Here is a 49,772-nt window from a genome sequence, read left to right on the forward strand (position 1 = left end):
GCCGCGACCAACCGGGCAGATCATCACGTGTGAGCACGGCGCGCACGCCGGCCAGTTTCAGCGCAGCGTCCGTATCGATGCTGCCCAGTTCCGCATGGGCGTGCGGCGAGCGCAACACCGCGGCGTGCAGCGTGCCGGGTTTCACGGCGATGTCGTCGCCGTAACGTCCGCGGCCGGTCAGGATCGCCGGATCCTCGACGCGTTCCATCGAGCGGCCCACATGACGCTGGCGCTGGCGTTCAGCCGACGTTTCGGGCTCGCCAGCGGCGCGTGCATCCGCTACCAGTTCGGCAACTGTATCGCGCTGATTCATTTCACTGCTCCCTGTGCGCGCGTGCCGGTTGCATCGGCGTCGTCGCCCTCGTCGTTGTCGCGTCGGTTGAACTCACTGGCAAGACCGCTCCAGCGGCGCGCAATCTCGCGATGCTCGATGCCGAACAGATCCATGATCCGGCCGACCGTGTGATCGACGATGTCGTCGACGGTTTGAGGGTGCGCATAGAACGCGGGCACCGGCGGCATCACGATCGCGCCCATTTCGGTGGCGAGCGTCATGTTGCGCAAGTGGGCGAGATTGAGCGGCGTTTCGCGCGCGACCAGCACGAGGCGACGGCGCTCCTTGAGCATCACGTCCGCGGCGCGCGTCAGCAGGTTGTCGGCGAAACCGTTGGCGACGCTCGCCAGCGTTTTCATCGAGCACGGCGCGATCACCATGCCCGCGGTGAGAAACGAACCGCTTGCCACCGTCGCGCCGATGTCGCGCACGTTGTGCACTACGTCGGCAAGACCATCGAGGTCCGTACGCGTGAGACCGAGCTCCTGCGCAGCGGTAATGGCGCCCGACGGCGACACGATCAGATGCGTCTCGCGCGTGCCGAGCCGGCGCAAGGCCGCCAGCAGTCGCACGCCGATGACTGCCCCACTCGCACCCGAAATGCCGACGACGATCCGTTCACGCGTTTGCGTTGACTGCATGGCCGTGCCTCGCTCAGACCGCGTCGCGCAGCTGGCCGCTGTGCAGGTAGGCATCGAACGCCGCGTTGCTCGTGGCGACGAGCCGGTCGAGATCGACGCTGTCCTGCCCCGGAATCCGTACGCGTGTGAATACATGTGCCGGATAGACGACCGGGCGCGTCGCGTCGAGACCCATCTTGGCGCTGACACCCTGCATGTGCGGCGGCGCATCGTCGGGCTGGCCGACGGTCGTCGACGGATCGAGTGGCGAGCCCTGTGCGCCGGCCACAATCACAAGATCCCGATCCGCCTGGAAGCGCGTGGCGATCGCCCATTCGATTTCGGCGGGATCGTGCACGTCCACATCGGTATCGACGACGACCACCTGCTTGATGTCGTAATGCGTGCCGAACGCGCACAAAATCACGTTTTTCGCTTCGCCTTCGCGCTTCTTGTCGAACTGGACCCACAGGTGATACCGGCACACGCCGCCCACCGACAACTCCACGTCCTTCACGCCCGGATGGCTGCGCTGCAGATGCGCCAGCAATGTTGCTTCGCGCGGAATGGCGCCGAGCAGCAGATGCTCCATTTCAGTCGGAACAATCGTGTGATAGATGGGCTGTTCGCGGTGTGTGACCGCCGTCACCTCGATCACCTCACGCGCTTCGCGCGCGCTGTAGTACTTCGGGAATTCGCCGAACGGACCTTCGGGCTCGCGCACCTTGGGCAGAATGCGGCCCTCGATCACTATTTCCGAAAATGCGGGTACACGCACGTCGTTCGTCACGCATTTGACGACTGGCAGCGGCGCGCCGTGCAAGGCACCGGCGATCTCCAGTTCGTCGTTGTCGATCGGGGAAATGGCCTGCGACGCCAGCATCGTCAACGGATCGACGCCGATCGCGATCGCCACGTCGAGCGCGTCGCCCGCCGCTTCCGCGGCCTGATAGAACGCCAGCAGATGACGCGGCAACATCAGGATCGCCATGCGGTCCGGGGCGTGCACCTGAATGCGGTTGATCGACACGTTCTGGATGCCGGTCCGCGGATTACGCGCAATCACGAGGCCTGCCGTGATGTAGGGACCGTTGTCGTGCTCGCTGTGGGTCGGGATCGGCAGCAATGCGTGCAGATCGATGCCCTGCATGCGGACGACCTGCTGGCACGCGGCCTCTTCGCGTGGCAGTTCGTGCCAGGCAACCGGATGGCCGGCCGCATCGCGGAAGCGTTCGAGCAGCGCGGCCTCGGGCACGCCCATCGCTTCGGCGATCCATGCGCGCTTCGACATGAAGCCGCTCACTACCGGAATGGCGTGGCCGCCGGGTTTGAGAAAGATGGTGGCCTGTTCGCCGTCGAGCCGTTTGGCGACTGCCGCGAGTTCGTGTTCGAGTGAAACCGGTTGATCGATCGTCGCGACGCGGCCCGTTGCCGACAGGCGTTCAAGCCAGTGGCGCAGCGTCGGCGCGGTGCTCTGCGGCGCCCATGAGGATTGAGGTGTGCCGCTGCCTGCGGCATCGCGTGAGTTCATTTACGTCTCCATCGGTGCTTGCCGTCGGGCGCCGGAACGAGTCTGTCGGGCGGACATGCAGCAAGTTGGACTGAAGCGTAGCGAGAACGGGCTATAACTTCTAATATTGTTTTTTGATGTCTTTTATCATTAGTTTTGATATCCGTGTTAGCCCCGATGACGCCCTTCGTGCGCTCGGTTATCAATAGGCAACGCTTCCGGCAAGGGTCTTTCTCAGCTATTCAGACAGTTACGCGGTGTGCTGTTGTCACCGGCTTTCGTGAGCGACCTGATGGACCGCGCAGCGGATATTAACTTTCGTGATGCACCCCGCGGCGCCCCTCTGGACGTCAAATGGACCTCGCATGGACCTGAAGCAGATCCAGTATTTCATCGCGCTGTTCGAGGACGGCTCCGTGACGCGCGCCGCCAAGCGCCTGAACATCGTGCAGCCGGCGCTCAGCATGCAGATCGCCAAGCTGGAGGAAGAACTGCATCAGCAACTGTTCGACCGCGGCGCGCACGGCATGGCGCCCACCGCCGCCGGACGGCTGATGTACCGCCTCTTTCTGCCGATCATCCGCGATCTCGCGCATGCGCGTCAGCAAATGGTTCAGCGCGACGAGATCGTGACGGGCCACGTGTCGATCGGGCTGATCGCATCGGTGACGGAAAGCGTGCTCGCCGATTCGCTGTCACGCTTTCACGCGCGCTATCCGCATGTCGAAGTCACCGTCGCCGACGGCTACACCGCGACCTTCATCGACTGGGTGTCGGGCGGCCAGCTCGACGCCGCGCTGATCAACAAGCCGCGCTCGCGCCTTTCGCTCGACTCGCAGCCGCTCCTCGATGAAGAGATGGTGCTCGTCACCAGCGCCGAACACGGCCCCGAACTGCCACATGCGATCGAGCTCGCGCAACTGCCCGAACTCGAACTCGTCCTGCCCACCAAGCGCCACGGCCTGCGCGGCGTGCTCGATACGGCCGCGCAGCATGAGGACGTGCTGCTTGCGCCGCGCTTCGAAATCGATGTGTTGAGCACGATCGTGAAGCTCGTCGAAAGCACCCGCTTCGCGACGATCCTGCCGCGCATCGCGGTTGAGCGCGCAGTGCGTCGAGGGGCGTTGCGCGCCTATCCGATTCTCGCGCCGCGCATCGTACGCCATATCGTGCGCATCAGTCATCCGCGGCGGCCGTTGAGCGCTGCTGCCGAAGCGCTGATCACCATCATCGCCGACGAATTACGTGAAGTGTCGAGCGAATCGGCGCCGACCGATGGCGGCACGCACCGGTTACCCCCTGGCTTGTCATCCTCGAAGGAAGCCTCTACATGAACGCATTTCACTGGATCGCTGGCGAATGGACCGGCACGCCCGCCGTCGACAGCATCGATCCCGCGACCGGCCTTGCGATCGGCCGCTTCACCACGGCGGCATCGCTGAAGCCGACGCCGCCATTGCCGCAGCCCGATACGCAGGAAACTGTAACGGTTCTGGTGCAAATAGGTAAGCGGGTTGAGAAGCCTCCTATAGGTAGGATTCCTTATCGCGCGAACAGGAACGCATTCCATACGGCGGGCTCAGCGGCATCCTTGAGGCCGAGCTTCGCGAGCTCGAACTGGCCCTTGCGAATGCGATGCGTCAATTCGATACCTGAAATCGTGGTCGCGGCGCTCCTGAACCGTTTGAATCCACGCATCACGTTCGTTCTTGACTTGATGTGGCGATGGTCCTGCTCGATCACATTGTTCAGATATTTTGTGGACCGGACCTTCGTGTCTTCAGGCAGCAGACCATCGGCCTTCATCTCGCGCACCGCGCGGTGCGAGGCCGCATAACCATCGAGCGTGATGGTCTCCGGCGACTGGCCCTGATGCCTGACGGCCTTGTTGAAAAAGGCTTTGGCCGCGGCCACATCGCGCCTCGCCGTGAGCATGAAGTCCACCGACTGGCCAGCCCGGTCCACCGCCCGGTACAGGTAGACCCACCTGCCGCGAATCTTCAGATAGGTCTCGTCGACACGCCACGAGCGGCCCGCAGGCGTAGCAAAGCGGCCAGCGTTTGACGAACTCGGGCGTATAACGCCTCACCCAGCGCAGGATTGTCGTGTGGGCCGGCGACAAACCCCGTTCGGCCATCTGACCTTGCCCCTGTTTCGCGAATCCCATAGCTGAGAGATTTATGCGGCTCGCCCCTGTTGAGCGGCGAACCAGTTTTTCTCGAACGTCATGGGGCTGACGTAGTCGAGCGTCGAGTGTAGCCGGCGAGAATTATAAAAGCCAAGCCAGTCGACGATTTCATCCATTGCCGCACGCCGGCTCGCGAAGTGCCGGCCATGCAGGCGTGCAACTTTCAACGAACCCCACAGGCTTTCGGTCGGTGCATTGTCCCAGCAGTCGCCGCGCCGACTCATCGACGAGCGCATGCCGTAGGCCTTCAGCGTGTCCTGGAACAGCCCGCTGCAATACTGGCTACCCCGGTCGCTATGTACGATGACGCCAGCCTCTGGACGGCGCCGGAACCACGCCATACGCAGCGCATCCGTGACCAGTTCCGCTTTCATGTGTGGCTGCATCGACCAGCCCACCACCTGCCTGCTGAACAGGTCGATGATGACCGCCAGATAAACCCAGCCTTCAGCCGTCGCACAGTACGTGATGTCGCTCGTCCAGATCTGGTTCGGCGCTGTTACTGTGAAGTTACGCTCCAACAAGTTCGGCGCCACCGGCAGGTTGTGATTTGAGTTCGTCGTCGCGATGTACTTGCGCTTGTGTCGGGCACGGATGCCATGCTGCCCCATCAGCTTGCGAACACGCTCCTTGCCCACGCGCACGCCGCGCGCAACGAGCTCTTTCCACATGCGCGGCCAACCATATTCGCCCTTGACCTGCACGTGAATCGCCTTGATGTGCGCGAGCAGGGCATCGCTGCTGGTACGGCATCTGTGCGGCTTGTCATCGCCGCTGCGCTGCTGACGCTGATGATATCCACTGGGAACGGTGCGAAGCACTGTCAATGCTTCATGCTTTGCGTCTGTAGGGTTCATCTTCCCCGTTTCGACCAACTTTGCATAATGCAACACAATACTTCTGGCTATGTCGCCGGCCTCGCTGAGTCCGCGCTCCCGCTCGGCGAGGCCACTCATGCGGTTCTGCACCACGCCGAACATCGCGACGGCAAGTAGACACAGAAGTGAAAAGCCGAGGGGGATCCAAAGCCGCTGAGAGAAGTTCAATCGTCTCATCATTTTGATCTCTGTTTTGGGAACACTGAAGATGTTTCATCGGCGTCCACTTGCCGATTTTTATATTAGAGATCAAATATTTTCAACTTCTTACCGATCAGGTAAAACGAGATGTCCGAAAGAGCCACCTACCATGCGGCAGTAGGGGCAATTCCGATACGGAAGGGTCACAGATCGAGGACTAGTTCCTCTGATAGCGCGCGAGAAACGCAAACCATGATCTGCCCGCTCTTTTCCTCTTCCTCAAGCACCATGTCCCGATGGTCAGCCGTTCCACTGCACAGTTGCGTTCGGCACGAGCCGCACGTTCCACTCTCGCACGAGCTCGGAACGCGAATGCCGGCGTCGCGAAGCGACTCGAGGATGCTCCTGTCGGCCGGAATCTCGAAGGTGTCACCCGACTTGGCCAACCTGACGGTAAAGGATTTGTTTTCCCTCAACACCGATCCGTCGACACCGAAACTCTCAAAATGGACGCTGCCAGTCGGCCAATGACCCGTCATATCCTTGACCGCGTCCATCAGGGCACGAGGGCCACAGCAGTAGACATGTGCTTTCGTTGGACGTTCAAAGACTGACCAGAAGTCAAATGATTTCGATACGTCACCGTAGTCATGATGAACTTTTACATGCGAACGCCACTCGTCGCCCTGAAGTTCTTCAAGGAATGCTGTCGCTTCCGGATCGCGTGCAACATATATCAGCCTGAACTTGCGTAACCCCTCTGTCCGCAGCTCATGCATCATCGAAAGCATTGGCGTTATGCCGATGCCGCCCGCAATCAGGATGAACTCCTGAGCCCGACCGTCCAGCGGGAAGTCATTTTTGGGGACCGATACATTAATGAGCGCCCCCTCCCGCGTGTCGTCAATCATGCTGATCGAGCCACCGCGGCCATTCGCGTCACGCTTCACCGCAATCACATATCGGTTCCGCTCTTCCGGGCTGTTGCACAACGAATAGCGACGGCGTGAGCCGTTGGGCACTTGCACGGTCAGGTTCGACCCTGCCCGGAACTCAGGCAATTCAGCGCCGCTTGGGTCACACAGTTCAAAACGCCAGATGTCGCGCGCTACCTGCTGCTTGCCAGCAATCTTGAGGCTTGAAAAAAAGTCGTCTTGCACGGGGCTCATACGGGTCTCCACAAAATTCACTGCGCATTTTCAATGCTATGGCCTATACTATCATTAGATATCTAATTATACAAACGTCAAATCGAGAAATGTGCTGGCACCGTTGGTAGAAACCCTCGGTTGCCAAGAAGCGAAAGCTCCCGTAGCCTTTATAATTAGATGTCTAATCAAATTATGGCAAACATCCCCGATCGAGCCGCCCGCGAGATAGATGTAGTGCCGTGAGCACTGCACGCAGAGAAAACCGGAGACGTAGATGACAGATTCAGCGCTGGGATATGGACAGCAGTCCGAACGTGTGATGGCTGATGCAGCGGAAGTCGAAATGACCTATCGGAAGGTCACCTTTCGACTGATGACCTTCCTTTTCGTGTGTTGGGTGCTCAACTATCTCGATCGGGTCAATGTGAGTTTTGCCCAGTTGCAGTTGAAACAGGACCTGGGTCTCAGCGACACAGCCTACGGTCTTGGAGTGAGCCTCTTTTTCATCGGCTACATCCTGCTTGAGGTCCCTAGCACCCTGCTTCTCAAGCGTATCGGCGCCCGTAAGACGGTGACCCGCATCATGCTGCTGTGGGGCGGAATCTCGACTGCCATGGCCTTCATGACGGCTCCATGGCAGTTCTATCTTGCACGAACCCTGCTTGGAGCCGCCGAAGCTGGCTTCTGGCCTGGAATTATTCTTTACCTCACGTATTGGTATCCGGCCGAGCGTCGCCCGCGCATTACTTCCCGATTCCTGCTTGCGATTGCGGCGGCGGGAATTATCGGCGGCCCGCTGTCCGGTTTTATCCTGCAGAACTTCGCAAATGTATGGGGCTATAGAAACTGGCAATGGCTGTTCTTTCTAGAAGGTCTCCCTGCAATCATCGCAGGGGTGGTCGCTTACTTCTATCTGACCGATAGACCCGAGGACGCGAAATGGCTGACCGACCGTGAGAAACGAATCATCGTTGAAGGCCTCGAAGCGGACAGGCGTGCAAAGCCCGCAGATGCACCGAGCCGCCTGCTCGCAGCCCTATGCGATCCCCGCGTGTATGTCCTCGCTGCAGGCTGGGCGACGGTTCCGCTATGCGGGACTATCCTGAACTACTGGACGGCAACGATCATCAAGCAGGCGGGTATCGGCAACGTGTTGCACATCGGCCTGCTGTCGGCCTTGCCGTACATGGTCGGCGCCGTCGCCATGCTTGTGATAGCACGCAGCTCAGATCTGCGGCTGGAGCGTCGCTGGCACTTCGTCGCTTCGACCACAGCGGGCGCCGTTGGGGCCGCGACACTCACCTTGCTGACGCATAACTGGCCCGCAGCAATTGTCTGCCTGAGCCTGGTGTCGATTAGCTACTTCGCGGCTGCGGCCATTATCTGGTCCATCCCGCCGACCTATCTCACAGGGGACGCCGCCGCAGGCGGTATCGGCGTGATCAGCAGCCTTGGTCAGGTCGGCGCGTTCTTCGGGCCGATCGTGCTGGGCTGGGTCAAAACCATGACCGGTAGCTTCGCCGCAGGGTTATTGCTGGTCGCGGCTCTTGTCTTTGCAGGTGGCGTGGCCGTGCTGATGGGCGTTCCGAAACCAGATTCCAGGCCGTGACTTGCGGGAAGCCGGCCATACTCAGCATCAATCAGTCCAGGAGTGTAAATGAGCAAGCTTCAACTTTCGATCGCAGTTGGGAACTATGACCGGATGCGGCCTCTGGTCGACGGCGACGTGCAGATCGATGGTGTCGATCCCGTCTTCATGCTGCAGGATCCGGAAGAGATATTCTTCCGCGCATTCCGGCACGCAGACTACGATATCTGCGAACTGTCGCTGAGCAGTTACTCGGTCAAAACGGCAGCCGGCGTGTCGCCGTACATTGCAGTGCCCGTCTTCCCTTCGCGCGCGTTTCGCCATACGTCGATCTACGTTCGGACGGATCGCGGCATTAACAGCCCCGAGGATCTGAAAGGCAAGCTGATAGGTGTTCCCGAATATCAACTGACCGCGAACGTCTGGGTCCGGCTCATCCTCGAAGAGGAATACGGCGTCAAGCCGTCCGACGTCACTTGGGTTCGTGGTGGCTATGAGGATGCGACCCGTGTCGAGAAAATCAATCTCAAGTTGCCCGCTGACGTCCGTCTCGAAAACGCTCCGGAAGGTCAAACGATCTCTGGATTGCTGGAGACGGGTGAAATCGATGCCGTCATCGGCCCACGCGCGCCCTCCTGTTTTGACCGCGGTCACCCTCAAGTCAAATATCTCTTCGACGATCCCCACCAAAGTGCATCTGAATGGTATCGCCGCACCGCGATTTTCCCGATCATGCACACCCTCGGGATCCGCAAGGAACTGGCTGAGCGGCACCCCTGGTTGCCCGGCGCAGTGACTAAAGCGTTTGAAAAATCCAAGGCAATAGCACTCGCGCGCCTCAGCGACACGTCGGCCACCAAGATCACCCTACCGTTCGTTGAAGACCATCTGCGCGCGGCCCGCAAGCTAATGGGCACAGATTTCTGGTCATATGGCTTTGCCGCAAACGAACGTATCATCGGTCGATTCCTCGCACAGCACTTCAAGGAAGGCCTGTCGAGCCGGCTGCTGGAACCCAAAGAACTGTTCCACCCGGCAAGTCTGGAGAGTTTCAAGATCTGACGGGTCTTCCCGAAATCAACGCCCGGCGAGACTACGGCGAGAAAACTTCGCGCCGAACTGGTGAACACGTGAATAAAAGACCGGCGCACGGTTGTCTTTGTCACGCATGACATCATTGAGGCGTGCTATCTCGCTGACCGGATTCTAGTCTGGACGCCCAAGCCGACACGGATCGCTGCGGTCATCGAGGTCAATCTTCCCCGCCCGCGTGAGTATGGTAGCCCGGAGATGCATCATGTCGAATCGGGTGTGTTGGCTGTATTCGAACGAACCATAAAGGAATTCATGGACACGGACGCTGCCTGAACCGGGCGGCCCTGCGGTTAGTTCACAAGCTCGTTTTCCGTTCACAGCGCGTCGGCAAGAAATCCGCTTTATTGCATATGTAGTCCTAATCAAAAGAGGAATAAATGAGACATATTGTTTCCACTTCATTGGCAGGAGGGATTGTCGCCTTCGCCAGTCTCAGCGCGCAGGCCCGGAGTTCGGTTACGCTATATGGCATTACTGACATCGGGATCGAGTATGCCAACCACGTCCCTAGCGGCAAAACGGCCTCGTCGGCGGTACGAGAGCAGTCTGGCAACCTTGCGGGATCACGTTGGGGTTTCAAAGGCGCCGAGGATCTTGGGGGTGGCTATAAGGCCGTATTCGTTCTCGAAGGTGGCTTCAACCTGAACAACGGCACGCTCGGCCAGGGCGGGCGCATGTTCGGTCGTAAGGCGTTCGTCGGGGTATCAACGCCTTACGGCACCGTCACATTGGGACGTCAACAAAATCTGCTGTACGAGTTGATGTACAGGTACGACGCATTGACGTTCAATCCGAGCTACTCGGCACAGAGTATGGACAGTCAGTTCGTGAACCGGGCTGACAACTCGATCCGGTATGGTCTCAGCGCTGCGGGCGTGACGTTCGCGATGCTCTACAGCAGCGGGTATGACTCGACCATCCCCAACGGAGCACAAGTACCTGGTGCTACCAAGGTCGGGCGGGAAATGAGCGCCGCCGTGCTATACGATCGCGGCCCGTTCAGCATTGGCGTCACGTACGATCAATTGCAGGGTACATCTGTCGCGACGCAAAGCAATACGCAAAGCCGCGCGCTTTTCGGCGCGTCGTACGATTTTGGCATTGTGAAAGCGCTCGCTGGCGTACGATGGCTCAACACGCGTAACATCAGTGCGCCGCCCAGCTCGATGCTGTATTGGGGCGGCCTGACCTACCGCGTCAGCGCGCCTTTGTTCATCTCTGCCAGCATGTACCATACTCAATTCCGCAATCCACATGGTGGACCGACGATGGGGGTCTTGCTCGTCGATTACGTCCTCTCGAAGCGCACGGAACTGTATGCGGAAGGCGCCTATGTGAACAACCGCTCCTTTTCGAACGTTGGCATTCGCGGTACGGGTGTCGACGTCACTGCGGGAGCCGATCAGACGGGCGTAACCGTTGGTATCCGGCATAGCTTCTAACTCGTTGCCCATATTGAAGAAGGCGTGAACTGCGACAGGCGGGCTTCTGGAAGCTCGCCTTTTTTGCGTCGGTCACTAGCGTGCGCCTTTGCAGCGTTGGCGCTCGAGAACGCGATATGATTGTAAGCAGTCTAACCTTCCGACACGGCGTTTCCATGGCATCCCAACGTACTTCCGATAAAGCGGCCCCCACCACCGACCCGATACTTCGTCACTGGCGCGAGGCCGTTCCTCACGACCGGCTCGCCCACCTTGTCAAGGACGCGGCACGCGCAATGGTTCGGGGCCTCCACATGCGGCTCGCGCAGTATGAAGTTTCGTTTGGCCATTGGGCTTTTCTGCGCATCTTATGGGAAAAAGATGGCCTGACCCAGAAAGAGCTGAGTGACGAAGCGGGTGTGATGACCCCGACGACTTTCACAGCCGTAACGGCGATGGAAAAACTCGGCTATGTCGAGCGGCGGCAGTCGCCTGATAACCGGAAAAACACCTACGTCTATCTGACCCCGAAGGGAAAGAGTCTGAAAAAGAAGCTCGTTCCCCTCGCTGAGGAAGTGAACGAGATCAGTGTCAGAGGACTGAAAGAAACTGAAATCAAGGTTGCGCGGAAGGTCTTGCTTACCATTATCGAAAACATGGCGAAAGATGAGGCAGAATCCAGTGATCCCGCGCGGCGTATCCCGTCTACCCGGGAACTCGGCAACCTGATCACCACGCGTGGCGAAGAGTACGAAAGCAGCTAAGGCAATGCCGCCCGAGCAAAGATTTGACGTATAATTAAATATCTAATCATATTGCTGTATCAAGGCTCGCGACACCGTTATCGCGGCCTGAGCCCGCCAATCTATTTCTCTCCATCATCATCGAGCCTATGGACAACCTGACCCGCGCAGCGCTCGTACGCACCGTGCACGAGGCCCTTGCCGAAGACCTCGGTAACATCGACTGGACCTCCGATCTGGTGAATCCGTCGACGGCTGTCCGGGCAGTACTTACCGTTCGTGAGGCCGCGGTGCTATGCGGCCGTCCGTGGTTCGACGAAACACTTGCCCACGTTGACGTCGACCTCCATGCGCAGTGGCATTTCGAAGAAGGCGACGCCATGAATCCTGGCGACGCAGTTTGCGAAATTCATGGCCCTGCGAAAAGCCTGCTCACGGCCGAGCGAACAGCGCTGAACTTCCTTCAGATGCTATCGTCCGTGGCCACGGCGACCCGTGCCTTCGTGCGGCTGGTTGAAGGGACGAAGGCACGCGTACTTGATACGCGCAAGACGCTCCCTGGCCTTCGGCTTGCTCAGAAGTATGCGGTTCGGATCGGTGGTGGTTCGAACCATCGATTGGGTCTGTTTGATGGGATCCTCATCAAGGAGAATCACATCCAGGCCTGCGGCGGAATTGCGACGGCACTGGACGCCGCGAAACACTTAAAATCCGGAGTTCCGGTACAGATTGAGGTCGAGACTCTGGATGAATTGACCACAGCACTTGCCGCAGGAGCACAATCCATTTTGCTCGATAACTTCGACCTGTCACAGATGCGCGACGCCGCAACGATCAACGCAGGACGCGCGGAACTCGAAGTATCTGGAGGCGTGTCGGAGTCGACGATCAGATCAATTGCGGAAACCGGCGTCGACAGAATCTCGATCGGGAGCCTGACAAAGAACATCCGCGCCGTCGACTTTTCTCTGCGCTTTGTTGGCCAGAGTTAGGAAGAGGTCTATGCTCACTGATATAGGCTAGTGAGCATAGGGCTACCGGGTACAGCCCTTTCCACCTACCGTCACAAGCCCGATAGCTCGATATCGCGTCCTTGTCGACTCGACTCCAGCGTGGCGAGGCATATTTCAGCGTGTCTCTGGCCCATTCGCCACCGTGGATCGGCCTGATGTGCTCGTCCACTGCAACATGCAGCTCATCCGGATACCATCACAGTGCCGAACCCGATCACGCCAGCGATCTTGAACTCACCGCAGAATGATTCGCGCGTTCCCGCCTCTGCCAACAAACCGTTAGAACAGTGCTTCTCTCCAGATTCGTACCAACAGCCAACAAGTGGATCGTCGAGTAACACGCTCACCTCGACCGCCGATGTCGGCGGTCAGTCTTTGCTAGCCCGCGATGTCAGCCGCATCGCACATCAGTCCAAAAGCTCTTCAAGGCAATCCGCAAGCTCAAGCAAGATGTCCATCATTTCAACGGTGAGTGCGTTCGGATGTTGATTCCTCAAGTTGCGTAACACGTCACTGAGCCCCCGGATTGTCGCCGGCTCGCTATTGTGCAGGGGCCATACCTTCAAGAGATACGCGAGCGGCTTTACGCTTCTGGTGTCGCACCAGGTGTCGAACAACCGCATGCACAGCGCGTCGATGTGCTGAATCGAATTTTCACGCTCAGATAAATAAGGAATCATCGCTTGCTACCGGAGTGTTTCGAAAGAGCTATAAGATCGCCGCAGTATTCGCAAGCAGCCAGCTCGATGTCGCGTCCTTGTCGGCTCGACTCCAGCATGGCTACGCATATTTTCAGCGTGTCCTTGGCCCATTCGCCGTCGTGAATCGGCGTGATGTGCTCGACCACGGCTGCGTACAGTTCGTCGATGACTTCGGCTCGCGGCACGATTGGCGCATCAATGTTCCGCTTTTCGATGTGCTGATCGCCGTAAATGACGACGCTGTCCGGCAGAGGACGTAGGTCGCCTTTTTCACACGAAACGATTAACGGGCCGAAGTGCTGATGCTGGCGCGGTTGCCCTCCCTGATTCGTCGGCGGTTGATATGACGCCCCTCCGTACGTCCCCGCGGCCTTGAGGCTCGCTTCCTCGTCTCGCGAGACGAGCGTGGCAAGCCGCCGCCGAGCACTGCCATAGGTATCGGGACACTTCGGATTACCCATTTCGCCGATCCAGCCCGTCCATTCGTCTGAGTCGAAGTGACCGTAACCGTTGTAGGAAAGCGAAGCGAAAGCACCGGCCTCGAACCACAGGATCGCACTATATGCTCCTTCTGTGGGTCGCGATGGATCCCAGCTGCCTACCGTGGCCCGAATCCGAGTCGCCCGTTGCCCCGCGAGTAGACGAACAATATCGACCTGGTGAGCGGCCTGGCTGAATACAGCGCCGCCGCCTTCGGCCGTCGACAGCTCTTCGGGGCGACGGGGGCGGTATAGATAGTCCGTGAAGTTTAGCGCGTGGATCATTCTGACCGAACCGAATGCGCCGCTTTCGATGAGCTTGCGCGTTTCAAGGTACGGTGTGTCGAAGCTGTGGCAGTGACCGACGATAAGAGTCACACTAGCATCGCGGCACGCGGAAATCATCCGGTCACATTCCTCAACGCTGAGCGCTATCGGTTTTTCAACGAGTACGTGCTTCCCGTGCGCTGCCGCTACTTCCGTGTGGCTCGCATGAAACTGATGCGGGCTAGCAACGTAGATCACTTCGACGTTGGCATCGGCGGCGAGATCGGGCACATCTCCGTAGGTCGGCGCGTCGAAGTCCTTTTCGAACTGGCGCCTCGCTTCCGGCCGGGGATCGCAGGCAGCAACCAGTTCGACTCGCGGATCGTTCAGGAACGTCGGCAACATCAGCGAAAATGCGCGCCCCAATCCCGCTACGCCAATACGAAGGCGACGTTGTTCCATACCGCCCCCTTGGCGCTTACTGTTTGACCTGATAGTTTGTCTCGAGCTCGGGCTGGTCAAGATCGCCCCACACGTAACTGGCCTCGTAAGCGCGCCAGTCAGTCTCCTTCGTAATCACCGCCTGATAGGAGCAGACGCTCTGCGGGATCGCCTGTTCAGCGGTTCCAATAGGCGTTGCACCGGCTTCAAACTCCTGCATCGCTTCGAGCATACGCTTGCGGAATTCGACGATGGCAAGATCGCTTGCACCGAGTCGCTCATCTGACCGGTTGGCGATGGACCCCATCGTCACCCACATCGCGATGTCCTGGTTCGGAAAACCCTTGATACCCGTGAAGTTGCCAGCAGCCATCGCGGTGCGGTCCTGCCAGAACCGGTTCTCGTGATTGCGCAGCGGGCGATAGCGCTCGTCGAGATCGATACCCACCTGCTGGCAGAGGAACTTCCGCCAGGTTTCGGTTTCCGGAGTGGTGTTCGGGTCGCCCCAAGCGATGAAATAGAAGGCCGTATTCCGGTCGTCCGTCGGCACGTTGACATTGGCCACGTTGTAAAGATTGTTGGGCGGAATCAGGACCGTTGCGGGCGCGACAAAAACAGTTGAGCGAATGTAGTCGTGCGTATTCGCATTGAAGATCGGTCGACGGATTGCCGCGTAACGAAAACCGTAGCCAGTGCGCTCCACCTGAAGGCGCGGCGCCTTGTCGGTCGAGGGTCGCAGCCAGTTTTTCTCAGTCGCTTCGGCGCCCCCCACGCGGGCCGGCACGAAGTCTGAAGAATGAAGGCTGGAACTGTGGGCCGAATCGATGGCGCCCTCAAGAATCTGCGCCCAGTTGCAGGGCAACAGCGCCTTCGCAATACTGACGCGCGTTTCAGCCGTCGGCGCCCAGGGCGGTGGCGTGAATTCGGGAATGGCGTCCTGCGGACCCATATAGGCCCAGACCATTCCGCCCCACTCCTTGGTCTGATAAGCCTTGTGCTTCGTCTTCTGCGCCATGGTACTCGCGGCAGGCTCCGAGACCATCTCAATCACGTTGCCCTGCACATCCATTTTCCAGCCGTGATACAGGCAGCGCAGGCCACAGTCTTCGTTGCGACCGTAGACCAGTGAGACGCGTCGATGCGGGCAGTATTCATCCATCACACCAACCCGGCCCTCGGTGTCGCGAAAGACAACCAGATCCTCTCCGAAAACCTTCGCTTTTACTGGCGCGCCATCCGGCTCGCTGACTTCTTCGATCAAACACACCGGCGTCCAATGGCGCCGCATCAATTTACCCATCGGCGCATCGCCTTCCACCCGGCAAAGCAGATCGTTCTCTTCAATCGTCAGCATCACATGTCTCCCGGCAGCATCTGCCGCCACGTTCGTTCAATACTCGCATTCTATTAGATATCTAATTATATGGGGGAATTTTTTCTGTTTGCAGCACCCAACTCGACGCGACGACCCTTCGACTGCCGTAGACCGAAGTGAATCACCACGTTCGTAGAACGTGGTTTCGCGTTAGGCCCCCCCATAGGGGGGCACACCTAGCGGCCCTTCTGAGAAGGTCCTTTACCCGGTTCCAATTGAAGCTGCTCTTGATGCGTCTCTTCTTTCTCCTGGAACCGAACGTACTTTTGAATCATCTCGCTGTTCAGGCCGACCGAATCTACGCAGTAGCCCTTTGCCCAGAAATGATTCCCCCAATAAGGCTTCTTCTTCAAAAATGGAAAGGCGGTAAAAATTCGTATGGCGGTACGTCCTTTCAGGACGCCCATCAACCCGGATACCGACAGCTTCGGCGGAATGCTCGCCAAAAGATGCACATGGTCCGGCTGAACATTGAGTTCTACAACCTCGCAGCCCAGTTGCTGACTGAACACCATCACACATTTGTAGACCTCCTTGCCAACCGGACCTTGCAGCACACGGAACCGATACTTCGGCACCCACACAATGTGGTATTGACAATGCCATATGACATGCGATGCTCTCTTGAACCTGCTCATGCTTGCTTTCCTTTTTATGCGTTGTGGGGACAACACACAGAAAGGTACCTGCATGGGCAGGTGCTCTAACAGGCATAGCCAGTTAGGCGATGACCACGCCCATAGGGCGTGGATTTCGATTTGTCATTAAAAGTGTCACCGACCGGACCTTGAAGCATCGGGCCGACGCGCCGCTGAAGTGACACTTTTGCTTGCAGTCGGAACGAAATGAAACTGTCACTTCGCATAAGTCCGTATTAACTTTGTCACTTCGCATCGCGCTTAGTGACTTTTGCGGCAACCATTTGATTAATAACGATTTCTCCAGATCGTGCGCTCTCGAATTGGCTATTTAGACGACTTTAGGTCATTTCTCGGACAACTTTGTGTCGTTTGACAGCCGGAAAGCCGCCAACGCTGGCGGCCGTCCGCAAGGCCGTGGGCGGCGGCAGCTTCACGACCATTCAGGATGCGATGACCGAATGGAAGGCGAAGCGCCAGGCCAAAGAAACGCCGATCAAGGAGCCGGCGCCACAGGCGTTAACCGACCGGCTTAGCGAGGTCGGCGCGGAGATCTGGAGCATGGCGCTGCAGCTGGCCAATGCTCGCCTCGCGGCAGATCGCGAAACGCTCGAAGCCGAGCGGGTCCAGATGGAGGCCGACCGTCAGGAGGCTGCTGATCTGGCGGATCAGTTGAACGAAGAACTGGACGCCATGAAGGCACGCTGCGTGGATCTGGAGGGCGCCGAGCGCGAGACTGCTGCGCGACTCAATGCGGCGCTTGCTGAGGCCAAGGAAGCCGCAGAACGCGCCACACGGGCAGAGACGCGCGCGGCCGAGATCGAGCGGCGGGCCGATGACCTGAACGCCGAGCTGGGACGCCTGCATGAGCAGAACGCCGCGCTGATTGCCGCTATCAAGCCCCGCGATGGAGAAAACGCGCCCCAACCTGCCCGGCGCAAGTGAGACGCTTCTCGCCTGGCGCAGTCTCGCTTACTTGTCGAGCGGTGCTTGGCTAGGCGTAGCGGCCCGATAACATAAATCGCCGGGACCGATTACATCGGCGGTTTCGGGACCACAATGGCTGAGAATATCGGTGCGCCCTGGACCACATTACGTGAGAACCGGCCCACATTATTTGAGAACAGCCCGATAACATCGCCCATGAACCACATTGAGCGAGAACATTACAGCGGCACGCCGGCCAGCGGTCAGGACGCACGGGTGCCCGCTTTCGGCCAACTACGGACGTTCATCCACGCCGTTGTGGAGACATTGGGACGTCGACTTGACCGCTGACAGCGGCCCTTCCTTGGACCGTGCCCTCCGGCGTGTCGTCGGCCGTTCCAGACACTCGTGCTTCGCTGCTTAGCGCTCTCTAATGGCCGCTTTGCGGAACCGCCGCCTACTGGATACATAACTGACTAGCTTGGCCGGAGATTCAGAATCTCAGCGCCGAGCGGCAAAATTGTCGATGTCTCGCTCCTTAGAGAGCATGAAATCCAGAAATGGAATTTCCTTATACTTGCATGTTTGATATATGCTCATTAATATAAGATAACTCTTCAACCCAGGCTCCGTCACCCTTCCATTTGTCAGCTGTCTGTATTTCGCGAACGGCTTTATCGCGTGTTCCGCATTGTTGTTGTTCCAAGGTACACCATCAAAGTCGAGAAATGTAAACAGCTTGGATCGATATTTCAATATTCTCTTGGAATACTTCCCGGCAATCTCTGACTTAGGCGACCTTTTCTCGATCGCGCCCAAGAACGCGTCAACCTCGTTCTTGTGTTTGCATAGATGACTGCTCTTGAGCCCAAAACGATCAACCGTCCCTATTATCGATCTAATCAACTTCCCAAGGGGCTCCACCACGTCTTTTAGTTCTTGGTCAAAAGGATATCTCAATAGATCTTCATTAATGTCTCTGATTAGATGCATGAGACATTTCTGCTGAGGACATGGCAGAGAGTCATATCCCGCATAGAAATCAGAAATTAGAACGCCATTAAAGCCGGTGAGCAGCTCGTGTAGAAAATTAGCCTCCCTCCCATTCCGGTATAGATAGAACACTTCCTCCATATTTGTCATAACCCAAACATACCCGCTACCTTTTTGGAGATCTATCTTGGTTTCATCCACATGGATCATACTGCCTCGAATTAGCTTCCGCCGCAAATCGTTGTATGTCCTCAAGTAGAATTCTGCTGCGTAGGTTTTAATGGCGTGAAATCTAGTGTAATCGACCGGCAGTGAAAAATAATCTTTAACTGTTTTCTCTAGATTCTGGAATGTAACCCGATTCCCAACATGCTGATCGATTGCCCATGACATTAAACCATGACCAAAGCGCGACTTACTCCTGAAAGTCTGAGGCACAAATGCCCTGTCACAATCGATACAACAATGATATGATGTGCGGTAGTGAATTACCCATCTCTTTATCCCTCCGGTTGAAATTCTCAAGTCCAGAGAGTCTCGGGCATGAAACCGGGATAAATCGCGATAAATATTTCTGCCCTTGCAACGCGGGCATACTACGGCCCTTAGAGTTACGATCTTGTTGGGGCGAAGACTTGATTTCTGCTTCTTGATTCGTCGTTTTCGACTCTGAATTTTTTTGAAACTCGCATTTGTCCGAATGTAAATCTTGTCGCGTTGGTAGTCGAAATACGCTCGCTCGGTAATTTCGGAAAACTCGTTCATCGCGAATGGTTTCTTGCCGAATTTGCCAACGTTGCCCTCCTGCTTGATCTGTTCCACAAATCGAATTCCGCCTTCATTCGAATCGACCGTTTCATCTAACTCTGGCAAGCTCGACAGGAATTCGATCACCCTTTGCAATGCTAAGCAGTCGTCTTTGTTGTAGGTGATAATGAGATCCCTTGTGGCACTATCGTGAGCGACTTCCCACTTTGCTCTCCAGATTATTGAGTCAAGTCCCGTGGCAGCAGGAAACGACCATTCAAATCCTAAATACTTAGCTATTTCTTTGAGTTCGTTTGAGTAGGTCGGAAAATAGATTCTTGAATAGATCAGGGACAAAACGTTTGTTGAACATTTTGTCAAAATATTGTTAGTCGGACCACCTTGAAATAGCATCATAATTCGCTTGAAAACGCGGTCTTCATAGCTCCCATAAAAAAATATATGTGCGTTACGGATGCTCGTTATGAATTCGTAAAAACGTCTAAAGAGTTGTGTTTCGCTATTTTGGTCTTCGGCCCAAAAGAACTGATATCTCGATATTCCAGATTCAACTATCAGCACTCCTATCAGATAGACAAAGCCACCAGAAGCGTTGCCCTCCATATCAATGTATATAAGAGTAGATGCCTTCGGCACCTCAGGTCTGGAAACCACGAAAACGCTTTGTTCCCGTAAAGCTAAGGCTTGCAATGGGAAGGAATGGGGCCTACCTCGAGCCTTGACTCTTTTTCCCCGTCTCCGAAAGCGGAATGTATGAGATAGTTGACCAACGGTCGCGATTCCCTTCCGATTGTACGAGCGAATCTCTCGCTCACTCATTCTGCGCAATAGGCTCAAGTCGTCGGTTCGATGGGCCTCGGCGTCGCAGCGATCCTGGTATCTACAGACGCGACAGTGCTCATTGAGCCAGAGAGGTGGTCGTGTGGTCCCAGTCAGGATATCGCTCACTTCGCTAACGACCTTCTCTGCCTTCACTTGGACTCTGTCGAGATCGATGCGGTGGGATTTATATGTGTTCCCGCTTACAACTGTTCCGTATCTTGGTCGAACGTGCTGCAGTTGTTCAAGGGCGCGAGCACCTATGGAGAGTAAAATCCTTTGTGTTTCATCGCTAGGCCCGTCGAGACTGGCAAAGAGAACTGGTTCGTAGTGAAATGGGCCTAGCGAAGATTCCCCGGGTACCCGTTTTAGGCTTTGCAGATTAAGGGCCAGCGACTCATCCTCGATAAAGACACTCGCGATATTGGCGGTGCCCCCCTTCAAGTCATCAACCGTGATCGGCTTGTTGCAGGCGACCAAGTCTCGATTATGTGGACCGAGCAGCGCACCGGTGGCTGCTCGTGTGTACTCTGCTTCTTGATGATGTAGGAACGCCTCGTAGTCCGAGCATTCGGCCACAGCTTCCGTAGCCAACAAATATGCCTTGTACTTACAATTCAAGTACTCGGTGATTATTTCGTTCGTTATTTTCACTTTAAAGACCCTCCTGGAAGCAATTACGCAGATGGGTGCTGGTTTTTTCAGGCGCGGTCTCCGGCGCTGATATTTAATCTCACTTTTGAATGGTGGCCTCGATGAGTTCCGAGATATCGGTGAGGCCTGATTTCGAGATTTATCAAGCTGCTGTTGCAGAGATGGCGATTAAGTGTTAATCCGCCGGCAGAGCCGGGTACTGCCCAGCATCTGGTGCCGATTCACCCGCCGTCATGGTCCTCGCGTGCGCCATCAGTTCATCGCTTAGCACGCCGCTTCTCTTCTACGCTTCTTCGTCCGTCTTGCCAATGCCGGCACCAGCGCGTAAGTACAACGGCGCGCGAGTGGCCGATGCCTTGGGAGCCGCCGTTGAGGTGGCACCGGGTCGAACGGCTCAAGTGGGTCGAACTGAGCCGCTCGACGTAACTATGCTGACCCGTTGATCAGCAACAGTTTGAGAGTTCGTCTCGAACATGTCACGCACCCGCAAGCAGATCATCGTCCGACTTGAGTGTGGTCTTGCGCGGTGGCAACGGATGCGGTACGGCCACCATTTCATCAACCGTATAAGGGCTAGACAAGCCGTTCTGGAAACGACTCCGCTAAATTATGCTCCATAACAGCCTTGCACACTCCGTCGTACCCAGGAAACGCCGATGCAGCTGAGACGCCAAATTGGTGGCATCTTCGCAAAAGATCTGCGGCGAATTTAACTGGCAACGTGATCTTGACCAAGCGATCATGTTCAACTAACTTCGTTTCCAAAGAAACGTTAATCGTAAAATCCTCGCCTCTGCGACCGGAATTGTTGACCAGCAAAAATGAACCACCTTGAGCAGCAAGATTCGCAGAAGTGCTCCCCGGAACATGGATAAGTGTTCCTGGTAAATCTGTTTGGATTTGGCTAACCTGGCAACCTTTTGAAGCCGGGGTAGCGGATGAAGTGCGTGGTAGACCTGAGCGAAGTCGAGGAAATCACATTGCAGCAGCTTTCGATCAATCACAGGCACCGGGATGCACGCACGCGTGCAGCGGGCCTGTTGCAGCTTGGGCGCAAGGTCAAGCCGAAGGCCATCGCTGAGCAGCTTGGCGTCAGTGACCAGTCGATCTACAACTGGGCTCGCGCATGGCGCGACGGCGGCGTATGCGCCCTCACGGGCGGCCATAACGGCGGCCGGCCACGAGCCCTTTCTGAAGCGATGGTCGCCACGGCGTTGGAAATAGCCCGTGCCGAACCGTTGACCCTTGGCCAGATTGCGCAACGCGTGCAGGAGATGCGTGGTGAGGCGCTGCCGTGCCGCATCGAAACGCTCGGAGAGGCTCTCAAGCGCGAAGGCTTCTCGTTCAAGCGCAACCGCTACACCCTGAAAAAAAGCGTGACGAAGAGGCGTTCGCCATGAAGCAGGCCACGCTCGACAAACTTCAGGTCGCCGCCCGCGACGGGCAATGCCGCCTGTTCTACCTGGACGAAGCGGGCATTTGCGCAGCACCACCGGTTCAGCGCAGCTGGTCACCACGCGGCTTGCCCCATGCCATAGAACCCAACAGCCACTGCAGGCGCTCGATCATCGGCGCGCTCGACTTCGGCAAGAATGCGCTGATCCATGCCTCGCACACGCGCACCGTCAAGGGACTCCATGTCGTCGAGTTCATCGAAGCGCTGCTCCAGCAGGGCGATGGCAAACCCACCGTGATCGTGCTCGATAACGCGAGCATCCATCACAGCATCGACCAGGCTACGCTGGATCGCTGGTTCATTGAACACAAAACGCTCCTCTTCCATCTGCCGCCATACAGTCCCGAGCTCAATCTGATTGAGATCGTCTGGAAACATTTCAAATATCACTGGCGACGCTTCGTCACCTGGACAAAAGAAACCATCGACGCTGAGCTCGCCGAACTGCTGAACGGATACGGCACGAAATTCCAAGTCAATTTTTCGTGAACACTTATATCGATATTCGGCATTCTGTCGATGCGCATCAAAAATGAAACCGAAGACAGCGATTTTTCTCTGTTTCCCAACGCTCTGTGCGTTGACAGCGCCCACTGCCGCGAAATAACTTGCGATAATTGAGTTACTCGACCAGTCGAGGAGGCGCGTCGGGATGCCGTGATGCTGGGCTACGGCCATCAGCGGCAAAACCTCGTCTTGCGGCCAAGAGCTGTTCTCGTAGGAGTTCATTTGCATGATGTTCTGGAAGCCGAAATATTCCCTGAACTTCATTGAATCATTCGGTATTGAAAGGCCGCGCATATCACAGTGGTAGATGAACGAATCGAGCAGCCCCCACTCGAAAAGCGTTTGACCGGGATGATCGTCAAAGAGCGCAGGTATCCCCGGTTTGTATTTTTTTATTACATCCTCGCGATAAACCTGCGGACTCAACAACCAATCACTATCGCTTTGCCCACGATATATGATTCGCGAATTAAGCATCGGCCCAGAGAAGAGAGGCCCTATCGGTGAAATCAGTTCCCAGAATTCATCCAGTGATTCGCACTCGTGTGTATTCATCACGGCCCTCTCCTATCGGTCACCGCGTCACCAATGATTCCAACAATCGACGCTCTTTCGCTGGGAACAAACCTTTATGGTCGAACTATTGTAGCCGTCAACGCAATCCTCTTGTCCGAAGACGGAATTCGTCGGACTGCGCGTGATTACAAATCAAGGACCCGTAAACGAATTCGGTCACGCGGCAGACTACTTGGAACGGAATCCATTGGACTTGCCGGGTTGGCGACACAGATTGATTGGACAGCCGGACGGTGGAATTGGCCCGTCGCACGCCAGCTGCGAAAAGGCTGTGTGCGGCCACTTTCGGTCAATCAGGCGCACGCACGGATGGACACTCAGCAGTCGCTTCCGCACGCGGAAGCCGCCATTCGACTTTTGCCAGCGACAGTTAGCCACGTATCAGTCGCGGTACGCAACGACCATCTCGACCGGGTTGACCGCCAGGAACGGCAGCCACGCCCCGCGTGCCGGGGGTGTCGCAGGCCTGCCGCTGATGAGCAAGCTGTAGCCGGCCTCGACCCAGTCGCCGCAGCGCTCTACTCGACGGGCGCGGACACTGGGCCTCACACGTGCGATCATTCCGTTCCCGGCGGTCATCAGGCGAAGACATGCTACTGCAATCTGCTCGCGCATCACCCACCGCTGGCCGGGTCCGTATACCAGCCTGGATTCCGTCCGTTCCGGGTCCGCATGAGATCGAGTATCCGGTTACGCCGGATATTGCTCGCGCGCGCTTTTCCCTTTCCCTCGCGCCCTCGAGAGGGCCGCCGCTCACGGTTTTCTGATTCCCGAGATACCGTCGCCTTTCACGGGTGGCGATCGTCCCGTTTACCAGGAAACCGACATGCACGACTTTTTCATTGGACATGGGCGCTGCCGCGCCATGCTCGTCCGATTCGCGGGCGGCATGGCGCTGGCCGCCACCGCCATACCGCCCATATCACAGCGCGACCGAACGAAGGTGCCGCCGGAACGTATTTCGAAACGTCGCGGAAGGTGCCTCACGGCCAGGCTCCGGGACCTTCACCTTCAATCCCCGGGGCATCTAGATTGGATCGCTTGTGCGAGTCTCATGGCTTTCCGGTGACAAGGCAGATCAGCATGGCCTCCCCGCTGGCCGAAACAGTTTCATGCCATTGGTCGGTAAGTTGTAAACCAGTCGAAGTTAAGAGGCCGCACAAGGCTCCCGTTGATGCAAAGTCAAATCGCGCTGCCGAGCCCGATGCGGACGGTGGCACATTCGCCTTGCATTGAAACATTGAATTGTTGTTGTTGTTCTGCGTGACAACGGCCTTGGTATCGGTCGTGAAGACAAAGTTTCCGTTGCCGTCAGCCAGACCGCAGCCGCCGGCCGGGTTGATGACCACGGCTGGCGCAGCGTGCGCCATGGGCGCAGCCAATGCGAAGAGTGCAGCCGCGGATGCAAGAACTAGATGTCTAGTAAGCATGGCATTTCCTTAGAAATTAATAGAAATCGGATCATCGTGAATACTTGGTCGCAATCAAGAGTTCCGGACATTATGAATTGCGCCCACGGACCGTAAATACCTCTGGCTTGATTGTTGCTCAGAGGCCGCTGCCCTCCGTCCCGACATCATGTCGATTCACCATCGAAATCCGCCATGCTGCACCGATGATAAGGTCGCGACGGCCCAAACTACCCGGATGTGGTGGGTGCAGGCGTCAAGCTCAACAGCGCATCGGCGCTCGTTGTCGAGCCCGCGCCGCTACGGACCTCGACGCTGTATCTGGCGCCGTTGTCGGTGGGCGCGACCGGCGGCGTCGTGTAACTGGCGCCAATGGCCGCTGGAATCGCAACCCCGTTGCGGCGCCACTGGTAGGTGGGCGTCTGGCTGCTCTCGACCGCCACGAAGAAGGTCGCGGTCTGCCCGGCGAGCACCGACTGGCTGCGCGGCTGCGACGTGATGCTGGGGGCCGTCACACCCGTCTCCGGCGGCCTGACGCTGAGTTTGGCACCGGCGCTGGTGACTTTGCCCGTCCCGTCGCTGACGACGACCGAAAAGACCGAGTCCGTATCACCGATAGATAGAGCGCCGGTGGTGTACTTCGAACTCGTCGCACCAGCGATCTTGACGTCGTCGATCTGCCATTGATACATCAGCGGCCCGTTGCCCGACGCGGTCACAGAGAAGGTTGCTGTCTGGCCTGAGGTTACGGCAATGCTTTGCGGCTGTACCGAGATCGAGATGCCGGGTGCGCTGATGGCCTTGCTTGGCTCCGATGCCGGGTTGCCGCTGGCGCCGGCTTGACTGCCTTCGCTTACACTGACAGCCGTCGATTGGAATCGTGCCTGCGTCGCCGACCCCGAATCGTTATCGCCACCGCAGGCGACTAGCAGAACCGACGAGGCGGCCAGTACCAAAGCGAACACCCCCCCCTGCATCACCAATGACAAGCGAACCGCGGGATTGGCTGCAAGACCAGGCTTAGGGACAGCCATCGCCTGAGCACTTAAGGTTCGGGACATTTTGGTCGCTCCTGTTGGACTCAGTTCCCCCCCGGTGCGTCGACCGGAAAGAACTCGACGGTTGCACCTGGAGCCACGGCCAATACGGGCGTCAGCGTATGGTCCCAGCCTAGGCGGTTCTGATACTCATGAATTGAATGGCGCGTGCGGGGCATCTCGCTCATTGCTCGCCCCCTTGGGGAAAGCCAGCGAATATTAAACGCTCAATGCAACCACGAGCGTCGATTGACTGTCTGTACGTTTGACTACGTTGCGCTGGAAGAGCCCACAACGCATGTTCTCTCGAGAAGGCCGACCACTGTCCGTGTGATCTGAACACGCGAAGGTCTGCGCGCCGCCAAATGCGGACGCTCGGAAGTCTGCCGCCCCCCCCATATGTGAGGCCGCTCGACATCCAGCAACGGACATTATTCCTCGGCCAACTGGCCGTGCAATTCAGCAAATAGCCCCTGCTAGTCAATGCCGCGTAGGGGCTATTTCCCGTCCGGTCTATCCGCCGACGTAGACTTATCAATGGCTAGCGCACAAGCCAGGTTGGCGGCGCCACGCCCACTAACCACGAATTTAGTCCGCCCTTGGCGAATCGAATGAATCCGGAACTCTACTGCCCCTGGCGCACGGTACCTGGGTTGGTCGGATTTTGAGCAGATGTGCCGCCCAACGCCCCATAAACGCCGCCACCGGCTATGCCAGGGAAAGATGGTGAGGGCGTGGCTTGAGATGGCACGGTTGCAGTTCCGTTAACCAGACCGGTCGGAACCGGGTGGCCCATTGCCTGCGGAGTGCCAAGGCCCTGTTGCGGTGAAATGCCCGAAGGCGGCGTAATGTGCGGCGGACTCGCCTGCGCCATGGCGACCGATGTCGCTGCAATACCCACAAACAAAACAATCAACTTCTTCATGACAGCTTCTCCTTGATTCTCTGCTTCACTCGGGTCGATTGAGGATCCAACGCCTGTGCAGAGACCGAATACAACTCGCACGCCACGACCTCTGACACGGCTAACCTCGCTTACCTGCGCAATCCGTACTAATTCTTGCCCGGATGGATATGAAAGCAAGTAGGCATCCAATCCGAAAGGCATGGGTAAAGACCCGCCAGGCATTAAGCGAATCACCGGGGAATGACGGCAGGCAAGGTGTGAAAGGCGCCTGAATGGTCCAACGACCGCAGCGTAACTGAATGGCCGCTGTACCCTCGAGAAAGGTCATCTCGGCAGCGGATGATCGAACGACGGTCGTGGGTCGACAAGAGTCCAACGTATCGGGCAGAAGCGGCAACTTCGGACATCCGGTGCCGCTCGTGACTCAGTTGCCCTCGTTACTTGCCGTCGGCTGGCAGAGTTGGCGCAACATAGTCGCTCTTGACTCTGCCGATGTCATTCAATGGACCTGCTTGCCCGACCCGTTAAGTCGGCGACGGGGGCCGCTGAGCCATGTCAGCGAGAGGCTGACGACGGCGATTGACGATACGCACTCGATCGCGCAGTGGTTCACGCAAATGCGTGCGTCTCATCCCAATCATTTACCGGCAACTCAAGACACTCCTCGCCTCGCACAACACGCTCAGCGTAACCAACTACATACGCAACCAGAAACAGTTGCTGGCTTCGAGTCGCGACGAACTGCACAAATGGATCGATGTCGTAGTCGGTATGGCAACGTGCATCGGATCGAGAACACATAGCCAGGTTCCTCGCCAAGATGCTCGAGATAACGCGCTTAGGGCTGGCGTGCAGAGCCGCACGGTTCAAGGTATCGTACTGTTCAGCACACGGGCGAGGATAGCCGGGAGCTTCTCCCTATCCCCGTAGTCTTCCCAGATATATCGCTTCGACCGGAGAACATTTCCTCGGAATGTCGGGCAACCCGGCAGCGCCGCTGTAGTGTAGTGGCTTCATTAGAGGCCGTCCCGAATCATCGCCATCGGAGAACGTGTATGAACGCAATCAAAGCGATCAAATTAGCGAGCTGCGCGCTGATTGTCCTGGCTTCAGTCAACACCTATGCGCAGTCCAGCGAAGGCGGCGCAATGGCGCCCGCCGCACCGACCGCGAAGTCGGTCAAGGCGGAAAACCGCGCTTTGGGCAAGAAAGTGCGTGCCGCGCTCGCGAAGGCTGGGGGGATCGATGTTGCCAATGTGACCGTGCGCGCGCGTAGCGGTGCTGTGTCGCTGACAGGCACCGTGCCCGACGAGTCGCAGATTGATCAAGCAGCGAGCGTCGCGAAGGGCGTGGCGGGCGTCACTTCCGTCGACAACCATTTGACGATCCGCACGGAGGGCGGCCAGTAATCGCGCGCGCGCGTCGGGCGATCGGCTCGCCGTCGAGCCTTACCGGGCAAGGTGTTGCCGGTCGCGCATTAAATATGTCACTGTTGCCGAACGCGCGGGCATGTCGGTCATCTGGATCCGGGTATGAGAAAGGAGCTGATGCCACGCAAGGCGGCAGACGGCCGTCTCCGGTCGTTCCGACCAGCTCGCATGTCGACATTCGAAGGTCGGGTCCTCACAAGATACTGTTGAAAAAGTCGTAGCGCGTCGCCCCAACATCACGAGCGAAAAAATCGACCTCTCAGATCGCCCCACAAACCGCTCGCGAGCATCGGTTAAGGGTAAAGCGACCCATGAAAACCGGGTTAGAACGACCGTCACCGACTTTTTCAACAGTATCCACAAGACAACGGACTTTCGCGCGTTGATCATGGCTGACAAGTCCTAGGCCGAAGCGGTCATCCACATGTCACTGCGTTATGCGGTCAGCGAATGGCCGCTTCAGGGAAAAGTTTCATGTCGAGGGTGTAGCGCTCAAGTTGTGATGTTCGGCAGTTTGAAGCTGATGAGATCCGATTTAGCCTATCGGACGATCGTGTTCGCACGTTTAAGCAGATCCGGCGGGAAAGTCAAATCAATCTCACGTGCCGTCTTAACGTTCAAAACCAGCTCTTGCCGCGTCACCGTTTCGACAGGTAAGTCACCGACACTTGCACCTTTCAGGATCCTGTCCACAAACCCGGCCATACGCCGCACAGCCTCGACTACGCTCGTTCCATATGCCATCAAGCCACCAGCATCCATCCAGTCGCGAGCGAACATCGACGGAAGTCGATGCGCATTGGCCAGTTCGGCAATCCGCTTCCTGTGCACAACCGTGATGGGCTCTTCCAGTACCAGCACTGCGCCAGCATGCTCGCTCAGCATTGCCGCAAATGCACCATCGATGTCGGGAGTTGGGCCCCTAACGCCGAACGACTGCGGGCGCAATCCTAGCGATCGCGCGGCCTCCTCATTGGCGTGCGTTAGCAACTCTGAGACGCCCAGATCCCACAGAATCGCTACACGCTCGAGTGACGGAACCGCTTCCTTGAGAAGGCTGATCTGCATTCTGGCTTGTTGCGGGTCGAAGCTTGTCACTCCCGACATGTTTCCGCCCGGCCGGTCCGTGCTCGCAACCACGCGGTCCGCCACAGGGTCAACCACGATGGCGAACACAATCGGTATGCTCGTGGTGGCTTTTTGCACAGCACGGGCCGTGACGGCTCCAACAACGGCGATCACATCTACCTTGAGTCCGACCAGTTCACCAGCCAATTCGGGAAGCCGATCCAACTGGCCATTTGCAGCCCGAAAGTCGATGTGAATGTCGCGACCGTCCATGTAACCAAGGTCGGCGAGACTTGCGCGAAAACTCTCGACGACGGCCGTCCCCCCGGGCGAGATGAATCCAATCCGTCGCGTTGAAGCGCTCGGCTGGCTGCGTACAGCCACAGGGACATTTACGATCACGGTCAAGGCACAGACAGTGGCCAGGACTTGTCTTCGTGTCGTCATGGCAAACCCCTCGTTTTAGCGCCGTATTACCGCTGGATTCTACCCACTATTCTGTCGACGCGATTCCAAGCCGCCGCAACGTGAATGACCCCGCTGTGCAGCAGCCCTGCAGCCGTTTGTATGTAGGCTGCCGTTCCGACAGCGCGGCCGGTGGCAAGACAACTGTCGGCTCAGTTGCTGTCATTCGTTTTCGCAAATGCGAGGACATTTGAGCGGCTGCTTCGCACTCGGACGCGGTCCTTGACGTCGCGCCGACCCAGTGGCCGGTTCGGGTCGATTCTGTTGAAAAAGTCGTAGCGCGTCGCCCTAACACCACGAGCGAAAAATTCGACCTCTCAGATCGCCCCGCAAACCGCTCGCGAGCATCTGCTAAGGGTAAAGCGACCCATGAAAACCGGGTTAGAACGACCGTCACCGACTTTTTCAACAGTATCGGTCGCAAGCGGCTATTCAACGACAGTGCGATTTCCATGCGGCATTACGCGTTTCTGACTAGTGAAGACGAATTCGACCAGGTCTTCTCTCGTATTCGTGACCGATGGCTTATGTACTGGGCCGATCCCGGCAAACAACGTGCCGGCAACCTATCTGCACAACGATGTGCCGGAGAGTGTAGTTCGAGGATCCCGATGGTCATTTGCTTGAGGTCATGACCCGCCCTTATAAATTGGCGCATAAAGGTTTGGCGCCTAAAGGTGCACAAACGCATTGCTCCTCTAAAGCGATGCAAATCGTTTCGTCGCGACAGCCACATGAAGCGGCGCGTCAATGTGGCTTCTCGAGCGGGCTGGCGCGTCGCTCATCGCGCGCCGGCGACGGCGTTTGTCGATGAAACGGCATGGCCAAGCGAGAGGTAGCTCCGGTGCAGTAGCGATTCGATGGTTGCCCAATCGGCGTCGGTGACGCTGCCCGCTTCTTCACGGGCGTCGCGAAGCAGCATCGCTTGCGCGCGCAACTGGCCGTGTTCGAGTGTCGAGCCCACGGGCACCCTATACAGCGATGCGGCAGCTTCAGCACACGCGCTGCCCAACGCGCCGGGCGGATAACGTTCACGCTGCCGGTGCACGATCCACCATTCCAGTTCGAGCGCGGTGGTGCGCGGGACATCGAAGTCGCGGTCCCCCGTGTTGCGGATCAGGCTGAAATAGGTTTGCAGCGCCGGCAACGCTTTTTCGTAATCGCTGCGTTCCTTGCCCTCCTTGAAGGTGAATGCGGCCGATGCGCCGTAGTAAGCGCCGACGTACGACCTTAGCCACGGAAAGTGGTATTGCGTGCGCAGGGTTTGCGCCAGTTCAAGAAAGAGCGCCACGTGCTGGCGGTCATAGTAGGAGTGCCATATTTTCGTTTCGAGTGTCCCCGTCGCGATGGGATCGAAGCGGCTCAGGTCACGGTGCAACGGCCAGAAGAGATCGGCGGCGGCATAGCCGATCAGAACGACAAGCAGGGCCAGGATCGTCCGTCGCCAGCGTCCTGGTCCGGCTGCAAGGATCACGCGGTGCCGCAGGCCGTGGCTGCGGGCGCGCCCGGTTGTGTTCATGTCGAATAGCGTCGATATCGAACGTGCGTTGAACCCCTCTATTTCACTACGCGCCCCAGCACCTCGCTCAGCTCGGGGTCGTTAAGCACTGGGACGATGTCCAGCTCCATCAGATCGCTCCACTGGTAGGCGAACTCGGTGAGTTTCTTCATATCATCTGTTTCGAGCAGATCGAACCCTGCGCCCAGATCGGCTCGCGTCCACCGGCCCACCAACCGGATGCCGTCAGGCGGGAGCCCGCCGGTTCGCTGAAAGCGCGCGATGGCTTCGGCACGCTGTTGGGTATCCGGTGCCCAGTGGAAGGTCGTCATGAATTTCATGGCTGTGTCTCCTGACGGTGGCTCGTCCACCTGCTTCAATTTATACGCTCGATGGCGGCATACGGATGCAATTGGGCGGGCAACTCGCAGCACGACGGCAGCAAGGGTGTGGTGATCTACGCGGACAACGCCCATTTGCGCGGCCCGATCGCGATGACCCTCGGACCGAACGGCCATCTGTTCGTCGCGAACGGCGACGCGGTCAACGCCGATCCGAAACAGCCGAGCGAAATCGTCGAATTCACGCCGCAAGCCCGCTTCGTCGCGCGGCTTTCCATCGACCCGGCGCCAGACGGTGTGTTTCGAATCGCGTTCGCACAGCCGCAGCATGAGTTCGTGCGCTTTGCGGCGGTCGACGACAACACGAACACTGTGAGCGTCTGGACGCTGCCATTCGAGAACGCGGGCCAATGAGGCATAAATCTGCACGCGGCGCATCACGCAATGAAGGTGCCCGCGTGCGGCCCCTCAGCGGACATTAGCCAAGTCGTGTTGCTGCCGCGAACAGCCACTTGGCCGATGACCTGCAGAGCGACTCGAAGGAGTGAATGACCGTTATACCCAGTAAGCTGCCGACTAGGTGCCGCCTGGGCCACCGTCCGTTGAGGGTCGAACTCGGCCCTTGGTTGTCGTCGCCGCCGTATCTCTGATATGGCTTCGCTATAATCAATTGCTTTCCGGCGTCGCAATGTCGAAAAAATGTCTTCCAGGCGAAACAGCTCCCCCGGCCGAGCCCGCAGGCCGCTGACGAAAGCACTTCTATTGCCGATGGATCGCGCCTCCGCCAGTGAACGGTCGCTGTCCTGTCATCTTGCGCTGGTCGCATGCCGCGACGGACATGGCAACAGCCATCTGGTCAATGAACTTATGCGCGCGGTGTACCTGAGCTGGTATCTGCAGCGCGCTGGTTACGGCAACCAACCGGTGGAGCAGTTCAAGATCGCCGAATACGCGGTCGAGAACACTTTGGCGCACGCTCATGAGACGGGGGAGTGGCGGCTCGCGTCTGAGGTAATCTGCGACTTTGAAGCGCTGCTGACGCTGTATGACGCCCAGCTCGCAAGGGCTCCTCTTCACGAAGTATTGGAAGCGGAGCGGCAGCTGAGGGTTTTTCTGACGGGAACGGACCCTTCGCCGATCCCGTAATCGGCGTATCGGCAAGCCTTAACAGATTACTTATTCGGGCGCAGCACTTGCCGCAGGGGTAGTTGCATTGTTAATTCGGTTCTCGATAAACTTCGGATTCCTATGCATTTTGCATAATTATATTAATCAACAGAACTGGCAACAACAGCGGCGCGGCATTCGATATGCTTGGAACCCCGATCAGGCCATTCAACTTTTCTGTTGCATACCGTTGCGCCGCGCCATCCAGTTCGAGTTGGGTCATGCCGCCGAGCGTCGCCGCCAGAAAACGCGCAGGAGCCCCGATCGCACACGCCAGTAAGCAGGCCGACAAGCCACGGCGATGCACGCATGACTCCGACGGCAAACCGGCCGCGACCGACCGTGTAACGCACGAAGTCACGCAGACTGTCTGAGTGGTGATGGTGCCGTCGAAATCGAAGGCGGCGACGATTTGATTGCGCTGCATTGGTTGGTGACAGTCAGCGCCGCAGCCAGCCCAGGGCGATTGGCCGCGCGAGGGGTTTTCGGTACAGGATGATCGCCGATCGCGTCACAGCCATGCCAGCGAGATGCCAGAGCGGCGCGATCAGCACGTAGGCCACGCCGGCCACCGCGGCGGCGCCGAACTTGTCCAGCGGGAAGTGAACGCCGAGAAAGACCCGCGCCCAGGCGACCAACGCCCCGGCCAGCACCGTGAACCCGCCCAGCCAGCGCGCACCGCCCAGCAGCAACGTCAGGGCGATGCCGGCAAATACGGTCGCATGGTCGCTCGGAAAGGACGAGTCCGGCGCATGCGGCAGGAAGGTATGGCCGAGACCGATCATGAACGGCCGCGGATGCTGCCACACCAGGCCGATCAGCTGGTTCGCGCCCACCCCGAATGCGCGGCGCACGGGCAGCTCGCTTGACTGACGAAGCATCACGATTCGCTAGCGGCGGTGTCGTCATCGCTGGCGCTGCTCACCAATGCCGTGATGGCCTGGAACACGATGCATATGCAGCGCGCCGTTGACCAGATCGGGGCCATGAGTGGAGACGCCCTTCAGGCGGCGGCCCTGCGGCGCATTGCGCCGACGCATCTGGAGGGCATCAACCTGCGCGGCACGTTTGATTTCCCGATTGCGCGCTATGCGCACCGGGTCTTGCCCAGTGCAGCGGGAGATCCCAGCACACCGTACCGACAACGTTCGGCCTGACCCTGATCATCACGTGCCCGTCTTTTACGGCACGTTGACGGAGTCCTTGAATGCCTTCCCCGCTGTGAACTTGACGGTCTTCGCCGCCGAGCTTCCGCGCGGATTTGCGTCGCGCAGCGATCGCACGAGCCGGGTGGTGCATGAAGGCTCACCGGGCGCTGTTGATGGACCTCCGGAATTCATTTTGTCATAATACGCGGGTACTGTTCCCGTTCGCCCCGCCGTCTCGAGGCTAGGCCCGTGCCGTCTGTCGCGAGACAGCAGAGATCGCTGCCGATCATGAATAGACAAATCCTCACCATTAGCGCCGACGCCGGCGGGCTCCGCGTCATTGCCATCTGGCAAAATTTGCAGGAATGTGCAGCTAACGTTTGTGCATGGACGGCGCATGTTGATGCCCAGCGTGGTGCAGAGTCGCTCACCCTCGAGTTCGCCGACGTTTCAGATGCGCGCCTTCAAAACGTCGTGGCAACGTTGAAAGACTCAACGTTTCCAATGAAAGCGACGATCAGGCACACGCCCGACGTGTGATCGCCGGCCGGGTGGCATTCACCTTGCTGTACGTCGGTGTTTATATGACGGGTGCAGTGTTCGGCATTTTGTAAGGACGTGCGGTTGGATGTTGCGCTGGACGATACCCGTGATGTTGCCGACGATCATCGACAGCGCCGCGAGAATCACGAGCATTTCCTGCCAGTTAACGGCGAGCGGCAGCAGACCCATCACGAGGAAGCGCAGGCCCCACGCGAACGCCGCGACCTTCGGACCGCCGCCGACGAAGAGCGTCATCGCGGTCGGCGCACCCTGATAGACGTCCGGCACCCACATATGGAACGGCGCCGCTCCCATCTTGAATGCAACGCCTGCGACGATGAAAATAACTCCAAACAGCAGCACGGCATCGTTGATGCGGCCCGAAGCAACCGCCTTCAGTACCTCGTTCAGTTCGAGCGAGCCCGTCGCGCCGTAGAGCATCGAGATACCGTACAGCAGGAAACCCGTAGCCAGTGCGCCAAGCACGTAGTACTTCATCGCCGCTTCGCTCGATTGCGCGACGTCGCGCCGCAACGCGACCATTGCGTACAGCGACAGCGACATCAGCTCGAGACCGAGGTACAGCATCAGGAAGTGGTTGCCCGAGATCATGATCAGCTGGCCGAGCAGCGAGAACATGCCGAGCAGGAACACGTGGTCGCGGAACAGGTCGCGATCTTCGAGATATCTGCGCGAATAGACGAGCGAGACAGCGAAGCCAAGCGACACGACCGCCTTCATCACGCTGGCGAATGAATCGATCACGATCATTCGCGAGAAGAAATAGTACTGATGCGGATCGAATGACTGGATCGCGAACCACACGCCCGCCGCAGTCGACGACAGGAGCGCGACGAGGTAAGTAAGACGCCGGTTCGTTGCTTCGGAGCAGAAGTCTCCCAACCGGGAGGCGATCACGATCGCGAGCACTACCAGCGCGTCGGGCAACAGCACATGTGCGTCTTGCATGATCTTTATGGCCCTTATGAATTCAGGTGAGTTAAGCCGCATCCGAATTGATCGAGGAGAAGTCGAGATACTGTTGATCCAGGCATTCTCCGGCCATGTGCCCCGGCTTTGGCTTGAAGTCTCCAGGTATGGCCTTCGGGCCGATCGACATTGACACATAAACGTCAACCTAGAACGATCCAGCGACCGACCCGATTGCGATCACTATAACGAGCGCCAGCAGCGCGCCAACAATACCCACCATCACAATGTCGCGATAGCTTTCGCGATGTGTCGAGCCACACACCGCGAGCAGCGTGACGACCGCGCCGTTGTGCGGCAGGCTGTCCAGCGTACCGGAAGAAATCACCGCCACACGGTGCAGCAACGCCGGATCAATGTGATGCTGTGCAGCCAGTTGCAGGTACGTGCTGCCGAGCGCGTCGAGCGCGATCGTCATGCCGCCGGACGCCGAGCCTGTCAGTGCAGCCAACAGGTTAGTCGCTACCGCTAGCGACACCAGCGGGCCCGCGCCGATGCCAAGTACCCATTCGCGGACGAGCGCGAACGCAGGCAGCGCTGCGATCACCGCGCCGTAACCGACCAGACTGCTCACGCTGAGCACCGGCAACACCGCGGCGTTCGCTCCCGCGTCGACACTTTCACGCAGCGCAGTGAGCCTCGCCCGATTAAGCAATACGAGCGTAACGATTGCCACTCCGAGTGCCACGCAAACGCCCCACACCCCACCGACAGCTCCGAGAGAACCCCGCCGACTGGATCGATGGCGGCATGACGCGAGACCTTCGCGACTCTCCAATACGCGCTGCGCGACCGTCTTCGGTGTCTCCTGAACTATCGACCCACTGAAACCCCACCCATGACCTGTCCGGAGGCGTCGATCGGTACGAATTTCACGTTTTCAGCCGGCGCGTCGATATGACGAACATATCCCTGAATGAGCCGGCCAGCTTTGAATTTCAGCTCGCGCTCGACCGCGTCGAAGTCGGCCAACATTTCCACGGCGCGTCTCGCCAGCTCTTCGTGTTTGCTTGTCATTCGCTTTTCCGTCGAATCGTTAATCGGTCAGTTCCAGCTTGTGCGATGTGTGCGCGGGCAACCGTGGCGGAGTGCGTGCAATCCCCCACGCTAAAAGCAGGCCGTCGAACGACGGCGCAACGGGCGCAGATTTGAGAGCCGGCAAGGCGTGTCCGGTCAGTCGATACTGAACGCGCTCGCTCGCGCTGGCCCCTGGCCGTTTGATGCGCTCCAGTACACCGTGGCGAGTCGCATACTGGACAGCGTCCGATGCATCGCGCGAATTCATCATGCCGGTGGCAGCGACTTGCGCGACGGTGGCGGGCTGATTCTCACGCAGCCAATCGACCAGCTTTTGCGCATTGCTATGTGCTTTCATCGTTCACTGTGTTCCAGGCTTCACCCAAAAGCTAGATCTTCCCGGCTATGCGCTCGCAGAGACATCGCGCAAGAGGCGCTGAATAGTCTCGTAGCTCTCCTGCACAAAAATCGTACGCTGAGCGCGAACGACGCCGCCCGCCTCGTCGTCGCTGTTCACGAAATCATGCGGCTCGGCGAGACTGATTCTCACTAGCGGATGCCCGCTAAATTTCTCGGCCGAAATGTCCACAAAACTTGTAATCTGATCGGCGCGCACACTTGCTTTGCGCGCGTGTGCCGACGTGTCGGCTGAGTCGGAGACAATGGTTACTTCAATGAATTTGGTGAGCATGGCCCTTCCTTCATCCATTGTGATCGGCTCCCGGCCGTCGGGGCGCTATGCGCCGCTGCTTTTCCGATTTCCGATCTAGAACGGTTCACATGAGATTCAGACTGTGGAGTCTTCGCTCTTCGCTCCAGCAGCGGTCACGACGTCGACCACGAAGAACCAGTAGAAGCATCCCAGAGCGAAGAATACCGCGCCTACGACCGAAACGTGCCCTACGAGCAACGTAAACGCGGCGATGCTGGGCACGAAGCCTATCCAGCGGGCCAGCCCGCGGTACAAGCTCACTTTGCGCCGCTGGATCACCGTAACCGTACGATCGAGCAAAAGTTGTGCGACGAGCGCCGGCAACGATAGAGCGAGTAGAGAAACAACGAGACGGCCCCCTCCGATCACGCCTGAATTCGTTATCGAGGCTAGTAATGCCGCCGCTACAAACGCAGTGTAAGCGCCGAACATTCTTGAACGCAACGAATGCAATTCTTCAGGAGTCTGCGCCCGCACTCGCCCCATAACCTTTTCCCAATTGTTTGATTCCTCGTGAACGTCGGAGCCAGTGCTTTCAGACATGCTGTTCTCTTTTCCGGCTATTACTGCTTGTCGTTAGAAGTAGGTGTTTCGGGTGCGCGCGAGTCCACCGAGGCTGCCGCCAATCGAGGCTCGGACGCCATGACATGCGCCAAATATGTTGTCTTGCCCGAACCAACCGGACCAGCGGCGCACGTGTGACCGACCTCGCCTGCGTGAAAAATGAACTTGAATGGCTCGATCTGCTTTGTCATTGACTGTTACTTTGCAGTGCTTTTCCCGTCAACGAAGGAGGTTTTTGGTGTCGCCGCCTGCGCGCATCATGAGTTCCAACGTCGCTTCGAGTCGAATGACCCGCTCCGTCAAGCTCTCAATCTTCGCCTGCTGATCCTTGACAATGCCAGCAAGCGACACCACTTTGTCATTCATCTTGATAACGGTAGTGAGCGCGTCCCACACCTTGTCGGTTACGCCCATCAGTGCTTACCTTCCGTCAACGCCGCAATTCGCTTGTTCGATTCCGCAACGAACGCAAGCGCGTCGTCCAGCGCATCGTTCGCTTCGTTTGTGGACGCATTCACTCGCGCGATCAGCGCATGCATGTCCTGTTCGTCCTCGGACGGCGTGAAGCCCTGCGCCGCTTGGCGCATCAACTCGCTCACGTTAAGCCCGAGACGCTTCGCGGTACTCGCGATCGCCCGCTTTTGAACCGCAGTCACCTGGACAACGATCCGCTCTGTTGCACTTGCCATTCTGCCACCCCTATGTACATGGACATGATATGTACATTCTAGGCTTGTCCGTGGCGAAGTCAAGGCGTTTTGGGCGCGGCGGTCATGTATGGCCACGACCGTAATATCGGCATGGGCGGGCGATTTCTTGACCTCGTAAAGCCCCTGACGCGGCGCCCGTTACGAGGAAGTTTGCGGTCAACGTCGTGAAAACCAAGCCGCCTGCCGCATGAAGCCGGCTTTCCTCGGAAAAATCGGCCGGCAGGGATGCCGGGGCATGCGCCCGTGCCAGTCCCGACGGCCATTGTCCGCCGGTATGAATCCTGCTAAGCACGGGGTATCCTTGCTCGAGGCCGTCCATGCAATCCGCTAACTATATTCGACAGGCCGAACGTGACGCCAAGGTAGTGGAAGCGCTCCATCTCGCCCCGCGTTCGTCGGTGATGCCCTAATGAGTATCGACCCCCTGTGGGGCGTCGGTTGCGGGTTCGCGTTCCAGACGGCGGAGTGGCTCGTTGACACGCTTACCCCAGCTCTACGACAGGGGCGCCCGATTGCGCCAGCCCTGCACAGCTACGCGAAGCGTGTTTCTCGGGAACTCAATGGACATCGCTTTCTTATAGTCGACTTTGCACGCCGACGCGGACTCAACGCGATCGAACGGCTTAACTTCTCGGCCGCGGCGAAAGACGCGGCAGCAGCGAGACATCTGCACGCCTTTGGCGCGCGTCTGATCGGGCCGGCAAGGTTCTTGTCGCCCGGCGCTCTGCTGAGGGCCGCTTGGGTCGATCTGCGTCGGCCCGCCGCGCGCTCCGCGCAACCTGACGCGCCGGTCTGATGAATGACGCGTCCGACTTCGCTGCCCTGGACAGCCATGAAAGAGACCTCCGTCCGCGTCGATGGAATCCGCTCCCCCCTGTTGGAGGCAGGACCGCCCGACGCCGTCGAGGCAGTCGTTTTCGTGCACGGCAATCCGGGATCGACTGCTGACTGGACGCGACTCGTGGCCAGTGTGGGTGAATTCGGCCGCGCCCTCGCCATGGACATGCCAGGTTTCGGCAATGCCGACAAACCTGAACAGTTTGACTACAGCGTGCGTGGCTACGCACGCCATCTCGGTCGTCTGCTGGTTGAGTGCAATGTCCAGCGTGCCCATCTCGTCATGCACGACTTCGGCGGCCCTTGGGGCCTCGCGTGGGCCGCGGCCAATCCTTGCGCCATCGCGAGCGTTACATTGATCAACACAGGCATCTTGCTTGATTACCGATGGCACTATCTCGCGCGTATCTGGCAGACGCCGTGGCCGGGCGAATTGTTCATGGCCACGACAACGCGTGCCGGGATGCGGCTTCTGCTTCGGCACGGAAACCCGCGTGGCTTGCCCGTGGAATACGTCGACCGGGCGTTTAGCAACTTCGATGCTCGCACCCGACGCGCCGTGCTGCGGCTCTATCGCAACACCCGCGAGACGAACGGCGCCATGCAGGACATCGCCAACGCGTTGCGCCCGTTGAATCTGCCTGCACAGGTCGTATGGGGCGCCCACGATCCCTATATTTCCGTGGACTTCGCCGAGCGGCAGTGCAAGGTCTTTCCCCGCGCCGAGGTGTTGATTCTGCGCGACAGTGGGCACTGGCCTTTCATCGACAATCCTGACGCCGTCGCGCGCACGATCGTACCGTTCCTGCGGAAGCATCTGGGCGCGAGCTGAAGCGTTCGGAGGCTCAGACACGTTGAATAGACGCGAGGAAAGCATGGCCCTTCCAGACATCCTGCACCATCATCGGAAGCCCCTTCCGGTCGATTCCGCACCGAATTTCCTGGCCGATGTGCGTCGCAACGATATCGAGCAGGCATCGCACACGCTTTCAAAAGAGGTCTTCCGTATCCCTCTCCTTCCGTATATGGGGCCGAGCGGCGGCAACTCGATAGTCCTAAAGCCAGAGAATCTTCAGCCGCGCGGATCGTTCAAGATACGTTGCTCGCTCAATGCGATCATGACTCTATCGCCAGCCGAGCTACCAAAGGGGTCTACACGGCGAGCACAGGAAATTTTGCGCTGGGAGTGGCGCATGCCGCTCGACATCGCTCGATGCAACTGCCGACTCCGTCCGCCTATTGGCGAAATACAACCACCTCGTGGGTGAGGGCGCAGGTGCCGCAGCACTCGCGGCCGCCCATCATCACCCATTCTTCGCTGGCCAACGCCTTGTGGTGGTCCTTTCAGGGGGGAGCATTGATCCCGACGTTTTCGCTTCGATCCTGACTGGCCGTGGATCACACGCATACAGCTAAGCATGTCGTTGCGCTGACGCAAGTTTGAATGACCGGTCTGGAGTGAAATCCTGAGCGTCTCCTTGTGGCCGACTTCTGCCTGACGGCGACCGGCGGCACGCGACTCGGAGGAGTCCGTCGACCAGGCGTGACTCGTGGGGCAGCTTCGATGCTGGAACCGCCATTCGAGCAGCGGTGTCGGCCAGCAAGACTTCGGCCATACGGTGTTCGCGCGACCGCTTTCTGACGTTCTACACAAGGGCGGAACCGGCCGAATGCTGCCGCTCGCTCGTTCCGCACAGTCACTTGAACGGCTGATTCTCTCGGAACCTGCGCGATAACACTTGCGCAGATTTTGCGCCCTTAGCCGACGTCCAAGTGTCACGGTTCATGGACTGTGCTCTGGTCTAGGCGTGTGAGAGACATCGAAAGCCCGCTTCGCGCAAGATATAGCGTTCACGCTTCGACCCAGTTCCGACGCATACGGATTGTCGGCGACCTGACAGAGAAGAATCAACGATCTAGATTGGCCGCACCCAGCCGGTCATCGAGCGAGCGCTCCGCGATTGGCTGAGACCGACCCGGTGCAGTCAGCCAATTCACCGTGAAGCGGACATTCGTTGATGCGGTGACCGCTCAATAAAGCTGGCTCAGCGCGATCCGCGCGACCTACTTTATGTTCAGGAAACACAGTACAGTGCGGAAGCTGAATGACGAGAGTACGTAAAAACACCATAAGCCAGAAGCGGGTGCGACATGCCATCCTTGATCGGGCAAAAGGCCTTGCAGATCGTCAACAGGCTGCCATTCTGTTACGTGTGCGGCCAGTTGCTGGACCGGAACAACAAGAACCGCGATCATGTGCCGCCGAGTACGTGTATCGCGCAATCGGACAAAGCGCATAGTCCGTTTATTCTCCCAACCCACCCCGCATGCAACGCATCGTTCAAAGTGGACGATGAGAGGGTTGGTCAATTCCTATCCCTCCTGTACGGGAAGCTCGCGAAACAAGAAAACAGGCGTCTTGAATACCAGCAATTCTCAAATCCCGCACTCGCCAAGCTAAATTAGGCATTCAATCGCAAGCCATCACGAATGTGGACATGTATGGCGCTGTTGCGCGTTGGCTTTCCGCTTTCCACGCCGCCTTGTACATGCAGCCGATGCCGCCGACTTGGAAGTACGCTATTGAGCTTCCCTTCGAAGTAGTAAGCCCGGTAGATGGTGGGCACATCATCGACAAGGGAAGACCCATGCAGCGCACGGATGTGAAGCGCCTCGCTCGCTGCCATTTCGGTCCGTAGATCAACCAGAGCGCCGCGCTCCCGCTCAAAGGCGAAACTACACCGGCAGAAGCAGGCGGATCGTCGTCGGGTGGCTCACGCGAATTCAGGGAAAAAGGATCGCGGCGTAGTTGCGCGCGCTGTGCAGGACGTGAATAACGTCGATGCGCTCGGGAGGCTCGCCAACGACACGGTAGAAAATCTGGTGACCGCCATAAACCCGGTGACGCACGCCACGGTCTTCGTAGCGCGGTACGATCGGGAATGCAAGGAAAATGTCGGCAAGCCGCGTGCACTTCTCGCGCAACTCGCGCACGAAACCCAGCGCACGACGGGGGTTGTCGCGGGCCATGTAATCGCCGATCGCCTCAAGGTCGGCTTCAGCGTCAGGAAGAATCTGGACAATCATTGCCTGGTGCTCGCCATCGCACGATACTTTGCTTCAAGCCTGTCGAACACATCTCCGGCGGGCTTGCCCCGTCCTGCTTCCGAATCGACAATGCCGCGATCGATGACCGCATCCAGTGCGTTGAGTTGCATTTCGCGATCCTGAATGAGCTTCACGCCTTCGCGCAGCACCTCGCTCTCCGAGCCGTAGCGACCTGACTTAACCAACTTCGCGACGTAGTCCTCAAGCTGTTCCCCAAGATCCGCATTGATCATGGCCATACCCCGGAACGTTCATGCGCCCATACACCCCCATAAAATATTATAGGTCGATGCGGCGCAGTCGGTCTGCGCGCCGACGCGCCGGATTGTCCGGGATGATCTGACTGGGCACGGGCAGGTCGAACAGGTGGCGGAGCGCGGCGAAATGCTGCTCGACGGTCGGTGCCGATCGCATCTGCGTCTGCCGCTTGATCCATGTGGCGAGGTGTAGCGGCTGAACAGCCATAATCGAGGTCACGCCGGCGCACCCGAGCAGAAAATCCCTGACCGCGTGCGCACACGCGCGGCGTGTATCGGGTTGCGGATCGCCGAAGCAAAAAAACTTTAGGTGGTGCTCCCGCCTCGCCAACCATCGCCGGTTCAGGCAGGGTGACAGGGCTCCAAGCCAGAAGGGTAATGGTGAGGTATCAGTGATCGGCCTGCGTCATGCGCTGCCGCGGGGCGTCCCTGCGGTCATCCTGTCGTCGGGTCGCCAGGATCAACTCACGACAGTAAGTCGGCCTTTGCCGACATCGGGACGTGCTGGGTTCAGCGTCAGCAATGTGGCGGATTGCTGACGGTGGCGACATCGATCAGCCGGACCAGCTTCCTGCATCAGCGAACTCACACTCGCGATCCGAAGCGGTCAGAGAACCTTTTCGAAAGCAGCCATTCGGAGCAGGCTCGCCATCGATGTTGCCGTGTTCGTCGAGGTCAGATTGACGATCCCGTCGGAATTCGAGCTGTTCCCGCGATGTGCTGCTGCCGCCATCGCCGCACGCCGAAAGCATTCCCGCGACCAATCGTGCTGTTAGTACCGGGATTCTCATTCTTTCGCCCGGCCCAACGTTTCCGTGCCTTGCCCGTTCATCAGTGGCAATACGACCGTGTCGTCGGCTTCGACGTGGGTAATTGCCACCGAACGGCTGCCGACCATGATTTTCAGCAGGCCGTCCTGGTAGACGGCAGGCAATGTGGAATTGGATGGCTTGGGATTCTTGTCGCTCGCCAGCTCCCGCACCAGGAAGCTTGCGCCGTTTTGCGTGATTTGGATTTTTTCACCCTTGCCCGGGTCGTACCATGTCCCGACAAACTCAGAACCATCCGGTGTCTTCGAGCAGCCTGACATCATGATGGTGCCCACGATGAAAAGCGTGGCGATCTTCCTCATTTTTTCCATTCCTGTTGCGGTTGGATAGTGATGGCCGCCCCATTTGAACCGTCCGCGTTCACGAGATATGCCGTTATGGATGCGTCAGCGATGACGCATCCATTGAATACCTCGCCCGTGACGGTCATCGTCGCCGACCCTGGGGCGGTTTGGCCGGTGCAAGGATTGGTCGGGCCGGCTACATGACGGTGGTTCCGGGACTACCGTGACCATTGCTGGTGTGACTGCGGTTATCACCACCACGGGCAGAAAGGAATAAAACGGCAATCGCCGATAATTGGATCAGTCGTTTCATTGTTTCTCCGGGTTAATTGCTCGACTGAATTCAGTATCGCTGATCGGCACCGCATTTCTAGCCCCCATGAAGCGGGGGCGATGGTGCAGTTGCTCGCTCGACACATTTCGTAACCGATATCGCGCCGCTTACCTGCGGCTTCCTCGACTATCTATTGGGGCAGGGGCAGCGGCAATCGCGTGCTCGTCTGATTCGAAGGAACGCCCGGCACCGTCGACAACCCGAAGCATGTTGCTCAGGTAGGTCGCGCTCGTCTCATCCCCTTCTTCGGACATGATCCGGATGTACACAGGCGTCGAAAGCAGCGCCTCGAGCTCGGCCCGCAGCGCGTATGTGGGCTGGCCGGTCTCCCCGAATGTCATGAACTCGTACGGAACGGCCGCGTCCTGCGGGCGACGCCTACCCATCGCCCGGGCACCGACCAGGTAGAGGCTGATGAAGCGGTGGCGCTCAATCGCCCCGCGGATCGCGTCAAGGTGCGGCTGAAGAGAATCCAGTTCCGCGATCGCGCGGTTCTTCTGGATTTCGCCCATGTTGACCACGCTGCCGCAGTAGGCGCTGATGATCGACACGCGGGAGTGGCCGAGAAGCTGGGCTACCAGTTGAGCCGCCACACGCGTTTCGCCGCGCAGCGGGCTATTTCCACCCCGGATCGCGCTCTGCACACCCGACAGGTGCTCGAACTCGTTATTGGCGACCTCGTGGCGCAGTCCGTGGAGCGTGACGCCCAGTTTGGCCTTCGTCAGCCCGAACTTCTGGGCGATGTAGTCAAGGCGGCGGACATTGGTCTTGAGCGACTCACCTGGCCAGCCGAGAAAGCCGTCATGGTCTTGCACCGCGGCTTGAAGCTGGCGCAGAACGTCGAGCTTTTCCGGCGTATCGAGAGGGAGCACGCGATACCGGCCACCCTTCGTGCCTTTCTTGATCGGAAGACCCGATCCGCTCGCGGCAATCGCGGTCTTCAGTTCCTCGCGCGACACCTTCAGATCGCTGAATGCGACGATTTTCGTGGTGCCGCCCACTACGACCGTCGCATATGGACGGATACAGACCATCTCTAGGCGGCGCAGCCCCCACGTCCGGCCAGCGAGCAGCATCAGCCCGGCGCGCTCGTCAGCCCGCCGAATCTCGGCCAGCTTATCGTCTACGTCCACGCCGTTTCCCGACCAGCTCTTGTCCGTCTGAGCAGAGAGCGTGCGCTTGGCCCGCTTTGGGTCTTTCACGTACTGCGCGGTCGGGCCGATAAGGCCCTGCTTACCGATCCAGTTGCAGAAGATACGGAAGGTCGTGATCCTGTTCTGTATGGTCGAAGCGGCCTTGCGCTCATCGACCCACTTATCCACAAGCGCCTGCATGTGCTTCTGCCGGAAGCTGGTAATCGTGTCGAACCGGTATCCGAGGATGCGCAGTTCACGGAAGCCCTGGTAGAGGATATGGCCACGGGCTTCACGCGTCTTGTCGGCTGCACGGCGGTCGCCGCGAACCGTCCGCAGGTTCTCCCGTTGCTTGAGAATGTCGGCCAGTTGCTTCTTCCAGTTCCCAGGACGAATTGAAGCGTGCCCACCGTGCCTGGGCGCGTCTGCTGCCTTACCACCCTTGTCGAAAAATTCTGTCATTCGTGTGCTCCTGATTCCTGTTGCCTTGGTGTGCTCTCACGGTCGGTGAGTGAGCGCGTCGATCCTTCAACCGGTCTCATTCCCGCAGGAATCGGTACATAGGCGTTCCAATCCCTCCGGGCCTGAGACCGGATCTCTGCTTCTGTTCCTACGGGGTGCTTCTTGTCGCCTTCCGGAGCGACGGGGGTGGCAGAGCCTGTACGTTAGAAACTACTGGAACTGCACCACCGATCCCTCGGCCGTACAGATGCGCTTTCGCGCCATCCCCGCTTGTTTCCCAAGCGGGGAGCCTTTGTCGCGTTTTTTAGAGGTGCGACTTCCTCCTGACTCTCGGTTGGCGCCCCAAGCGCTTCCCGAACGAATCTGGTTCCTCCCATTCCTTCCCTTGCGGCCTCCGAACCCGTGACGAGGTTCGAGCAAGTTGCCAGATATCCGGCCCGCCCCCGATTCGCCTCAACGGGCGCTCGAAAACGAGGAGGTCGGCTTCCATGCGTTTCGCACGAAGCCGCGTCCAGCGGAATGGCAGTCATCGGAATAACTAAAAGCGCATGCGCTTCGTGCCAGTGGATTCCGCCCGTGTAGGTCAGGCGGCTGGCGGGCTGCTCCAGGCGGAGCAATCACACATTTGGGGTCGGTGGTGTCTACCGATTCCGTTTTGCGAGAAAGTCACGCCGTACGCTTCCTGACGGAATGTAAGCGGCGAGAGCTTTCGTTGAGCCAGAGGCTTCCAGTGCTGACGTTGACGCTGATCGCACGCTCGATGCGTGACGCTTGCCGGACCAACCCGGCGCAATTCGCGCAGGAGGTCTTCGTGCGATCAGGGGGCATTGTCGAGAAAAACATCTAGCGGGGGCAGTGCCCGGGGTCGCTGATTGGCGAGCCGGGCGAATCCGCGACGGATCCACGAGTTGCGTTTTGCCCGAGCGATCCTCATCGGATTTCGGGCGAGGCTGATGCCTCGACTGTCCTGCTTTTGGACGCGTTGCGCGTCCGGTTCCGAGGCCGCCTACGTGTTGGCGTCGGTGGCTAGATACGGCCCAGCTGCCGATCAACGCACCGTGCGGTGCGATCGATGGTTCGCAGAATAGAGAGGTAAACGCTTCCTGTCAAGAATCAAAATCGCGTCACCACCCCGTTACCTATCCCAAAAGACCGCCGAAATCCATGTGCTCATGTGTCTCACGCACGTGGCAGGACACTCTCTTTTCACTACCATTCTCAAGCCGACACAAAAACGAGAGGACGGTGCACCGTTAACGTCAATCATCTCGCCAACGTCGCGGCCAAGCGTCGAGAAATCGGCCAGGAATGGCCAATAACTGGCCACGCCGTGAATTCTCTCCTCGTTCCGAACCAAGCCTGAAACGGTTTGCTGGCCATTTATTGGCCACTTACTGGCCGGGAATGGCCAATAAGTGGCCATAATTTCTTGCCAAGAAGTTTCTTGGCACCATCCTTCTCGATGCTTCTTGTGGAGAACTTCTTGTGAGCAAACCTTTCCCGCCCATTGTTCGAGCCATTTACGTCGGCTACGGCCACACGAAATACCCGATTCCCCAGTGCAGCATTGACACCGATGCCCAGGTTTCCCTCTTTCTGTTGCTCGCCCATGAGCGAAATGCTGATGTCGATCGGCAACCTCTCCGACGTCGACAACATCCTGATCACGGGCGACGGATCCTACCTGTTCGTTTGAATACATCAGGAATGAACCGGGCAGAACGCACAACCAGATCCACACCGATACCGAGCCGGTCTACATCAACGTCCGAGGGTTTCAGTACGCCGGTGAATTCTGGCTTGCACGCGACGCGCGCTGCGTGAGGAACGGGAACATGGCTTGCATTCCTTCCGGCTTTCGCCTGCGGAGCTCTGTTCCAGCGCGTCACGCTGTTTTGCGACACCTGGAACGTCTCGGAAACGAAGTCGACGCGAATAGCGAACTTCTCCGACTTGCAGGGTAGGGAGCGCAGCTTGAGGAACTGAACGGTCCAGTCCCCGCCCTCGACTGCTAACGGAAGGGCTTGAAACAGAGGGGCACTTCCGTAAATTGACTCCTGTGGTACCAACAAGGAGAAAGCCATGAGCGTGACCAGCCAATACATGTGCGAATACGCGCAACTCGATCGCCGGAGCGTTCCGTCGCAATTGCGCGGCAACGGCGACGGCCGGAACGAGCTGTACGACCTCTTCCTCCGGATGGAGGTGATGGGAAACGGACTGTTCGAAAAGAATGGCGACGTCTTTGACGCCTATGCAGCGGCGATGTCCGGCACGAAGCTCACGCCGGCGTCTGCGTGGCTGCTGGTCCGCCTGGGTCGCGCAATGAACAGGCTGGAGTCAATCTCCGAAAGGCTCGCCAAAGTCGCCGCGAAGTACGACAGGGACCCGCCGGACTCCAACGGGGCACGTGGTCGACGCATTCAACCCAGCTTTCTTGCGGGGAACTTGCTGTGAATGCCCTCGTTGACGGCCTCCCTCCGCTTGCTGGCTGAGTGTCCGGGGCGGTTGCTTCGATAACGCCGTGGCATACCAGTCGATCAACCCGAACGTGCTTCGTGCCATTGCGTGGTATGGGTCCAAGGGAAACCCAACTGCTGTGCATCGTAACGCGAACGGGTCAAATGATATTGGGGAGTTGCAGATCAATGCCGTCCAAAACAGCGCCTGAGAACGGGTCTTTTTCCCCACACGGAAGGAATCGGGATATGGCTACGGCCAGCGGAACGCCCGTTTCTGCTCAACAAAAGAGGCAAGCCGCCGGTTATCAGCGACCTGTCCTCAGGGAAACTGCAGCATCTCGTTACGGGAGATGGTCTCCCTGGCCTCGACGATGTCGGCAATGGTGAGGCTACCTTCTTCGCCGTCCACCATTCTCACCGCGCACTGATTCGCAGCCTCCTGGAGAATTGCGTCGACGTTCGCGATCGACTCCCCTTTCAGCGCGCGCACGGCTCGGGTGAGAAAACCGTTCAACGGCTCGATGCCTCGCTTTTCCAGCCAGGCCGAGACGAACCTCCGGATGCCCGCGTCATCCGGCAACTCGAAACGGACCTTCTCGGTAAAGCGCCCACCACGCATCGCCGCTTCGTCAATCTCGTCAACGAAATTCGTCGCGGCGACGAACACGATATCCGGCGTTTTCCCTGTCGCCCCATCGATTGTGGTCAGGATCCTGTTCGTCAAAGACGCGACATTCGACAACTGACGGTTCCGCAGGATGTCGTCGGCTTCGTCCAGAAACACGATCACGGGGCGGATGTCCTTTGCTTCACGGATCAGCTTGTCCCACGACGACGCGTCGGCCATCACCGCACTGCCCGTGATCTGCAGGAATGCCCAACCCGTTTCCTTCGCCAGCGCCCGGGCTGCCTCGGTCTTGCCGGTCCCCGGAGGCCCGTAGAATACGATGCCAGTCGGCGCCTTACCACCCTTCTCTTCAATCAGGCCGAGCTTCGCCATTCGGGTAGCAATGGCCCTCAGGCGCTTGCTCGATGCAACCGGAAGGATGATTTCGTCGAGGCCTTTGGTGCCTTCCGGGATCTGGCCGGCGCGTCCCTGCAATGCTCGCATTGCAGCCATGAGATCGTCGAAGCCGAAGGTGTTGCGGTTGGACTCGCGCTTCATTTCCCGGACTTGCTCACCGACCGACTGGATCCGCTTGCTCGAATAGCCCACCCAACGCGTTGCCGCACGCTCGATCGCGCTGTACGGAATCTCCGCATGAGGAACGTGGCGCCTGAGTGAAGTCTCCAGAAGGGCAATCCGCGCCGGTTCATCCGGCGTAGGGACTTCGATCTTGAAGTCAAAGCGCCCTTCACGCATGCCGGCCGCGTCCAGCTTGTCGAGGTAATTCGTCGCCGCAACGACGACAACCCGATACGCCCGGATATCGACCAGTTCGGTCAGCAGCGCGTTAGTGATCTTTCCTTCTTCGCCGCTCGAGTCCGTCATTCCGGCGCGATCGGGTAGCATACTGTCGGCCTCGTCAATGAACAACATACACGGGGCATGAGCCTTGGCATCGGCGAAAGCCTGCACAATACTTTCCGTCGTCTGATTCTTCCACCGGCTTGCGACATCGCTGCTGCGCAACCTGATAAGCGGAAGCTTGAACTCCCCTGCAAGGCATTCCGCGAACCCGGTCTTGCCATTGCCCGGTTCGCCGTGCAGCAGAATACCGTTACGCGGGTCCTCGCCATCACTGCGTTTCGCCAGGATGTCCGTCACAGCGCCGC

At 58.4% G+C, this 49,772-nt stretch carries 47 protein-coding genes and 8 pseudogenes; 17 read left to right on the plus strand and 38 right to left on the minus strand.

The genetic code is table 11. The features are described 5' to 3' along the window. The 3 genes and pseudogenes from GNZ13_RS50110 to GNZ13_RS50120 form a co-directional block, all read right to left on the minus strand. Window positions 1–313: pseudogene (locus GNZ13_RS50110) on the minus strand (xanthine dehydrogenase family protein molybdopterin-binding subunit); the annotation flags it as partial. Next, on the minus strand, window positions 310–975 hold the full coding sequence (locus GNZ13_RS50115; protein ID WP_236002560.1) for a UbiX family flavin prenyltransferase: 666 nt from the start codon (window positions 973–975) through the stop codon (window positions 310–312). The pseudogene GNZ13_RS50110 and the gene GNZ13_RS50115, both read right to left, overlap by 4 nt. 13 nt (window positions 976–988) lie before the next feature. Next, window positions 989–2,485, minus strand: a complete 1,497-nt coding sequence (locus GNZ13_RS50120) for a UbiD family decarboxylase (RefSeq protein WP_172178893.1) — start codon at window positions 2,483–2,485, stop codon at window positions 989–991. 344 nt (window positions 2,486–2,829) lie between these two features. Here GNZ13_RS50120 and GNZ13_RS50125 point away from each other — a divergent pair, with 344 nt between their 5' ends. Then, entirely contained in the window at window positions 2,830–3,798 is a 969-nt protein-coding gene (locus tag GNZ13_RS50125; RefSeq protein ID WP_172178894.1) for a LysR family transcriptional regulator, read from the plus strand. Between the two features lie 208 nt (window positions 3,799–4,006). Here the strand turns inward: GNZ13_RS50125 and GNZ13_RS50130 are convergent. The 3 genes and pseudogenes from GNZ13_RS50130 to GNZ13_RS50140 all read right to left on the minus strand — a co-directional run bounded on the left by GNZ13_RS50130 (window position 4,007) and on the right by GNZ13_RS50140 (window position 6,840). Beyond that, window positions 4,007–4,676 (minus strand): IS6 family transposase gene (locus tag GNZ13_RS50130; protein WP_407945722.1). Its coding sequence is split into 2 segments (ribosomal slippage): window positions 4,007–4,517 and window positions 4,516–4,676, totalling 672 coding nucleotides; the frame shifts between segments, so codons are not numbered across the junction. Further along, window positions 4,643–5,473: pseudogene (locus GNZ13_RS50135) on the minus strand (IS3 family transposase); the annotation flags it as partial. The gene GNZ13_RS50130 and the pseudogene GNZ13_RS50135, both read right to left, overlap by 34 nt. Window positions 5,474–5,874: 401 nt before the next feature. Continuing rightward, complete coding sequence (locus GNZ13_RS50140) at window positions 5,875–6,840, minus strand: PDR/VanB family oxidoreductase (protein WP_172178895.1); 966 nt, start codon at window positions 6,838–6,840, stop codon at window positions 5,875–5,877. A 256-nt stretch (window positions 6,841–7,096) separates the two neighbouring features. Here GNZ13_RS50140 and GNZ13_RS50145 point away from each other — a divergent pair, with 256 nt between their 5' ends. From GNZ13_RS50145 to nadC, 5 genes are all read left to right on the plus strand, one after another. Continuing rightward, window positions 7,097–8,431: an MFS transporter gene (locus GNZ13_RS50145; protein WP_172178896.1), complete on the plus strand. Its 1,335-nt coding sequence runs from the start codon at window positions 7,097–7,099 to the stop codon at window positions 8,429–8,431. Window positions 8,432–8,479: 48 nt separating this feature from the next. Further along, window positions 8,480–9,472: an ABC transporter substrate-binding protein gene (locus GNZ13_RS50150; RefSeq protein WP_172178897.1), complete on the plus strand. Its 993-nt coding sequence runs from the start codon at window positions 8,480–8,482 to the stop codon at window positions 9,470–9,472. Window positions 9,473–9,882: 410 nt separating this feature from the next. Further along, window positions 9,883–10,947, plus strand: coding sequence for a porin (locus GNZ13_RS50155; protein ID WP_172178898.1), 1,065 nt, complete (start codon window positions 9,883–9,885; stop codon window positions 10,945–10,947). A gap of 155 nt (window positions 10,948–11,102) precedes the next feature. Further along, the gene (locus GNZ13_RS50160) at window positions 11,103–11,690 is read left to right on the plus strand and encodes a MarR family winged helix-turn-helix transcriptional regulator (RefSeq protein WP_172178899.1); all 588 of its coding nucleotides are present in this window, start codon (window positions 11,103–11,105) and stop codon (window positions 11,688–11,690) included. Between the two features lie 128 nt (window positions 11,691–11,818). Further along, window positions 11,819–12,661, plus strand: a complete 843-nt coding sequence (gene nadC, locus GNZ13_RS50165) for a carboxylating nicotinate-nucleotide diphosphorylase (protein ID WP_172178900.1) — start codon at window positions 11,819–11,821, stop codon at window positions 12,659–12,661. A 428-nt stretch (window positions 12,662–13,089) separates the two neighbouring features. Here the strand turns inward: nadC and GNZ13_RS50170 are convergent, their stop codons facing one another. The 4 genes from GNZ13_RS50170 to tnpA all read right to left on the minus strand — a co-directional run bounded on the left by GNZ13_RS50170 (window position 13,090) and on the right by tnpA (window position 16,583). After that, the gene (locus GNZ13_RS50170) at window positions 13,090–13,362 is read right to left on the minus strand and encodes a hypothetical protein (RefSeq protein ID WP_172178901.1); all 273 of its coding nucleotides are present in this window, start codon (window positions 13,360–13,362) and stop codon (window positions 13,090–13,092) included. Then, the gene (locus GNZ13_RS50175; RefSeq protein ID WP_172178902.1) at window positions 13,359–14,591 is read right to left on the minus strand and encodes a Gfo/Idh/MocA family oxidoreductase; all 1,233 of its coding nucleotides are present in this window, start codon (window positions 14,589–14,591) and stop codon (window positions 13,359–13,361) included. The genes GNZ13_RS50170 and GNZ13_RS50175 overlap by 4 nt, the downstream gene beginning before the upstream one ends. Before the next feature lie 16 nt (window positions 14,592–14,607). Then, window positions 14,608–15,924: a Rieske 2Fe-2S domain-containing protein gene (locus tag GNZ13_RS50180; RefSeq protein WP_172178903.1), complete on the minus strand. Its 1,317-nt coding sequence runs from the start codon at window positions 15,922–15,924 to the stop codon at window positions 14,608–14,610. A 197-nt stretch (window positions 15,925–16,121) separates the two neighbouring features. Next, on the minus strand, window positions 16,122–16,583 hold the full coding sequence (gene tnpA, locus GNZ13_RS50185) for an IS200/IS605 family transposase (protein WP_172178904.1): 462 nt from the start codon (window positions 16,581–16,583) through the stop codon (window positions 16,122–16,124). A 372-nt stretch (window positions 16,584–16,955) separates the two neighbouring features. Between tnpA and GNZ13_RS50190 the strand changes: the two genes are divergently transcribed. Continuing rightward, entirely contained in the window at window positions 16,956–17,528 is a 573-nt protein-coding gene (locus GNZ13_RS50190) for a DNA-binding protein (RefSeq protein WP_216675330.1), read from the plus strand. A gap of 483 nt (window positions 17,529–18,011) precedes the next feature. On the opposite strand, the gene GNZ13_RS50195 is transcribed toward GNZ13_RS50190, so the two are convergent. Continuing rightward, a complete protein-coding gene (locus tag GNZ13_RS50195; RefSeq protein ID WP_172178905.1) occupies window positions 18,012–20,744 on the minus strand; it encodes a TM0106 family RecB-like putative nuclease in 2,733 nt (910 codons plus the stop codon). 938 nt (window positions 20,745–21,682) lie between these two features. On the opposite strand from GNZ13_RS50195, the gene GNZ13_RS50200 reads away from it, so the two are divergent. Next, window positions 21,683–22,144, plus strand: coding sequence for a helix-turn-helix domain-containing protein (locus GNZ13_RS50200; protein WP_172178906.1), 462 nt, complete (start codon window positions 21,683–21,685; stop codon window positions 22,142–22,144). Next, a complete protein-coding gene (locus GNZ13_RS54560; RefSeq protein WP_172178934.1) occupies window positions 22,141–22,689 on the plus strand; it encodes an IS630 family transposase in 549 nt (182 codons plus the stop codon). Before GNZ13_RS50200 ends, GNZ13_RS54560 begins: the two co-directional genes overlap by 4 nt. 117 nt (window positions 22,690–22,806) lie before the next feature. Here GNZ13_RS54560 and GNZ13_RS54565 read toward each other — a convergent pair. From GNZ13_RS54565 to GNZ13_RS50235, 6 genes and pseudogenes are all read right to left on the minus strand, one after another. Next, window positions 22,807–23,262 (minus strand): annotated as a pseudogene (locus tag GNZ13_RS54565) (FRG domain-containing protein); the annotation flags it as partial. Window positions 23,263–23,664: 402 nt separating this feature from the next. After that, complete coding sequence (locus GNZ13_RS50215) at window positions 23,665–23,832, minus strand: hypothetical protein (protein WP_172178907.1); 168 nt, start codon at window positions 23,830–23,832, stop codon at window positions 23,665–23,667. A 503-nt stretch (window positions 23,833–24,335) separates the two neighbouring features. Next, window positions 24,336–24,713 (minus strand): hypothetical protein, encoded by a 378-nt coding sequence (locus GNZ13_RS50220; RefSeq protein ID WP_172178908.1) that lies wholly within the window; start codon window positions 24,711–24,713, stop codon window positions 24,336–24,338. A 209-nt stretch (window positions 24,714–24,922) separates the two neighbouring features. Further along, window positions 24,923–25,753: an immunoglobulin domain-containing protein gene (locus tag GNZ13_RS50225; RefSeq protein ID WP_172178909.1), complete on the minus strand. Its 831-nt coding sequence runs from the start codon at window positions 25,751–25,753 to the stop codon at window positions 24,923–24,925. A 20-nt stretch (window positions 25,754–25,773) separates the two neighbouring features. Continuing rightward, window positions 25,774–25,917, minus strand: coding sequence for a hypothetical protein (locus GNZ13_RS50230; protein WP_216675331.1), 144 nt, complete (start codon window positions 25,915–25,917; stop codon window positions 25,774–25,776). Between the two features lie 437 nt (window positions 25,918–26,354). Then, window positions 26,355–26,654: a hypothetical protein gene (locus GNZ13_RS50235; protein ID WP_172178910.1), complete on the minus strand. Its 300-nt coding sequence runs from the start codon at window positions 26,652–26,654 to the stop codon at window positions 26,355–26,357. 1,037 nt (window positions 26,655–27,691) lie between these two features. On the opposite strand from GNZ13_RS50235, the gene GNZ13_RS50240 reads away from it, so the two are divergent. Beyond that, window positions 27,692–28,045, plus strand: coding sequence for a BON domain-containing protein (locus tag GNZ13_RS50240; RefSeq protein ID WP_172178911.1), 354 nt, complete (start codon window positions 27,692–27,694; stop codon window positions 28,043–28,045). Window positions 28,046–28,606: 561 nt separating this feature from the next. Here the strand turns inward: GNZ13_RS50240 and GNZ13_RS50245 are convergent. From GNZ13_RS50245 to GNZ13_RS50255, 3 genes are all read right to left on the minus strand, one after another. Further along, on the minus strand, window positions 28,607–29,581 hold the full coding sequence (locus GNZ13_RS50245) for an ABC transporter substrate-binding protein (protein ID WP_172178912.1): 975 nt from the start codon (window positions 29,579–29,581) through the stop codon (window positions 28,607–28,609). 799 nt (window positions 29,582–30,380) lie between these two features. Next, complete coding sequence (locus GNZ13_RS50250; protein ID WP_236002563.1) at window positions 30,381–31,118, minus strand: hypothetical protein; 738 nt, start codon at window positions 31,116–31,118, stop codon at window positions 30,381–30,383. A gap of 38 nt (window positions 31,119–31,156) precedes the next feature. Further along, on the minus strand, window positions 31,157–31,438 hold the full coding sequence (locus GNZ13_RS50255) for a DUF3303 domain-containing protein (RefSeq protein WP_172178913.1): 282 nt from the start codon (window positions 31,436–31,438) through the stop codon (window positions 31,157–31,159). Between the two features lie 51 nt (window positions 31,439–31,489). Here GNZ13_RS50255 and GNZ13_RS50260 point away from each other — a divergent pair, with 51 nt between their 5' ends. Next, the gene (locus tag GNZ13_RS50260; RefSeq protein WP_172178914.1) at window positions 31,490–31,852 is read left to right on the plus strand and encodes a hypothetical protein; all 363 of its coding nucleotides are present in this window, start codon (window positions 31,490–31,492) and stop codon (window positions 31,850–31,852) included. A gap of 354 nt (window positions 31,853–32,206) precedes the next feature. Beyond that, on the plus strand, window positions 32,207–32,584 hold the full coding sequence (locus tag GNZ13_RS50265; RefSeq protein ID WP_172178915.1) for a hypothetical protein: 378 nt from the start codon (window positions 32,207–32,209) through the stop codon (window positions 32,582–32,584). A 100-nt stretch (window positions 32,585–32,684) separates the two neighbouring features. On the opposite strand, the gene GNZ13_RS50270 is transcribed toward GNZ13_RS50265, so the two are convergent. Together GNZ13_RS50270 and GNZ13_RS50275 are read right to left on the minus strand one after the other, a co-directional pair. Then, window positions 32,685–33,032, minus strand: a complete 348-nt coding sequence (locus tag GNZ13_RS50270; RefSeq protein ID WP_172178916.1) for a hypothetical protein — start codon at window positions 33,030–33,032, stop codon at window positions 32,685–32,687. A 13-nt stretch (window positions 33,033–33,045) separates the two neighbouring features. Then, window positions 33,046–33,441: pseudogene (locus tag GNZ13_RS50275) on the minus strand (phosphatase PAP2 family protein); the annotation flags it as partial. Between the two features lie 33 nt (window positions 33,442–33,474). Between GNZ13_RS50275 and GNZ13_RS50280 the strand changes: the two are divergent. Further along, window positions 33,475–33,762, plus strand: a pseudogene (locus GNZ13_RS50280) (Tn3 family transposase); the annotation flags it as partial. 279 nt (window positions 33,763–34,041) lie between these two features. Beyond that, window positions 34,042–34,293, plus strand: a complete 252-nt coding sequence (locus tag GNZ13_RS50285) for a hypothetical protein (protein ID WP_172178918.1) — start codon at window positions 34,042–34,044, stop codon at window positions 34,291–34,293. An 84-nt stretch (window positions 34,294–34,377) separates the two neighbouring features. On the opposite strand, the pseudogene GNZ13_RS50290 reads toward GNZ13_RS50285, so the two are convergent. The 8 genes and pseudogenes from GNZ13_RS50290 to GNZ13_RS50325 form a co-directional block, all read right to left on the minus strand. Next, window positions 34,378–35,265, minus strand: a pseudogene (locus tag GNZ13_RS50290) (NADH-quinone oxidoreductase subunit N); the annotation flags it as partial. A 169-nt stretch (window positions 35,266–35,434) separates the two neighbouring features. After that, a pseudogene (locus GNZ13_RS50295) lies at window positions 35,435–36,010 on the minus strand (GntP family permease); the annotation flags it as partial. 89 nt (window positions 36,011–36,099) lie between these two features. Beyond that, window positions 36,100–36,303, minus strand: coding sequence for a hypothetical protein (locus GNZ13_RS50300; RefSeq protein WP_172178919.1), 204 nt, complete (start codon window positions 36,301–36,303; stop codon window positions 36,100–36,102). A 19-nt stretch (window positions 36,304–36,322) separates the two neighbouring features. After that, complete coding sequence (locus GNZ13_RS50305; RefSeq protein WP_172178920.1) at window positions 36,323–36,661, minus strand: hypothetical protein; 339 nt, start codon at window positions 36,659–36,661, stop codon at window positions 36,323–36,325. A gap of 45 nt (window positions 36,662–36,706) precedes the next feature. Beyond that, window positions 36,707–36,994, minus strand: coding sequence for a hypothetical protein (locus tag GNZ13_RS50310; RefSeq protein WP_172178921.1), 288 nt, complete (start codon window positions 36,992–36,994; stop codon window positions 36,707–36,709). A gap of 96 nt (window positions 36,995–37,090) precedes the next feature. After that, entirely contained in the window at window positions 37,091–37,558 is a 468-nt protein-coding gene (locus GNZ13_RS50315) for a hypothetical protein (protein WP_172178922.1), read from the minus strand. Window positions 37,559–37,798: 240 nt separating this feature from the next. Beyond that, window positions 37,799–37,993 carry a hypothetical protein gene (locus tag GNZ13_RS50320; RefSeq protein ID WP_172178923.1) on the minus strand — a complete coding sequence of 65 codons (195 nt, stop codon included), beginning with the start codon at window positions 37,991–37,993 and terminating at the stop codon, window positions 37,799–37,801. Next, window positions 37,993–38,268 (minus strand): plasmid mobilization protein, encoded by a 276-nt coding sequence (locus tag GNZ13_RS50325; protein WP_172178924.1) that lies wholly within the window; start codon window positions 38,266–38,268, stop codon window positions 37,993–37,995. Before GNZ13_RS50325 ends, GNZ13_RS50320 begins: the two co-directional genes overlap by 1 nt. An 853-nt stretch (window positions 38,269–39,121) precedes the next feature. Between GNZ13_RS50325 and GNZ13_RS50330 the strand changes: the two genes are divergently transcribed. Continuing rightward, window positions 39,122–39,958 (plus strand): alpha/beta fold hydrolase, encoded by an 837-nt coding sequence (locus GNZ13_RS50330; RefSeq protein WP_172178925.1) that lies wholly within the window; start codon window positions 39,122–39,124, stop codon window positions 39,956–39,958. 1,952 nt (window positions 39,959–41,910) lie between these two features. Here GNZ13_RS50330 and GNZ13_RS50335 read toward each other — a convergent pair. The 7 genes from GNZ13_RS50335 to GNZ13_RS50365 all read right to left on the minus strand — a co-directional run bounded on the left by GNZ13_RS50335 (window position 41,911) and on the right by GNZ13_RS50365 (window position 47,618). Further along, on the minus strand, window positions 41,911–42,213 hold the full coding sequence (locus tag GNZ13_RS50335; RefSeq protein ID WP_172178926.1) for a type II toxin-antitoxin system RelE/ParE family toxin: 303 nt from the start codon (window positions 42,211–42,213) through the stop codon (window positions 41,911–41,913). Continuing rightward, the gene (locus tag GNZ13_RS50340; RefSeq protein ID WP_172178936.1) at window positions 42,210–42,467 is read right to left on the minus strand and encodes a type II toxin-antitoxin system ParD family antitoxin; all 258 of its coding nucleotides are present in this window, start codon (window positions 42,465–42,467) and stop codon (window positions 42,210–42,212) included. The genes GNZ13_RS50335 and GNZ13_RS50340 overlap by 4 nt, the downstream gene beginning before the upstream one ends. A 46-nt stretch (window positions 42,468–42,513) precedes the next feature. After that, complete coding sequence (locus tag GNZ13_RS50345; RefSeq protein ID WP_172178927.1) at window positions 42,514–42,711, minus strand: hypothetical protein; 198 nt, start codon at window positions 42,709–42,711, stop codon at window positions 42,514–42,516. A 567-nt stretch (window positions 42,712–43,278) separates the two neighbouring features. After that, window positions 43,279–43,623: a hypothetical protein gene (locus tag GNZ13_RS50350; protein WP_172178928.1), complete on the minus strand. Its 345-nt coding sequence runs from the start codon at window positions 43,621–43,623 to the stop codon at window positions 43,279–43,281. Window positions 43,624–44,046: 423 nt separating this feature from the next. Continuing rightward, entirely contained in the window at window positions 44,047–45,534 is a 1,488-nt protein-coding gene (locus GNZ13_RS50355; RefSeq protein WP_172178929.1) for a phage integrase N-terminal domain-containing protein, read from the minus strand. A 1,380-nt stretch (window positions 45,535–46,914) separates the two neighbouring features. Then, on the minus strand, window positions 46,915–47,172 hold the full coding sequence (locus GNZ13_RS50360) for a hypothetical protein (protein ID WP_172178930.1): 258 nt from the start codon (window positions 47,170–47,172) through the stop codon (window positions 46,915–46,917). 26 nt (window positions 47,173–47,198) lie between these two features. Next, complete coding sequence (locus tag GNZ13_RS50365) at window positions 47,199–47,618, minus strand: hypothetical protein (protein WP_172178931.1); 420 nt, start codon at window positions 47,616–47,618, stop codon at window positions 47,199–47,201. On the opposite strand from GNZ13_RS50365, the gene GNZ13_RS50370 reads away from it, so the two are divergent. Then, window positions 47,617–47,991, plus strand: coding sequence for a hypothetical protein (locus tag GNZ13_RS50370; protein ID WP_216675332.1), 375 nt, complete (start codon window positions 47,617–47,619; stop codon window positions 47,989–47,991). The genes GNZ13_RS50365 and GNZ13_RS50370 overlap by 2 nt on opposite strands. 52 nt (window positions 47,992–48,043) lie before the next feature. Continuing rightward, a pseudogene (locus tag GNZ13_RS50375) lies at window positions 48,044–48,190 on the plus strand (lytic transglycosylase); the annotation flags it as partial. A gap of 125 nt (window positions 48,191–48,315) precedes the next feature. On the opposite strand, the gene GNZ13_RS50380 reads toward GNZ13_RS50375, so the two are convergent. Next, window positions 48,316–49,772: ATP-binding protein (locus GNZ13_RS50380; protein WP_172178932.1), on the minus strand; the 1,457-nt coding region annotated here is incomplete at its 5' end.

Source organism: Paraburkholderia elongata, from assembly GCF_013177735.1.
Taxonomy (GTDB): domain Bacteria; phylum Pseudomonadota; class Gammaproteobacteria; order Burkholderiales; family Burkholderiaceae; genus Paraburkholderia; species Paraburkholderia elongata.

Coding starts and splice junctions, on each gene's coding strand:
- GNZ13_RS50115 (WP_236002560.1), bottom strand. CDS start 975: ATGCAGTCAACGCAAACGCGTGAACGGATCGTCGTCGGCATTTCGGGT.
- GNZ13_RS50120 (WP_172178893.1), bottom strand. CDS start 2,485: ATGAACTCACGCGATGCCGCAGGCAGCGGCACACCTCAATCCTCATGG.
- GNZ13_RS50125 (WP_172178894.1), top strand. CDS start 2,830: ATGGACCTGAAGCAGATCCAGTATTTCATCGCGCTGTTCGAGGACGGC.
- GNZ13_RS50140 (WP_172178895.1), bottom strand. CDS start 6,840: ATGAGCCCCGTGCAAGACGACTTTTTTTCAAGCCTCAAGATTGCTGGC.
- GNZ13_RS50145 (WP_172178896.1), top strand. CDS start 7,097: ATGACAGATTCAGCGCTGGGATATGGACAGCAGTCCGAACGTGTGATG.
- GNZ13_RS50150 (WP_172178897.1), top strand. CDS start 8,480: ATGAGCAAGCTTCAACTTTCGATCGCAGTTGGGAACTATGACCGGATG.
- GNZ13_RS50155 (WP_172178898.1), top strand. CDS start 9,883: ATGAGACATATTGTTTCCACTTCATTGGCAGGAGGGATTGTCGCCTTC.
- GNZ13_RS50160 (WP_172178899.1), top strand. CDS start 11,103: ATGGCATCCCAACGTACTTCCGATAAAGCGGCCCCCACCACCGACCCG.
- nadC (WP_172178900.1), top strand. CDS start 11,819: ATGGACAACCTGACCCGCGCAGCGCTCGTACGCACCGTGCACGAGGCC.
- GNZ13_RS50170 (WP_172178901.1), bottom strand. CDS start 13,362: ATGATTCCTTATTTATCTGAGCGTGAAAATTCGATTCAGCACATCGAC.
- GNZ13_RS50175 (WP_172178902.1), bottom strand. CDS start 14,591: ATGGAACAACGTCGCCTTCGTATTGGCGTAGCGGGATTGGGGCGCGCA.
- GNZ13_RS50180 (WP_172178903.1), bottom strand. CDS start 15,924: ATGCTGACGATTGAAGAGAACGATCTGCTTTGCCGGGTGGAAGGCGAT.
- tnpA (WP_172178904.1), bottom strand. CDS start 16,583: ATGAGCAGGTTCAAGAGAGCATCGCATGTCATATGGCATTGTCAATAC.
- GNZ13_RS50200 (WP_172178906.1), top strand. CDS start 21,683: ATGAAGTGCGTGGTAGACCTGAGCGAAGTCGAGGAAATCACATTGCAG.
- GNZ13_RS54560 (WP_172178934.1), top strand. CDS start 22,141: ATGAAGCAGGCCACGCTCGACAAACTTCAGGTCGCCGCCCGCGACGGG.
- GNZ13_RS50220 (WP_172178908.1), bottom strand. CDS start 24,713: ATGCTTACTAGACATCTAGTTCTTGCATCCGCGGCTGCACTCTTCGCA.
- GNZ13_RS50225 (WP_172178909.1), bottom strand. CDS start 25,753: ATGTCCCGAACCTTAAGTGCTCAGGCGATGGCTGTCCCTAAGCCTGGT.
- GNZ13_RS50230 (WP_216675331.1), bottom strand. CDS start 25,917: ATGAGCGAGATGCCCCGCACGCGCCATTCAATTCATGAGTATCAGAAC.
- GNZ13_RS50235 (WP_172178910.1), bottom strand. CDS start 26,654: ATGAAGAAGTTGATTGTTTTGTTTGTGGGTATTGCAGCGACATCGGTC.
- GNZ13_RS50240 (WP_172178911.1), top strand. CDS start 27,692: ATGAACGCAATCAAAGCGATCAAATTAGCGAGCTGCGCGCTGATTGTC.
- GNZ13_RS50245 (WP_172178912.1), bottom strand. CDS start 29,581: ATGACGACACGAAGACAAGTCCTGGCCACTGTCTGTGCCTTGACCGTG.
- GNZ13_RS50250 (WP_236002563.1), bottom strand. CDS start 31,118: ATGAACACAACCGGGCGCGCCCGCAGCCACGGCCTGCGGCACCGCGTG.
- GNZ13_RS50255 (WP_172178913.1), bottom strand. CDS start 31,438: ATGAAATTCATGACGACCTTCCACTGGGCACCGGATACCCAACAGCGT.
- GNZ13_RS50260 (WP_172178914.1), top strand. CDS start 31,490: ATGGCGGCATACGGATGCAATTGGGCGGGCAACTCGCAGCACGACGGC.
- GNZ13_RS50265 (WP_172178915.1), top strand. CDS start 32,207: ATGGATCGCGCCTCCGCCAGTGAACGGTCGCTGTCCTGTCATCTTGCG.
- GNZ13_RS50270 (WP_172178916.1), bottom strand. CDS start 33,032: ATGCAGCGCAATCAAATCGTCGCCGCCTTCGATTTCGACGGCACCATC.
- GNZ13_RS50285 (WP_172178918.1), top strand. CDS start 34,042: ATGAATAGACAAATCCTCACCATTAGCGCCGACGCCGGCGGGCTCCGC.
- GNZ13_RS50300 (WP_172178919.1), bottom strand. CDS start 36,303: ATGACAAGCAAACACGAAGAGCTGGCGAGACGCGCCGTGGAAATGTTG.
- GNZ13_RS50305 (WP_172178920.1), bottom strand. CDS start 36,661: ATGAAAGCACATAGCAATGCGCAAAAGCTGGTCGATTGGCTGCGTGAG.
- GNZ13_RS50310 (WP_172178921.1), bottom strand. CDS start 36,994: ATGCTCACCAAATTCATTGAAGTAACCATTGTCTCCGACTCAGCCGAC.
- GNZ13_RS50315 (WP_172178922.1), bottom strand. CDS start 37,558: ATGTCTGAAAGCACTGGCTCCGACGTTCACGAGGAATCAAACAATTGG.
- GNZ13_RS50320 (WP_172178923.1), bottom strand. CDS start 37,993: ATGGGCGTAACCGACAAGGTGTGGGACGCGCTCACTACCGTTATCAAG.
- GNZ13_RS50325 (WP_172178924.1), bottom strand. CDS start 38,268: ATGGCAAGTGCAACAGAGCGGATCGTTGTCCAGGTGACTGCGGTTCAA.
- GNZ13_RS50330 (WP_172178925.1), top strand. CDS start 39,122: ATGAAAGAGACCTCCGTCCGCGTCGATGGAATCCGCTCCCCCCTGTTG.
- GNZ13_RS50335 (WP_172178926.1), bottom strand. CDS start 42,213: ATGATTGTCCAGATTCTTCCTGACGCTGAAGCCGACCTTGAGGCGATC.
- GNZ13_RS50340 (WP_172178936.1), bottom strand. CDS start 42,467: ATGATCAATGCGGATCTTGGGGAACAGCTTGAGGACTACGTCGCGAAG.
- GNZ13_RS50350 (WP_172178928.1), bottom strand. CDS start 43,623: ATGAGGAAGATCGCCACGCTTTTCATCGTGGGCACCATCATGATGTCA.
- GNZ13_RS50355 (WP_172178929.1), bottom strand. CDS start 45,534: ATGACAGAATTTTTCGACAAGGGTGGTAAGGCAGCAGACGCGCCCAGG.
- GNZ13_RS50370 (WP_216675332.1), top strand. CDS start 47,617: ATGAGCGTGACCAGCCAATACATGTGCGAATACGCGCAACTCGATCGC.
- GNZ13_RS50365 (WP_172178931.1), bottom strand. CDS start 47,618: ATGGCTTTCTCCTTGTTGGTACCACAGGAGTCAATTTACGGAAGTGCC.